Source organism: Bacillus sp. B1(2022), from assembly GCF_040259625.1.
Taxonomy (GTDB): domain Bacteria; phylum Bacillota; class Bacilli; order Bacillales; family Bacillaceae; genus Bacillus; species Bacillus velezensis.
Map to the genome: position 1 here is coordinate 344,530 of NZ_JANIFO010000001.1, position 57,396 is coordinate 401,925.

Here is a 57,396-nt window from a genome sequence, read left to right on the forward strand (position 1 = left end):
TAAGCCGTGTGTATCCGGATTTCTCAGAATGACGGTAGTGAAGAAATAAGCGAGATTCTTGCTGATCTGCTCGTTTAAGTTCCCATCAAGCCGCTGCTTCCGGCTGAACTGTGAGAGCGAGGGGTTTTTCGTGTAAATCGTTGTCCCGTTGTGGCGGTCGTATTCGTTCCAATAACCCGCCCCGACCATGTCGTCCGGATTGATAATTGACCGGATGTAAGGATCGTAAATGCCGCTGTTGATGTCTTTCTGTGTTTCCTCATCGTGCAGTTTCACGACGGAAGGACTGTTAAACGCGACGGCATACACATCATTATTCACCGCGCTGTATTCGGCCTCAGCGCCGCCGAGTGAATGGCCGGTTGTTGAAATAATCGTTGACGTTCCGGCATACTTTTTCTTTACGCTGCGTACCAGCTGATCGGCTTGATCGATTTGCGATGTTTTCGTTATCAGCTTATACTTTCCGGTTGTGAGCATGGCGTCTTGAGAGGGCGTTCCATTGTATTTTCCGAGTGTTTTCGAGGTATCCTCCGCTTCTTTTTTTACAATATAATACACTTCTTTTTTCGGGTTATTTCCGAAAACAATATTGCCGCCGTCCGCTTTTACGCCGTCATTGATCGGGTCTTTTCCGATATCGGTTCCCGCAAAGGCGACGACCACGTTTTCGGGGTTTTTTGATTTTGTCCATTTTCCGTTATTGGACTTGATGCCTTTTGAGAATACAAAGGCATCAAGACCCGTATCAGAATCCTGCTTCACTTTCTCAACGTACCAATATGACGTCTTACTTATTTTATAAGGAGTTTTATATTTTATATGCAGGGCTAACATTTTATAATTGTAAGCTGCTTGACTCAAACGGTAATATTCTTTATCTGTGACATTAGAGACGGTTATTTCTTTTCCTTTTGGCATATATACATCACCTTTCTTATATTGTAAAATAGTTCCGAAAGGATGATACGCATGAGAAAATACATTATTATCCTAATTGTTATAATTATAGCAGTGGGAGGTTTTTTCGTGAAGCGTCAATATGATAAACATAAAAACGAAGAAAAACTTGTGATTGAGGCGCAAGAGCACATGAAGAATTACTTAAAAAAAGACTATAAAAATGTACAGGAAGTTCATTTTTCAAAAGACTACAATATCGATCCGACAGGCGGAGTTGAAGTTTCAGGCTACATAAATAATAATAAAGAAAAAGAATTTTCCGGTATATATGATCCGACGAACAAGGAGATAGGTATTTCAGTGGTCAATGCCGAAGAAAGGTAAAATACCCACCTCAGGGATGAGTGGGTATTTATTTTGTTTAATTATCTTACAAAATTCGTGATATGTTTCTCATACAGTTCAAACCTATTCCTGAGACCAATCGCCTCTACCGTCTCATTTGTCGAGGTATCCCCGATATTAACGGTACAAATATCATGACAACTCAACGATAGGAAAAACGTCAGATCAGCATTTCACTCGCTTTAAGTTCCAATCTTAACTTGTCAGCAACAATCGCGATGAATTCTGAATTGGTTAGCTTTGCTTTTGACATGCTGAAAGTATATTCATATCAAGTTTTCAGTAGTTGTGTTCACTTAATCCATGAGGGGAAGTCAAAGAAGCACTGCAATATTAAGCTATCAAACATTTATGATGAACCAAATCCTATTGTAGGTTCCGACCGTTCGATGTATCCTCCGCATCTTCTTTTACAAAATAATATACTTCTTTTCTCGGATCATTTCCGAAAACAATATTCTCGCCGTCATTGATCGGGTCTTTTCCGATATCGGTTCCCGCAAAGGCGACGACCACGTTTTCGGGGTTTTTGATTTTATCCAGTTACCGTTACTCTTCACTGCTTGTACTAATACAACCGCATCAAGTCCGGTATCGTTGTCCGATTTTATTTGATCGACGTACCAGTAAGTAGGTTTTGAAATGGAAGAATTAATGCGTAAATAATTGTTCTTCTCTAATTTCCTTTTAAGATAGTCATAGTTATAAGCACGTTGACTCATCCTGTAATATGTTTCATCTGTCAGGTTTGAAGTCCTGATTTTCTTGCTCAAGATATAGCACCTTTCTTGTCATGTAAAATAGGGTAAGGAAAGGATGATTTTTTTTGAAAAAATACCTTATTATTGTACTAGTGTTAATTATAACTGTTGGAGGGCTGATTATGAAGCATCAATATGATGTCAAAAAGGAAGAAAATGCTCTTTTCGAAAAAGCCAAAAGTAAAATGACCGAATACTTGCGTAGCGAGTACAAGGGTATAGATAAAATTTCTTATGATGATTATTTTATTGATCCAACCGGCGGAATTACAGTTGAGGGGTATCTAAACGGCGATAAAACTAAGGAATTTGACGGTTTATATGATCCTGCAGGAGACAAAATAAGGAGCTCCTCTGTGGATGCGGAAGAAAAATCTTAAGACGCCTAAATGCACTGGATGTCACTGACCATTTTTTCCAGTCCGCGAGCTTCATCATAACTCATGGGACGGATGTTTCTGTGAAAAAATATATTATTATGTTCATTATCTTAATAGCAGCCGGAGGTTTTATAATGAAGAGTATGCATGATAAAAATGTTCAGGCTGAAGAGATAAAGATTGCTCAAGAACGAATGGAGAAATTTATCAAAGCGAATTATGAAGGCATACATAACGTTACATTTAAAGATAAATACGAAATAGATCCAATGGGCGGGATAGAGGTATTTGGCTATTACAACGATGATACATCGAATAAATTCGATGGTATTTATGATAAGGCCAATGACAAGATCATGGGGCACTCAATAGACGCTGTAAGTAAGAAAGAATGCAGAGATAAAGATTGTGATTATTAATAAAGACGCTCGTCTGGTATGAGTATACACTAAACGAAAAAGACAAGGGGTCGGCATTTGCCGCCCTTGTCTTTTTTCATTGAACATTGGAAAACATAATCAGAAACAGCTCATTATTTGACAGTCCATTTTAACAGCGTTACAATTAAACGTGTAAATAGTTACATGTTTAAATAAACATAATATCTCGGGAGGTGATACGTCCTTGAATGAACCTTCTTTAAAAAAGTCATTTATGAGTCAGTGAACCGCATCATTGATCCCGAGCACGTGTATTTCCGTACTGTGCCTGTGTTTGAAACAAGCAGCGAGGCATATCAGCATCTGCAGGACCGGCTGTTTATCGGGGCTGCGGTCCGATTGCCGGATGACATTCGGTTAGATATTTATGAAGTTCAATAATAATATGGAGAGTGAGTCAACATGGAAAACTTTATCGGAAGCCATATGATTTACACGTATGAAAACGGCTGGGAGTATGAAATCTATATTAAAAATGATCATACGATCGACTATCGGATTCATAGCGGAATGGTAGGCGGCCGCTGGGTGCGCGACCAGGAAGTGAATATCGTCAAGCTGACAGAAGGCGTATACAAAGTGTCATGGACTGAACCGACAGGCACAGATGTTTCCTTAAACTTTATGCCGAATGAAAAACGGATGCACGGAATTATTTTCTTCCCGAAATGGGTGCATGAGCATCCGGAAATCACGGTGTGCTACCAAAATGATTACATTGACGTGATGAAAGAGTCACGTGAGAAATATGAAACGTACCCGAAATATGTCGTTCCCGAGTTTGCGGATATTACGTATCTCAACAATGCGGGAATCAATAACGAAGCACTGATTTCAGAAGCGCCGTACGAAGGAATGACCGATGATATCCGTGCGGGAAAACTAAAATAAGAGAAAAAACCCGGCAGCTTGGCCGGGTTTTTTGTATCCTTTTACGACAGGGTTTTGGTCATGATAAAGTCGACTTGCTTATCATCCCCCATATAAAAAGAGTGTTCTCCGGTTTGGACAAACCCCATTTTTTGATAAAAGGCGATTGCATTTTCGTTTTTTTCCCATACGCCCAGCCAGATTTTCTTTTTATTGTGTGCTGTTGCGATTTTCACAGCTTCATTCAGCAGATATTTGCCGAGTCCGTGTTTCTGGTGGTTTTTTCTTATATAAATTCGCTCAATCTCAAGAGAATCTTCACCCATTTTTTCTGATTGTGCTTCGTTCATGTTGACTTTTACATACCCCGCAAGGTCATCATGATAATAAACAAAATAGAATTGAGAAGACAGATTGGATAATTCCTTTTTCAGCTGTTCAGAGCGGAATGCATTTTCCAAATAAGCTTTCATATTTTCTGGTGAATTTTGATCCTTAAATGTATCATTGAATGTTTCAATGCTTATCTCCCGGAGCTCTGTTATATCGTTAAGGCTGCACTTTTTTAATTGAATACTCATGGTCATACAGCTCCTTTCTTCATTTATCATATCAGCTGATTTTTTGTTGTATTTGCAATGAAAATACCGTATAGTAAACATACCGTAATTTTGTTGTATTTGCAACATAAAATAAGAAAATGAGGACGATAAAGTGAAATATGTTTTTTATGTTTTAGGAATCATGATCTTGACCTTTGGTATTTCTGTCACGATTCAATCAGACCTTGGAACGTCGCCTTTTGATGCGCTTATTGTGGGATTATCCGTCCATGCAGGGCTTACCGTGGGAAGCTGGGAAATCATCATCGCTTTCCTGTTAATTTGCTGTAATTCAATGTTAAAAAGGCAAAGGCCGGAATTTTCAGGGATGATGACGGCGTTTATAACGGGAATCGGGATTGATATGTGGCTTTTTTTTCTGCATCGAGTCATAACGCCTGAACTATGGTACGGAAAAGCGGGCTGTTTTGCAATCGGTTTAGTTGTGATAGGGATAGGAACCGCAACCTATCTGCACACAAATTTCGCACCGATCCCGGTTGATCGGTTAATGTTAATTGTCCGCGAATTAACCGGGAGAAGCATCTTTTTTTCAAGAACGGTCATTTACTTCATATTTTTCATACTGGCCGTGATGCTAAAAGGTCCGGTAGGCATCGGAACGTTATTAACCGTTTGTTTAGGAGGGGTCATTCTCCATTTCTTTATGCCGATTACCGGAAGATGGATAGACGGCATATTAACAGCATCTCCAAAACAGGAAGAAACGAAAACCCGGTAACGGGGGTTTTTACCCGATTCTATCATTTTTCATTTCATCCGCATGTTCAGGGTATAATAAAAAAGGGGGAGGGATTTTTATGAGCGGTCAAAGAAAGCTCGTTTTTTACGGAGCTGTCAGCGCAGATGGCTATCTTGCGCGGGAAAATCACTCTTTAGATTGGTTAATCGGAACTGAAGGTGAAGACGGCACCGATTATGAAGCTTTCTATGAATCTGTCGATACGATCATCATGGGCAGAAAAACATACGAGGACATATTGGTTTTATTGCCTGAGGAATTTCCGTACAAAGGTAAAGAATGCTATGTGTTTTCGCGGACATTGACCGGGGGCACTGAACATGTGCGGTTTATTCATGAAGAGCCTGCCGATTTTATAAAAGCATTGAAACGCCGAGAAGGCAAGCGGATTTGGATTGTCGGCGGGAGTGAGCTGCTGCACCCGGTTTTGGAGGAAAAACTTGTCGATGAGTTTATCATTCAGATCGCCCCCGTTCTGCTCGGCCGCGGAATTTCTTTGTTCAAACCCGGAGACCGGGAGACAGGGCTGAAGCTGACTGATGTCAGGCGCTATAAGCAATTTGCGGAGTTGCATTATGAAGTGAGATAAAATGAAGTGTATGAAAGAAACCCAGTAAAGGTTACCGGGTTTCTTTTTCATGTTTGTTTTTATGTTTTGAAATGGTGTGGGCCGGCCCGCATGAAAACCCTGCAACCATGATAACAACCCCTATCCACCTCACGGCATAGAAATCAGTGTCGCGCAGGAAGATAAATGAAACTAAGGTCATAAGCGCCCCGATTATAACGGCAGCTGTGCCGATAATACTTGATTTCTCCATATAAAAACTCCTTTATGAATGTTTGGTTAACGTATTGGGTTAGAATATAACATATCAGGGTAATGCGGAAATGGATTTTCTGCGATGTCTGAAGTAAGATGAAAACGAAACGCCAAGGGAGCCGGCTCCCTTGGCGTTTTTTATGCTTGAAACAGGATGCGGCGTTTTGCTGAATCGGGATCACTTTCGACAGCGGTATCCGTGTTGAAAAGCAAAGTTTCGCGTGAATCGGTTTCATATTCAGGCCAATTGAAGTGAGAGGTGTTCGGGTTTCCGGTTTTTGCAAAAGCGAGCCATGCGGATTGGATTTGTTTGGAAAGCTGTTCTGCGTCATCACCGAGCGGCTCTTGCAGCGTCTTTCTCAAAGAATCAAAGTTTCCGAACACAAACGGCAATTCCAGAGCGTGAACGGCTTTATGAAACGGCGGTGTTTCGCCATGCCAATCAAAGCGGTACATCCAGACCGGTGCGTGCTGCGACTGTCCTTGTGCGAAAGCGACAGCCGGCCGCCAGAAAATCAGATCCGTCATCATATCGATTTGTCCCGTTAATGAATGCGGATATAAATCTGCCGCTTGTTCGGTGCAGTTCTCTCCGAGATGATAATGCAAATAATCTTGCTGCTTTTTCTCGGAGTGAATGTCTGTATCAGGGGTGAAAAACAAATATGCTTCATCACGATTGGTTCCGATGATCATAGGTATCCCTTCTGCGGCCCCGTCTGCTATGGCTTTCACCGGTTCCGCAGGCAATGTGGCCGGATCGATGGCGGGCTGAAACAAAAGCTGAAAAATGTTTTGATCTAGTGAGCGCCGCACTTTATCCGCAGTCTTAAGCAGGTCATTAACAGAAAGCTCCTGCAATTGATCAGTGCCGGCTTCATGAATAAATGCCGCCGCGATGTCTTTTGCCATGTCCGCCGGGATCGTATGAGAGGCGCCGCTTTCTAAAATGGCTTTATGAAACAGGCCTTTTGCGTCAGGCATTGCCAGAAGCGCAGCGATGCTCATGCCGCCTGCCGATTCACCAAATATCGTGACGTTATCCGGGTCTCCTCCAAATTCGGAGATATTGTCCCTCACCCAGCGCAGCGCGGCGATCTGATCGAGCAGCCCGATATTGGCGGAATACGCGTCATGAATAGAAGACAAATGTAAAAAGCCGAATGGTCCGAGCCTGTAATTGAGTGTCACTACAATGACATCTCCGTCAGCGGCAAGGGCAGATCCGTCGTAAAGCGGTTCGCTTCCGGCACCTAAATAAAATGCCCCGCCGTGTATCCATACCATGACAGGCTTTTTTTCGCCCTCTGAATCGGGGGCGAAAACATTGAGGTAAAGGCAATCTTCAGATTGAGGCGGTACATCTCCGGAAAACGATATAGACAGCATATCATCCGGCTGCGGACAAACCGGTCCGAACGAATCGGCATGTTTTACGCCGTCCCAAGGTGCGGGCGGCTCCGGCGCTTTAAATCTGAGCTCTCCGACGGGCGGCTTCGCGTACGGTATGCCCTTCCATGTGCGGGCACCGCGGCCGGCAGTTCCTTTCAGTGCGCCGGAGCGGGTTTGAACGGTAAGTTTTGTCATGATTTCATCCCCTTTTTTCTTTTCATTATAAACAGAGATGAAGACATGAAGCGAATAAAAGCCTTTTCATCAGCATATCATCAGTAACGCTTCCGTTCTAAAAATGATCTGACTTCCTGAACGGACAAGCCGAGTTCTTTGGCTTCCTGCATCAGCGCTTTCCATTCCTCAATGTTGGATTCAGTCAGTTTTCTGTTGCGGTAGGGTGCGGGCTCCGGGCGTTTTTCAGTCAGTTTGTTCGTAAAGGTGAACAGTTCTTCTTTCGGCATGCCCGACTGCACGGCCTGCACAAGGTGGATGCGCCACTCATCTTCCGTGTCTCCCATGTGGTGCAGCATCGTTTCGGCATCAAAAAGCTCCGTCAGATCGACCTGCAGGGTGGCGGATACTTTTTTCAGAAATTGGATGGACGGATTTGAGTGAACCCCCCGTTCTATCTTGCTTAAATAAGATTTAGAGACACCTGCTTCAACTGCTAGCTGATTAATAGAGTAGCCTTTTCTTCTGCGGTATAAACGAATTATTCTTCCAATCATTGTGCTGAATTCTCCCCTGTATACTGGCATTTTTTTGTTCATTATAAGAAATTTTTCGTTCTTTATAAAATTTAAAATTATAAGGTAAGTGCAGTAAATAAGAGGAAAATCATGATAATGTTCTCTAAAAAGAACCAAATGGCTTAATTTGAAATTTTCAAATTTCGACCTTTTCTTTTATAATCCAATCATTAACAGAAGGGGGCGTTAAAGCCTGATGCAATAAGGATGAGGCTGTAATTACATGAATGAGAATATGAGTTTTAAAGAATTATTTGACATTATTAAACACAGACTTTTACTGATTTTTATCATGACAGCAGTTGTAACGCTGGTGACGGGATACATCCAATTCCGGGTGATTTCGCCCGTTTATCAGTCATCGACCCAAGTGCTCATTCATGAAACAAGCGGTGAAAAAAATTCGAATCTCAGCGACGTTCAGCTGAATCTTCATTACAACAATACGTTTCAAACGATAATGAAAAGCCCGGTTGTGCTTGAGAAAGTGAAGCAGACGCTGCATCTTTCTGAGACGGCATCCGCTTTAAAAGCAAAGATCACGACAAGCAGCGAAACCGATTCAGAGATCATTACCGTAGCGGTGCAGGACGAGAATCCGAAACAGGCCGCCGCTATAGCGAACACGCTGATGAAGACATTTAAAAAAGAAGTCCGTGACAGGATGAATATAAAAGGCGTCATTGTTTTGTCTGAGGCAAAAGCATCGGAAAGCCCGATGGTCAAGCCTTCGCGCATCCGAAATATCATGATGGCGTTCGGTGCGGCTCTCATGGCGGGTGTGACGCTTGCGTTTTTTCTCCACTTTCTTGATGAAACCGTTAAAAGCGAGCGGCAGCTCAGCGAAAAAACAGACTTGCCTGTTTTAGGGGTTGTGTATGACATCAAAAATCAGCAGACACGGTCTGATGAAAAACATTTCGGGGAGTGAGGCGTTTGGGATTCAGAAAAAAGAAATCAAGAAGGGGACTGGCTCAAATATCCGTTTTACATCACAAATCATTGGTGGCTGAACAATACCGCACCATTCGGACAAATATTGAGTTCTCCTCTGTTCAGACCCATTTGCGCTCTATTCTCGTCACTTCTTCCGTTCCGGGAGAAGGAAAATCATTCAGCGCCGCCAACCTTGCCGCGGTATTTGCGCAGCAGGAAAAAAAGGTGCTGCTCGTCGATGCGGATTTACGAAAACCGACGATACACGAGACCTATCAGCTTGAAAATGTACAAGGCCTGACAAATGTGTTAGTCGGAAACGCTTCCCTCGGCGAAACGGTGCAAAAAACGCTGATTGACAACCTCTATGTCTTAACGAGCGGGCCGACGCCGCCGAATCCGGCTGAGCTTTTATCTTCAAAGGCGATGGGAGAGCTGATTCAGGAGATGTACAGCCGGTACAGTCTGGTTATTTTCGATTCACCTCCGCTTTTGGCTGTGGCGGACGGACAGATTTTAGCGAATCAGACAGATGGAAGCGTTCTCGTCGTCTTGAGCGGAAAAACGAAAATGGATACCGTCCAAAAGGCGAGAGACGCGCTCCAGCAGTCAAAGGCAAAGCTTTTGGGGGCGCTGCTGAATAAAAAGAAAATCAAAAAAACGGAGCACTACTCGTATTGAGCGGTGCAGGTGATGTCTCCTTACCTTTATCAACGGAGGCACTCGGCTCTGCTGTGGGCGGCGTTTTTCGCTGCCTTAGATGCTGGTCGTCGGTGGCGGGGTGTGAGGACGGGTTAAATGCCCAATTTATCTTAAGATGATGCATTGTTATCGGCTTAGCTGTTATGTCTGTTTTTACGAAAACCGTATCAGCTAAACCGATAAATGAGGAGGGGAAAGATTGACTTACCGGAGAAGACTTTCAATGATTTTTGCATTGGATACGTATCTCGTTTTACTTTCCGTTGTTATAGGATATCAATTTTTTGAGGATTCTTATCACTTTTATGACTCCGGAGCGTTGCTGCTGACTGCCGTGAGCATGCTGATCAGCCATCATGTATGCGCTTTTATATTTCACCAGTATAAGCAGGTATGGACGTACACGGGAATAGGCGAGCTGCTTGCCTTGATGAAGGGTATCACGCTGTCAGCAGCCGTAACAGCGGCCGTCCAATACGGGGTGTTCCACACGATTTTGTTCCGGCTGTTGGCCGTCAGCTGGATGGTTCAGCTATTGTTCATCGGAGGAAGCCGGATGATTTCACGGGTGCTGAAAGAAACGATCGGCAGGAAGCAAAATGACTCTTCCAGGGCGCTGATCATCGGCGCAGGTTCGGGGGGGACGCTGCTCGTCCGTCAGCTTACCCAGAAAAACGATCTCGGAATCATGCCTGTGGCTTTTATTGATGATGATCAGACGAAGCATAAGCTTGAAATCATGGGCCTGCCCGTCATCGGCGGAAAAGAAAGCATTATGCCGGCGGTGCAGAGGCTGAGAATTCACCATATCATCATCGCCATTCCGTCTCTTTGCACCCATGAGCTTCAGACGTTATACAAAGAATGTGTGCAGACGGGCGCCCATATTAAAATCATGCCGCAATTTGACGAGATCCTGCTCGGAACGCAGGCTGCCGGACACATCAGAGATGTAAAAGCCGAAGATCTGCTCGGCAGAAAGCCGGTCACCCTTGATACGAGCAAAATTTCTGACAGCATCAAGGGAAAAACGATTCTGGTCACGGGCGCCGGCGGCTCAATCGGTTCTGAAATCTGCCGCCAGATCAGCGCGTTTCTTCCGCGGGAAATCGTCCTTCTCGGCCACGGGGAGAACAGCATTCATTCCGTACATACCGAGCTGTCCGCACGCTTCGGCAAAGAGGTGCTCTTTCACGCGGAGATCGCCGATATTCAGGACAGAGATAAAATCTTTACCTTGATGAAAAAATACGAGCCGCACGTCGTCTATCATGCGGCTGCCCACAAACATGTGCCGTTAATGGAACATAATCCGGAAGAAGCCGTTAAAAACAACATTATCGGCACGAAAAATGTCGCCGAAGCCGCCGATATGTGCGGAACGGAAACATTCGTGCTGATTTCTTCTGACAAAGCGGTCAATCCGGCCAATGTCATGGGCGCGACGAAACGGTTTGCGGAAATGGTCATCATGAACCTCGGAAAGGTCAGCCGCACCAAATTCGCCGCCGTCCGTTTCGGAAATGTGCTCGGAAGCCGCGGCAGCGTCATTCCAATTTTCAAAAAGCAGATTGAAAAAGGCGGACCCGTCACCGTCACGCATCCGGCGATGACAAGATATTTTATGACGATCCCCGAAGCGTCAAGACTCGTCATTCAGGCGGGGGCGCTTGCAAAAGGGCGGCAGATTTTCGTTCTGGATATGGGAGAACCCGTCAAAATCGTCGATCTGGCCAAAAACCTGATTCATTTATCAGGCTATACGACAGAACAGATTCCCATCGAATTCTCCGGCATCCGCCCGGGAGAAAAGATGTATGAAGAATTGCTGAATCATAATGAAGTACATACGGAGCAGATTTTTCCGAAAATCCATATCGGGAAAGCGGTGGACGGGAATTGGGCCGTGCTCATCCGTTTTATGGAGGAATTCAGCCGTCTGCCTGAAGAAGAGCTGAGAAAACGGCTGTTTGAGGCGATCGAATCAGTACATGAAGAAGCGGCCGCAGGCGTGTGATGGGAGGACAGAAAGATGACGAAAAAAGTATTATTCTGCGCCACTGTCGATTATCATTTTAAAGCCTTTCATCTTCCGTATTTTCAATGGTTTCAGGATATGGGGTGGGAAGTGCACGTCGCGGCAGGCGGCAATATGAATCTTCCGTTCGTTGATGAAAAGTTTTCCATTCCAATTCGCCGCTCGCCGTTTCATCCCGAAAATCTTTCTGTTTACAGGCGGCTGAAACGGCTCATTCAGGACAACGGCTACGACATGATTCACTGCCATACGCCGGTCGGCGGCGTGCTCGCACGCCTTGCGGCGAGACAAGCGCGCCAAAAAGGGACAAAGGTGCTGTACACCGCGCACGGCTTTCACTTCTGCGACGGAGCGCCTCTGAAAAACTGGCTTCTTTATTACCCGATCGAAAAATTTCTTTCTTCTTATACGGATTGTCTGATTACGATTAATGAAGAGGATTACGAACGGGCCAAGCAAATGAAAAAAACAGCTTGCGGCGCGAAAAAAATACACGGCATCGGGGTGAATACAGACAGGTTTCGCCCTGTGAGCCGGGAAGAGAGTGAACGTCTGAGAGAAAAACACGGCTTCGGCGCCGGGGAATTTATTCTCGTATACCCCGCTGAATTAAACGGCAATAAAAACCAGGGACTTCTCATTGAGACTGCGGCACTGCTGAAGAACCGCATCCCGGAGCTGAAACTCGTATTTGCCGGAGAAGGCGCGATGGAAGCGCCGTACAGAAAAAAGGCTGAATCACTCGGTGTATCCGACATGGTGCGGTTTTACGGTTTTTGCCGCGATATTCATGAACTGATTCAGCTTGCTGATCTGTCTGTCGCCTCAAGCATCCGCGAAGGGCTCGGCATGAATCTGCTTGAAGGAATGGCTGCCGAAAAGCCGGCCGTTGCCGCGGACAACAGGGGGCACCGTGAGATCATCGAAGACGGTGTGAACGGTTTTCTCGTGCCGGCCGGGGACAGCGCGGCGTTTGCCGATCGGATTGAAAAGCTGTACCGCTCACCGTGTCTGCGAAAAGCAATGGGGCAAAAAGGGCGCAGCACGGCGGAATGTTTTTCAGAAACACGTACGGTAAAGGAAATGGCGCACATTTACGCCGGTTATATGGATAAAAAGGAGAAAAGCGTATGAATGCAGGAGCACAACCGAAAATTTCCGTCATCATGGGAATTTATAATTGCGAAGAGACTTTAGCGGAGAGTATTGAATCCATCCTGAGCCAATCTTATAAGAATTGGGAACTGATTATGTGTGATGACGCGTCAACTGACGGAACGTATCAGATTGCGCGCCGTTACGCGGATCATTACGGCGACCGGATTACGCTGATTCAAAATAAGACAAATCAACGGCTTGCCGCTTCGCTTAACCGCTGTCTGACATACGCAACGGGGGATTATATCGCCAGGCAGGACGGTGATGACATCTCCAACCCGAGGAGACTGGAAAAACAGGCCGCTTTCTTAAACAAGCACGCCCACTATCAAGTCGTAGGCACGGGGATGCTCGTATTTGACGAATTCGGTGTAAGGGGCGCCCGGCTTTTGCCGCCCGTGCCGAAACCGGGAATTATGGCGAAAGGCACACCATTCTGCCACGGCACCATTATGATGCGGGCTGAAGCGTACAAAGCGCTTGGGGGCTACCGGTCAGTCAGGCGGACGCGGCGGATGGAGGATATCGATTTGTGGCTGCGCTTTTTTGAAGCGGGTTTCCGGGGGTACAATCTCCAAGAAACGCTGTATAAAGTCAGAGAGGACAGTGATGCGTTTAAAAGGAGATCGTTTACGTATTCCATTGATAACGCGGTCCTCGTTTTTCAGGCATGCAGACGGCTGAAGCTGCCGCTTTCCCATTACGCGTATATCGCAAAGCCGCTCATCCGCGCCATTACGCCGCCCGCGGTCATGAACCGTTATCATAAAAACAGGGACATCCGCCAAAAAGAAGGGCTTGCCGAACATGACTGACAAACCGATGCGGGTGCTGCACATCTTCAGCGGGATGAACAGGGGCGGCGCAGAAACGATGATGATGAATTTGTACCGGAAGATGGACAGAACGAAGGTGCAGTTTGATTTTTTAACCCATAGGAACGATCCGTGCGCTTATGATGAGGAAATTCTCGCTCTCGGCGGACGGCTTTTTTATGTGCCGAGCATCGGCAGCACAAACCCGATTACATTTGTGAAACAGGTCAAGCGGGTGATTCAGGAAAAAGGCCCGTTTGCCGCCGTGCACGCCCATACCGATTTTCAGTCGGGATTCATCGCGCTTGCCGCTCGTTTAGCCGGCGTCCCGGTGCGGATCTGCCATTCGCATAGTACGTCGTGGCGGGGGCGGGCGTCGCGGCTTGCCGGGATGCAGCTGTTTGTTTTCAGACGGCTGATCACGGCAAACGCCACGGCACTGTGCGCCTGCGGAGAAGACGCGGGCCGTTTCTTATTCGGGAAAGAAAAAGACGTGCATCTTTTGCCGAACGGCATTGATCTCGACTTATTTGCCGGCGGGTGCGCGGACACAGAAGCTGAAAAAAGGAAGCGGGGCATTGCAGGCGGCCGTTTGGTGATCGGCCATATCGGCCGCTTTACAGAAGAAAAAAACCATGAATTTCTGCTCCGGCTGGCAGCTGATATGAAAGAGCGGGGCATCGGTTTACAGCTGATTCTCGCCGGAGACGGTCCGCTTCGCACCGACATGGAAAATCTGGCGGCGAAGCTGGGGCTTGATGATGATGTGCGTTTTATCGGCATAGAAGACCGCGTTCATGCCCTGCTGAAAACGCTGGATGTATTTGTCATGCCGTCTCTTTATGAAGGGCTGCCCGTCACGCTCGTTGAAGCGCAGGCCTCCGGGGTGCCGTGCGTGATATCAGACGGCATAACGGAAGAAGCCGATGCCGGGCTCGGGCTGGTCAAAAGGCTCAGCCTCAAAGAACCGCCCGGACAATGGGCATCCGCGGTTTTACGGGCAGCAGAGGCGGCAAAGCCTGACGGGGCGCGCATTAAAGAAACCCTCAGACGGCAGGGATATGACGCGGAAGAAAATGCGGGGGCTGTTATGAAGCTTTACAATATGAATTGGAAAAAGGAACAGTAACGAATGATTGTATACGTAGTCAATATGGGAATTGTGTATATTTGGTCATGGTTCGCGAAAATGTGCGGCGGGCGTGATCAATCGCTTTCGACCGGATACCGGCCGAATCAGCTCGTCATGATCGTTCCGCTGCTATCGCTCGTATTGGTCTCCGGCTTGCGCTACAGAGTCGGGACGGATTTTCAGACGTACGCGCTGATGTACAAGCTGGCGGGAAATTACGGAAGCATTTGGGAGATCTTCGGGTTCGGAGCGAAAAAAGCAGCCGTTGATCCGGGGTTTACGGCTCTCATCTGGCTCATGAATTTTATCACGAAAGATCCGCAAATCATGTATTTCACCGTGGCGGTCGTGACGTGCAGCTTTATTTTAAAGGGGCTCGTTGAGTTCGGCCGTCCGTTTGAGCTGAGTGTGTTTTTGTTTTTGGGCACGTATCACTATTACGCTTCCTTTAACGGGATCAGGCAGTATATGGTGGCGGCCGTTTTGTTTTGGGCAGTCCGCTACGTGATCAGCGGAAGCTGGAAGCGTTATATGTCAATCGTGCTGCTGTGTTCGCTTTTTCATTCCTCAGCGCTGATTATGATTCCGGTTTATTTTCTCGTCAGAAAAAAAGCCTGGTCGCCCGCGATTTTCGGACTGTCGGCATTGTTTCTTCTTATGACGTTTCTGTATCAGAAGTTCATTTCGCTGTTTGTCGTCGTGCTGGAAAACAGCTCATACGGCCATTATGAGAAATGGCTGATGACCAATACGAACGGGATGAACGTCGTAAAAATCGCGGTGCTGCTTCTGCCGCTGTTTTTGGCTTTCTGCTATCGGGAGCGGCTGCGGAAGCTCTGGCCTGACAGTGATGTCATCGTGAATTTCTGTCTGCTCGGCCTGCTCTTCGGTCTTTTGGCGACAAAGGATGTTATTTTCGCCCGGTTTAATATATATTTCGGCCTGTACCAAATGATCTTGATCCCTTATTTTGTGAGAATTTTTGATGAAAAATCAAATGCGCTGATTTATATCGCCATTATTGTCTGTTATTTTCTTTACAGTTACTTGCTTATGCCGGTCGATTCGTCTGTGCTTCCGTACAGAACGATTTTTTCCCGGTAATGGACATTGGAGGTTTATATGGAAACACCCGCGGTCAGTTTATTAATTGCTGTGTATAATACGGAAACTTATTTAGAAAGATGCTTAGATTCATTGCTCAATCAGTCGCTCGCCAATATCGAAATCGTGGCCGTTAATGACGGGTCAACGGATCAAAGCCCGGCGATTCTTGAAACCTATCAGAAGCGGGATGAGAGAATCCGGGTCATTCATCAGCAAAACCGTGGGCTCGGCGCGGTCCGCAACAAGGGGATCGCGGCGGCGCGCGGCGAATTTATCGCTTTTATTGATGCGGACGACTGGGTTGAACCTGATTATTGCCTGCGCATGTATGAAAAAGCGAAGGCTGATCAGGCTGATCTCGTGATTTGCGAATATGCGGCCGAGTTTGCGGATACGGGGAAAACCGCCGTTTCAACGATCGCTTCAGCCTACGCGGGGCGCCCGAAACAACTGTACCTGAAAGATTTATTTGAAGGAAGGGTCAGCGGTTTTTCATGGAACAAGCTGTACAAAAGAACCATGATCGAGCATCATCAGCTGCGCTTTCCGCTTCGTGATGAGCTGGAGCACGTGGAGGATCAGTACTTCAGCCTCAGGGCGCATGTTTTCGCAGGTGCGGTCTCGTACGTGGATCAGCCGCTCTATCATTATCGGATTCACTTGACTTCCATTGTGCAAAGCTATCAGAAAAAGCTGTTTGACTCAGGTCTCGTTCTCTATCGGCTGAACGAGGCTTTTTTGCGTGAAAACGGCTGCTTACAGGAATACCGGCAGGAGCTGGATTTTTTCATCGTTCAGCACGGAACAGTCTGCCTGCTGAATGAATGGAAGCGGAATAATGGCGGCCGGTTTTCTGAGAAGTGGAAGAATATCAGCCGGATATGCGCTGATCCCGTGTTTCGCCTGAGCCTTTCCAAAACCGGAACGGCGCCGTTTGACGCCAAACGCTCATGCCTTCTGCTTTTGGCGAAGCTGAAGCTGATTCCGTTCGTGTCGCTGGCATCAGCCGCGTATCAGCGGGCAATCGAGTACAAAATGAAAATCAGAGGGTGAAGACATGTCGATACAATCTTTAAAAATCAATCTCGCGGAATGGCTGTTGCTTAAGGTCAAATACCCGTCCCAATTTCATTTCGGAACGGCAGCGGATGGGGCGGGGCTTACAGCGGCAAGAAAAAAGATCATTCTGACGCTGCTCCCGTCCCACGATAATCTCGGCGATCACGCCATCGCCTACGCAAGCAAAACGTTTCTTGAACGGGAGTATCCCGATTTTGACATTGTCGAGGTGGATATGAAGGATATATACAGATCCGCAAAAGCGCTGATCAAAAAGCGCCACCCCGATGATATGGTATTCATCATCGGCGGCGGGAACATGGGGGATTTGTACCGGTATGAGGAATGGACGCGCCGCTTTATCATAAAAACATTCCGGCAATATCGGATCGTTCAGCTTCCGGCGACGGCTCACTTTTCTGAATCAAAAAAGGGACGGAAGGAACTGAAGCGCGCCCGAAAAGTGTACAATGCGCATCCCGACCTTTTGTTAATGGCGAGAGATGAGACGACGTATCAATGGATGAAGCGTCATTTTCCCGGAAAAACAGTGCTCAAACAGCCTGACATGGTCTTATATTTGGATAAAAGCGAGCGGCGCATCCCGCGGGAAGGGATCTACCTCTGTTTACGGGAGGATAAGGAGAGTGCGCTGACGGCTGAGGACAGAACGATGGTAAAAGAAGCTTTGGCAAAAGAGTACGGAGAGCTGTATTCCTTTACGACGACGGTCGGCCGGAGGGTCAGCCGCCATACGCGTGAAAAGGAGCTGGAGGCGCTTTGGAATACGCTGAAAGGCGCGGAAGCCGTCGTCACTGACAGGCTTCACGGGATGATTTTTTGTGCGCTGACGAAAACGCCTTGTGTCGTCATTCGTTCGTTTGATCATAAGGTGATGGAAGGCTATCAATGGCTGAAAAACATACCGAACATGACATTGCTTGAACGTCCCGACCCTGAAGCCGTAACGTCCGCCGTAAACCGGCTGCTCAGCGGCAAGCATGAGGAAGGCGGTTCTTTGCGAAGTGTTTATTTTGCCGGGCTGCGCTCGAAAATCAGCGGTGATGCCCAATGACCGCGCCGCTTGTGAGCGTGATCGTGCCGATGTATAAGACAGAGCCTTTTATGAAAGAATGCGCGGTTTCTTTAACAAAACAGACGCTGAGAGACATCGAAATCATTTTCGTCAATGACGGTTCACCGGATCAGTCAGGGCGGATTGCTGAACAATTCGCCGCAGAAGATGCGAGAATCCGGGTGATTCATAAAGAAAACGGCGGCCTCAGCTCGGCCCGCAATGCCGGAATAAAAGCCGCCCGCGGCCGTTATATCGGTTTTGCGGACGGCGATGACTATGTGACGGAAACGATGTTCGAGCGGCTTTATGAAGAAGCGGAGAAGAACCGGCTGGATATCGCCGGATGCGGCTATTATAAGGAAACGCCGTCTAAGAAAAGAACATATATGCCGCCGTCCCTTCCGCCGGGCCGCGTCTTCACAGCGGATGAAATGACTGCATTGCTGACCCGCGCGCACGAACATCGGTTTATTTGGTATGTGTGGCGCTATATATACCGGAGAGAAGCATTGCAAGGGCTGTTGTTCCATGAAGATATCCGGTTTGCCGAAGACTCTCCGTTTAATTTGGCAGCGTTCCGCCAAGCCGCGCGTATCAAAGTGATAGACGAAGGGCTGTATATCTACCGGGAAAATCCGCAAAGTCTTACAGAAACACCGTTTAAGCCCCACTTAGATCACGAACTGCAAAGGCAATATAAAGCGAAAATGGCTTTTTATGAGGAAAACGGGCTGACGGACGCCTGCCGGAGCGATATCGATACATATTTGTGCAAGCATCAGATTCCGATGCTGATCGCCAACGCATGCGCCGCCCCGCAGCCGTCACATCAGATTACGGCGCACATCGGCAGAATCTTAACGTATGACATGGTAAAAACGGCGGTGCGCAGGACGCCGTGCCGCCATAAACAGCTGCTGGCGGGGGAGCGCGTGGTGCTCGGTCTGTGCAAAATGCGCCTTCCTCTTCTTCTGCATGCGTTTTTCGAACGGAAATCGAAAGAGAAAGGCAGTGCGGAAGGAGCATGAAATTTGCCATTAATTTCGGCGCCAATGTGACGGCGTTTTTACTATCGGTGTTTTTATCAGTGTGGATGACGCCCTTTATTGTGAAAACATTAGGTGTGGAGGCTTTTGGGTTTGTCCATCTGACACAGAATATCATTAACTATTTCTCTATTATTACCGTTGCGCTGAGCTCTGTCGTTGTGAGGTTTTTCTCCGTCGCCGCCCACAGGGGGAACAGGGACGAGGCCAATGCGTATGTAAGCAATTATTTAGCCGCGTCTGTCGTGATATCTCTATTACTCGCTGTGCCGCTCGCCGGGACGGCTTTTTTTATTGACAAGATTATGAATGTGCCGGCCGGGCTCTTAACGGATGTGAGGCTCTCTATCGTGATCGGCAGCGTGCTGTTTATGCTGACGTTTTTTATGGCGGGTTTCGCGACGGGGCCGTTTTTTGCCAACAAGCTTTATATCACAAGCTCCATTCAGGCCGTGCAAATGCTGGTCAGGGTGCTGTGTGTGCTCGCTCTGTTTACGTGCCTGCCGCCGAAAATCTGGCAGATCCAGCTTTCGGCATTAGCGGGAGCCGTCTGTGCGGCCGTGCTGACTTTTTTCTTTTTTAAGAAATTGATTCCGTGGTTTTCTTTCAGCCGTAAAACCTTGTCATTACAGACGAGCAAAGTGCTGTTTTCAGCCGGTGCCTGGAGCTCTGTCAACCAGATCGGCGTGCTGCTGTTTCTGCAGATTGACCTCATGACGGCCAACCTCGTGCTGGGGCCGTCTGAGGCGGGTGTCTATGCGGCGATTATTCAATTCCCGCTCCTGCTCAGAAGTCTTGCCGGGACGCTTGCTTCACTGTTTGCGCCGGTTTTGACTTCCTATTACTCAAAAGGGGATATGGAAGGTCTCCTGTCTTACGCCAATAAGGCTGTGCGGATGAACGGGCTTCTGCTCGCGCTTCCCGCCGCATTATTAGGAGGGCTTGCCGAACCGTTTCTGGCGATTTGGCTGGGCCCGTCGTTTGTGCAGACGGCGCCGCTTTTATATATTCACGCCGCGTATTTGGCGGTCAGTCTCTCTGTCATGCCGCTTTTTTACGTATGGACGGCTTTTAATAAACAAAAAACGCCCGCCGTCGTTACTTTATGTTTAGGCGGACTGAATGTCATATTGGCCGTGGTTCTCAGCGGACCGGCACATCTCGGGCTGTACGGCATCACCATCGCCGGTGCAGTCTCTCTCATTTTGAAAAATGCTGTCTTCACGCCGCTGTATGTTTCGTATATTACGGGCTTTCAGAAAACCGCGTTTTACAAAGGCATGTTCGGCCCGTTGGCGGCGGCCGTATTTGCCTGGGCTGTCTGCCGGGGTATCCGGCTGTTTTCACCGCTTGACAGCTGGGCCGGCCTGATCGCCGCGGGGCTTGCCGTATGCATGAGCTATGCCGCATTCGCTTTTTTCTTCATTTGTACGAAAGAAGAAAGGCGGCTTGCTTTACAGAAATGCCGAAAAGTGAAAGGAGCTGTTCAGATTTGAAGGCGAAACGTGTATTTGATATAGCGGCCGCGATGTTGTTATTGTGCGGCGCGAGCGTCATCCTTCTCTTCGCCATGGCAGCCGTCAGATGCGCCATCGGGTCTCCGGTATTGTTCAAACAGACGAGACCGGGGCATAACGGGCGTCCGTTTACGTTGTATAAACTCAGAACGATGACGGATGCGCGGGATGAAAACGGTGTGCTGCTTCCGGATCATCTCCGTCTGACCAAAACGGGAAGGCTGATCAGAAAACTGAGCATCGATGAGCTTCCCCAGCTTTTTAATGTGCTCAAAGGAGATATCAGTCTTGTCGGCCCCCGCCCTTTGCTGATGGATTATCTGCCGCTTTACACGGCGGAGCAGGCGCGGCGCCACGAGGTGAAGCCGGGGATTACGGGCTGGGCGCAGATTAACGGGAGAAACGCGATTTCATGGGAGGAAAAATTCAAGCTCGACGTGTGGTACGTCGACAACCGCACATTTCTTCTCGACTTAAAGATTCTGCTTTTAACAGTGAAAAAAGTTCTCGTGTCAGAAGGCATACATCAAGCCGGCCATGTGACGGCAAAGCGCTTCACAGGCAGCGGAGATATGTCATCGTGAAAAAGGTCGTGCTGATCGGAAACGGCGGACACGGAAAAGTCGTGAAGGAAATCGTGCAGGCCCGTTCCGATATGGAGCTTGCGGGCGTATTGGATGACGGATTCAGCGGTTTTGCCGTTCGGAACGGTTTATATACGGGCCGGACGAAAGACGTGCCCATGCTTCGGAAACTCGTCCCCGAGGCCGTATTCACGATATGCATCGGCCGCAACGGCGTCAGAAAGCAGCTTGCTGAAACGCTTGGGCTTGAAGATGACGATTATGCCGCACTCATTCACCCCGGGGCGATCGTCAGTGAAACGGCTTCCGTCGGACACGGAACGGTTGTGATGGCGGGCGCCGTCATTCAGGCGGGCGCTGACATCGGCGCCCATTGCATCATCAATACGGGGGGAGTTGCCGATCATGACAATGCAATCGGAGATTACGTCCATCTTTCACCGCGCGCGGCGCTTGCCGGCGGAGTGAAAGTCGGGGAAGGAACGCACATCGGAATCGGAGCGTCCGTCATACCGCAGATTGACATCGGCCCTTGGTCCGTTATCGGCGCGGGGGCTGCGGTCATCAGCCGGATTCCCGGCCATGTGACGGCGGTCGGCGTTCCGGCCCGCGTCATCTCCCCTATCCATAATGAAAAAGGATGATTTCATGCAAACAAACAAACGGATTTATTTGTCTCCGCCTCATATGAGCGGAAAAGAACAGGAATACATCGCAGAAGCCTTCCGTTCCAATTGGATTGCCCCGCTCGGTCCGCTCGTCAATTCGTTTGAAGCGCGGCTCGCGGAATATGCGGGAGTGAAAAGCGCGGCGGCCGTAAGCTCGGGAACGGCCGCCATCCATCTTGCCCTGCGGCTTGCGGGTGTGAAAAAAGGAGACGTTGTATTTTGTCCTTCCTTTACGTTTGTCGCCACGGCGAATCCGATTGTGTATGAGCAGGCTGAGCCCGTTTTTATTGATTCGGAATGGGAGACCTGGAATATGTCGCCCGATGCGCTTGAGCGGGCGCTGCGGGATGCAAAGCGGCGCAGCAGACTCCCGAAAGCGGTGATCGCCGTCAATCTTTACGGCCAAAGCGCGAAAATGGATGAATTAATGAGCCTTTGTGACGCATACGGCATCTGTCTGATTGAAGACGCTGCCGAGTCCTTAGGATCAACATATAAAGGCAGGCAGAGCGGCACGTTCGGCCGTTTCGGCATTTATTCCTTTAACGGCAACAAAATCATTACAACATCGGGAGGCGGCATGCTCGTGTCTGACGATAAAGCCGCGATTGAAAAAGCGAGGTTTCTTGCGTCCCAGGCGAGAGATGCCGCCGTTCATTACCAGCACAGCGAGCTCGGGTATAACTACAGGCTCAGCAACATTCTCGCGGGCGTGGGGATATCGCAGCTGGAAGTGCTCGAAGATCGCGTTCGGGCGAGGAGAGAAATCTTTCACAGGTATCGGGAAGCGCTGGAAACATATCCGGGCATCCGCATGATGCCGGAGCTTGAAGGAACGGTTTCAAACCGCTGGCTGACGGCTCTGACGCTTGATAACGGCGTGACGCCGGAAGAAGCCGTCGCCTGTCTTGCGGAACAGAACATTGAGGCCCGGCCGCTGTGGAAACCGCTGCATACGCAGCCGCTTTTCTCATCTTCCGTCTTTTATCCTCACAGCGAACATGAGCGTGTCTCTGAGAACCTTTTCAGCCGGGGCATCTGTCTGCCGTCCGGGTCTGACTTGTCTTCTGAGGAGCAGCAGCGTGTCATTGACTCACTTGCGCGACTGTTTGAAACGAAAGGGGAGAAAACATGGACAGCCGCCATGTTATGAGCCGATTAAAAGAGACGCTGACGGGTCTGCTCAGCGTTATACCGCCGCAATCTGACATCATTTATGCCGACTATCCCCTCTACGGAAATGTAGGGGATTTATTGATTATGAAAGGGACGGAGGCGTTTTTTAAAGCGCACGGCATCCGCGTGAAACAGCGCTGGAATCCCGACAATTTTCCATTCAGGCGCCGGGCGGACAAAAAGACGATCATCGTCTGTCAGGGTGGCGGAAATTTCGGGGATCTCTATCCGTACTATCAGACGTTCAGGGAAAAAATCGTCAAATCCTTTCCGGAAAACAGGATCGTCATCCTGCCGCAATCCATCTATTATCAGGATGAGACACGGCTTGAGAAGACAGCGGCGCTTTTTGCGGAGCACAAGGATCTCCACCTGTTTACGAGAGATCATGTGTCATACGAGACTGCGAAACGCTTTTTGTCGGCGAATCATATCGGGCTTATGCCTGATATGGCCCATCAGCTGTATCCGATGGCGGCGTCAGCGGCTCCGTCACGCGGCAGGCTTCATTTTATCCGCACGGATGGGGAAATCAATCCGAAGCTGCAAAACAATTCTTCCGTTAAAAGCTGCGACTGGCAGGATGTACTGTCAGCAAGCGACCGCAGGGGAATCGCTTTTTTTCAAACGCTGAATGTTTTGAATAAAAAAGCGGGAAACCCGCTGCCGATTGCGCGGTTTTGGAAATGCTATTCCGATTTCTTAACGAAGAAATCGGTCCTGTTTTTCAGCAGGTACGAATCGGTGGAAACGTCAAGGCTTCACGGCCACATTCTGTCCTCGCTTCTCGGGAAACCGAATACCGTCATTGATAATTCATACGGGAAAAACGCCAACTATTATTACACCTGGATGCACGAAGCGCCGGATGTCCGTCTGATCGGGGAAACCGCCGGCACGAAGGAAAACCTTCCGCTGTGAATGAGCGGAAGGTTTATTTTGTTTCTCCGCGTTTTACTTTGTTGTACGCCTCATCCAAATGCTGAATTCTTTTGAGCACAACCGAGTTTTTCGTCAGCTGATCCTGAACAAGGGTTGAGACGACGGAGCGGTAATAGCTGTTCATCGCATGAATTCGGTCTTCATTCGGATTCATTTCAATGTGCTGTGTAAAGTTTTCAATAAAATAAGGAACAGAAAAAAGTTCTGACATCTATAAAGCAACTCCTTTTAATAAGTATATACGGTATGAAACCAATCATGTACAATGAAAAAAGGGGAGTGAGCATGATGGATATCAAACTTCAGCAAACACAAATGTTAAAGCCTCAATTAACGCAAGAGCTTAAACAGGCTATCACATTACTCGGATACAATTCCGCGGAACTGGCCGGATATATTGATGAGCTCTCACTGGAAAACCCTCTGATTGAACGAAAGGAAACAGACACGCCGCCACTATCTTACCATAAAACAAATAAAAACAGGATGAAAGAACGGGACGGAAGCCAGCAGATCAGACTTACCCGCAAAACGCTGCAGGATTCGCTCAAACAACAAGCCTTAGATATGAAGCTGTCCGATGATGAGAAAAAGATTTTCAATTATCTGATACATTCATTGGACTCAAACGGATATTTAAAAGAGGACATACCAGCTGCCGCCGACCATGTATCCGCTTCACAAGAGGAGACGGAAGCGGTTCTGAAAAAGCTTCAGTCCCTTGAGCCCGCGGGAATCGGCGCCAGGTCTTTGCAGGAATGCATCCTTCTTCAGCTCCGCCGTCTTCCCGAGCGGAACGAACAGGCGGAATGGATTGCCGACGCCTATTTTGAGCTATTTGCAAGAAAGAACTGGAAAGCGCTTACACTAAAAACGGGCATTCCGCTTAAAGACATTCAGGACATCGCTGACATGATCAGCGCGCTTGATCCGAGGCCGGGGCTCCGTTATGCGCATGAGGAGCCGGGTTTTTACGTGGAACCGGATATTTTCATCACAGTGAAAAACGGCATCATTCAAGCGCGGCTCAACAGCCGTTCGTTTCCTGACATCCAGCTTCATACCCATTATCAGCCGCTGCTGTCAGCTGCCGGGTGCCGTGACACGAAAAATTATCTGTCGGCAAAATATCAGGAATGGCGCTGGCTGAACCGGGCTTTGTCGCAAAGAAAACAAACGATCACGAGAATTATCGGCGTCCTGACTGAACGGCAGGAATCCTTTTTTCTCACAGGAAAAAGCGGAATGCAGCCGCTGACCTTAAGAGAGGTGGCGGAAACGCTGGAGCTCCACGAATCAACGATCAGCCGGGCCATCAAAGGGAAGTACGTTCAGACGCCGTACGGACTGTATGAAATGAAAACATTTTTCTCGGCGAAAGCTGAATCGTCAGGGGACGGCGGTGCCTCCAATTATGCCGTAAAAGCGCATCTGGAGGCATTGGTCGGTAAAGAAGATAAAAAGAAACCTTTTTCAGACCAAAAGCTTGCCGATCTGCTGCATGAACAATATGACATCCGAATCTCAAGGCGCACCGTCGCCAAATACCGTGACCAATTAAATATTCCGCCGTCATCGGCGAGAAAACGGTACAGCTGAAACCTCCCCGAGCCAAACCCCGGGGAGGTTCTCCGTGTTACGGGATCATCCATGAAAACAGATGATGCTGTAAAAATGTAATGAGACAGACGAGCAGAAGCAAAAACAGACTGTGCTTAATCGTAAAACGGAAAAGGTCGGCTTCCTTGCCCGCCAGACCGACAGCGGCACAGGCAACCGCAATGGATTGCGGAGAAATCATTTTTCCGGTGACACCGCCTGATGAATTGGCGGCAACGGAGAGAACCGGGTCCATCCCGACAGAGAGCGCCGTCACCTTTTGCAATCCGCCGAACAATAGATTGGCCGACGTATCAGAGCCGGTAATAAACACGCCGAGCCAGCCGAGCACCGGCGAAAAAAAGGTAAACATCGCGCCCGTCATGGCAAGCGCAAGACCGAGTGTCGTGCTCATGCCGGAAGCATTCGTCACATAAGCAAAGCCGACAACAGAAACAATGGTCACGACCGGAAGCGTTAACTCTTTCACCGTTTCTATAAACGCTTCGCCCCATGTCTTCCACGACATGCCGAGGGCGAACTTGGAGATGACGGCGGCAATCAGAATCGCCGTCCCCGCTGAACCGAAAAGCTCAAGTTTGTACACGGCTTCAATCGGCGTGCCGTCCGCCTGAAGAATCTGCTGATTTACAAATGGGACGGGAGGCGTGAAGGTCAATGCACGCCCGGCTGCATTCAGCCAGGAAAGCCACATTGACGTTCCTTCATAATGACCGGTTAAGGCAGCCTTCACGCCGGGAATCCCCCAAACGGATATCATGGCCGTCAGAAGAAGGAAAGGAGACCAGGCTTTAAACACCGCGGCGCCCCCGTACTTGATCGGCGCCCGGTCAGCGGCCGGTGCTGATTCCCGTTCTGCCGCGAAACGAAAGGCCGTTTTCGGTTTCCAAAATTTCAAAAACAGAGCGAGCGCGGCCATGGAAACAAGCGCCGACAGCACATCCGGAAGCTCAGGCCCTAAAAAATTCGAGCTTGCGTACTGCACGGCCGCAAAGGAGACGCCGGAAACAAGAATGGCCGGCCATACCTCAAAAGCTTTTTTAAACCCGCTCATCAAAATGATTAAGTACAGCGGAATAAAGACGGATAAAAACGGAAGCTGCCGGCCGACCATTTGAGAAATTTCCATTGCCGGTATCCCGGTCGGACCTTCGACGGCGGTAATCGGAATGCCGATCGCGCCGAAGGCAACGGGCGCCGTATTGGCAATCAGGCAAATTCCCGCCGCATACAGCGGCTGAAAACCAAGTCCGACGAGCAAAGCGGCCGAGATCGCGACGGGAGCGCCGAAACCGGCGGCGCCTTCTAAAAACGCCCCGAATGAAAAGGCGATGAGCAGCGCCTGCAAACGCCGGTCATCTGTAATTGAGAGCACCGAACTCCGGATAATCTCAAACTGTCCCGTTTTCACGGTGATTTTATACAGAAAGACCGATGTGACGATAATCCAGCCGATCGGAAGCAGCCCGTACACCGCTCCCTGAGAAGCGGACATCACCGCTTTTTCAGCCGGCATGCCGTAAACAAATACAGCGATTAAAAGTGAAACGGCTAACGTTAAAAGCCCCGCGATGTACCCCTTCATCCGTTTCACCGCAAGCGCCCAAAAAAAGAAGATAATCGGCACGAGCGCGCAAGCTGCCGATAAAAGCAAATTTCCCCCTAAAGGAGCGTACCCCTGTGTCCATTGCATCCCTAAAAAACCCCTCCTTATGTCATGTAAGCGATTACTTTTTATGATAAGGTCATCTGATGACCGGGTTAATTAGCATTATATTTTGAAAGTTTTGAAAGTACAATACTTTTCTTGAACAAATTGTCTGAACCTGTCGGCGGTGCGAAAAAAGAAGTATAATAGACGATAAACATCAAGATTCACAAGTGACGGGGTGATCGCGTTGAAATATAAACAAATTAAAACGAAAAAAATCTACGAGGAAGTCGCTGACGCATTGCTGGAGAAGATAAAAGCGGGCGAGCTTAAGCCGGGTGAAAAGCTTGATTCCGTTCAGGCGCTTTCTGAGAGTTTTCAGGTCAGCCGCTCGGCGGTCAGAGAAGCGCTGTCGGCTTTGAAAGCGATGGGGCTCGTCGACATGAAGCAGGGAGAAGGCACATACATAAGAGAATTTGAGCCGTCTCATGTTTCCCAGCCGCTTTCTTCCGCCCTCTTGATGAAAAAAGAGGACGTCAAACAGCTGCTCGAAGTCAGAAAGCTGCTTGAACTCGGCGTCGCCGCCATGGCCGCTGAAAAACGCACGGAAGACGATTTACAAAAAATCCGCCAAGCTCTCCTGGAGATGAAAGACATTGACGGAGACGAAGAATTGGGCGAAAAAGCGGATTTCTCCTTTCACATGGCGCTGGCGGAAGCATCACAAAACGGGCTGCTCAAGCATCTCATGAATCATGTCTCCGCGCTCCTTTTGGAAACGATGAGAGAAACGAGAAAAATTTGGCTGTTTTCTAAACGAACGAGCGTGCAGCGATTGTATGAAGAGCATGAACGCATTTACAGCGCCGTCGCCGCCAAAGACGCGGATGAAGCGGAAGCCGCGATGACCGCGCACCTGACGAATGTGGAAGAAGTGCTGGGGGCTTATTTTGAAGAAAATGTATAGAAGCTGACTTGTGAAAGGGGATAACATCACATGCAGGCCGAATCTTTTTTTTCTGACCATGTAAAGAAAGCTCTGACAAACGATCCTCCCGGGGAATGGATGCCGGCAGTTCCGAAAGCGTGCATCCCCCTGCATTCCGGCTATCCCGATCCCGCACTCGTTCCTGATAAGGAGCTGAAAGAAGCCGCCGCCCGCCTTCTGGATGAGGAGCGCGATCTGCCGCTGCATTATATGGGAAGCCCGAGGACGGCCGTTTTAAAAAAGCAGATTCAAGAACGGGTAGCCATCCGCGGCATTCACTGTCGGGACGATGAGCTGCTCGTGACGTCAGGCGCCTGTCAGGCGATAGATCTGGCTGCACGGGTTTTCCTCGATGAACAAACCGCCGCTGCCGTTGAAGCTCCGGTCTACATGGAAGCGCTCGAGATTTTTAAAAATTACACACCGCATATCATGAGCATTCCGACAGATCAAGAGGGCCTGCAAACAGAAACATTAGCGTTCATGCTTGAGGAAAGAAAACGAAAAGGGCTTCTGCTTCCCCGTCTTCTCTACACGATACCCGCTTTTCAGAATCCTGCGGGAACCGTAATGTCAGCGAAGCGGAGAACCCGCCTGCTTCAGCTTGCCGAAACGTATGATTTTCTCATCTTGGAGGATGATGCATACGGCGAGCTCGGATTCACCGATATTCCGCCGCCCTTGAAAGCCATGGATCAAAACGGCCGGGTGCTGTACGCCGGTTCATTATCAAAAGTCATCGCCCCGGGTATGAGGATCGGCTGGATTGCAGGGAACGCTGCATTCATCACGGCATTGTCATGGTTAAAAAAAGACTTAGGCCACCCGTTTTCCCAAGCGGTGACCGCCGTCTATCTGGAACAAACGAATGTTGAAAAACGGCTCGCCGTCTTGCGGGAAGCATATCAAAGCAAACGTGACGTTTTGCTCGCCGCATCAGCTCGATATCTTCCGGAATCCGCATCCTGGCACGTGCCTGAAGGCGGTTACTTTGTATGGGTGAAAGCGCCGGGAGCGGATACATCCGCAATGCTGGCGAGGGCTCTGTCTCACGGCGTTTCCTATGTACCCGGTAAATATTTTTTTCTGCATCAGGAAGACGGTGCGGAATATCTTCGCCTGTCGTTCAGTTATGCCGGTAAAGCCGCGATAAAAGAGGGTGTGCAAAAACTGGGACGTCTGCTGGAAAACGGGATGTAGAGCAGCTTGAGGAGCTTTCGGGCTTCTCTTTTTTTTGTCCCCTTCAGCGCATCGGACGAAAGGATTTTTCAGAAAAACCTTCCAATCCATATTCAGAATAGTGTAGGATATTCATAGAGCTTTCCTAAAAACAGGTCATCAGATGACCGGATCACATATTGAGGATGAAAGAGGGGTTCATCATGAAAGTCTCATTATTTGTCACGTGCCTTGTGGATATGTTCCAGACCAATGTCGGAAAGGCGACGGTTGAGGTGCTGGAACGGCTCGGGTGTGAGGTGGATTTTCCCGAGGGGCAGATTTGCTGCGGGCAGCCCGCATACAACAGCGGGTATGTGACGGATGCGAAAAAAGCGATGAAGCGGATGATTGCCGCGTTTGAAGAAGCGGAGTACGTTGTCAGTCCGTCAGGTTCCTGTACGACGATGTTCCGTGAATATCCGCATCTGTTTCAGGACGATCCGAAGTGGGCGGCAAAAGCGCAGCAGCTTGCGGACAAAACATATGAGTTAACGGATTTTATCGTCAACGTTCTCGGGGTGGAGGATGTCGGGGCGGTGCTGCATAAAAAAGCGACAGTCCATACATCATGCCACATGACGAGGCTGCTCGGCGTGTCGGAGGAGCCGATGAAGCTTTTGCGCCATGTCAAGGGGCTCGAGCTGACCACGCTTCCCGGAAAGCACCAATGCTGCGGATTCGGAGGAACGTTTTCTGTGAAAATGGCGCAAATCTCTGAACAAATGGTGGATGAGAAGGTCGCCTGCGTGGAAGACACGGAGGCCGAGGTGCTGATCGGAGCGGATTGCGGATGTCTGATGAATATCGGCGGGCGTCTTGACCGTAAGGATAAAAACGTCAGAGTCATGCACATCGCCGAAGTGCTGAACAGCAGATAACACGAGAAACAACAAGGGGGGAAAATCATGGCGATGAAAATCGGTACCGCCGCTTTTAAAGAGCGGGTATCAGAAGGAATAGATAATGAGTTTATGAGAGGAGCCGTCTCCGGAGCGCAGGAACGGCTCAGGACAAGAAGGCTTCAGGCGGCCGAAGAATTGGGAAACTGGGAGGATTGGCGTTCCCATGCGGAAGAAATCAGACAGCATGTGCTGGACAATCTTGATTTCTATTTGGAACAGCTCGCCGAAAATGTCGCCAGCAGAGGCGGACACGTCTTTTTCGCCGAAACGGCGGAAGAAGCGTCCTCCTATATCCGCGATGTCATCCGGCAGAAAAACGCTAAAAAAATCGTAAAATCCAAATCCATGGTGACAGAAGAAATCAATATGAACGAAGTGCTTGAGGAAGAGGGCTGTGAAGTCACAGAAACGGATCTCGGCGAATACATTCTCCAGATTGACGATCACGATCCGCCGTCACATATCGTTGCTCCCGCTCTTCACAAAAACAAAGAGCAGATCCGTGACGTGTTTAAAGAGAGACTCGAATACAAACAGACGGAAAAACCGGAAGAGCTCGTCATGCACGCGCGCAGCGTTCTCCGGAAAAAATTTCTCGAAGCGGATGTCGGCATTACAGGCTGCAACTTTGCAATCGCGGATACCGGATCGGTCAGTCTCGTGACGAACGAAGGAAACGGCCGCCTTGTGTCCGCGCTGCCGAAGACGCAGATCACCGTGATGGGAATGGAGCGGATCGTTCCGTCATTTTCTGAGTTTGAAGTGCTTGTCAGCATGCTGACGAGAAGCGCGGTCGGTCAGCGGCTTACAAGTTACATTACGGCGCTGACGGGACCCCGGCAGCAAGGAGAAGCGGACGGGCCTGAGGAATTCCACCTTGTGGTTGTGGACAACGGGCGTTCCCGCATACTCGGCACGGAATTTCAATCAGTGCTGCAATGTATCCGCTGCGCCGCCTGCATCAACGTCTGTCCCGTGTACCGGCATGTCGGCGGACACTCGTACGGGTCCATCTATTCGGGTCCGATCGGCGCCGTCTTATCGCCTCTTCTCGGCGGATATGACGAATACAAGGAGCTCCCGTACGCATCTTCCTTATGCGCGGCCTGTACGGAAGCATGTCCCGTTAAAATTCCGCTGCACGAGCTGCTGCTCAAGCATCGGCAGAACATCGTGGAAAAAGAGGGCAAAGCGCCGATCAGCGAAAAACTGGCGATGAAAGCCTTCGGGCTCGGCTCGTCATCCCCGTCCCTTTATAAAATGGGATCGAAATGGGCGCCTGCCGCCATGACGCCGTTTACGGAAGATGACAAAATATCAAAAGGGCCGGGGCCGTTAAAAGAATGGACGGCAATACGGGACTTCCCGGCGCCGCATAAATCGAGATTCAGAGATTGGTTTAAAGACCGGGAAAAACAAAAGGGGGAAGAATGATGATGAAAGGGACGGTTACACATCAGGAATCCTTTTTAAACCGGATCGCCGAACGTCTGGGCAGAGAGCGCAGGAAATCAGGCGTGTCCCTGCCTGAATGGAAGTATCAGCCTCAATATCAAACGCATGCGGGCTGTACGGAAGACGATCTTGTCACGATGCTGAAAGACCACTGCGTCAACATTCATACCGAACTGATCGAAACGGATGCAGCCGGGCTTTACGACGCTTTGCGCACGCAGGTGAACCGCTTTGAAGGAGGGCCTGTCATCATTCCGAAGGACAGCCGGTTTGAAACGTACGGCTTGCAGACCCTTATGACAGAAGAGTGGCCGGACGAAGGGATTCCCGTTTGGGAATGGGACGCGGAACAAGGAGCGAAAAATATTGAAAAAGCGGAACAAGCGAATGTGGGCATTACATTCAGCGAGATCACGCTTGCGGAATCAGCCACCGTCGTTTTGTATGCGTCAGAGCATGCCGGCCGTTCTGTCAGCCTGCTTCCGACCACCTATATCGCAATCATCCCGAAATCTTCCATTGTGCCGAGAATGACACAGGCCAGCGATATACTGAAACAGCAGATCAGAGACGGCGTCACCGTTCCTTCCTGCATCAACTATATTACTGGGCCGAGCAACTCGGCCGATATCGAAATGGATTTGGTTGTCGGCGTCCACGGACCCGTTAAAGCCGCTTATATCCTCGTGAATGACCGATAAAAAAACAAACCCCGGTTTGCGGCCGGGGTTTGTTTTTATATAAACGCGTTAATGATCATGATAAAACAGATTGCACTGACAGAAATAATCGTTTCCATCGCCGTCCATGTCAGGAATGTTTCTTTGACCGTCATTCCGAAATACTCTTTAATGAGCCAGAAACCGGAGTCATTGACATGTGACAGAATCAAAGAGCCCGCTCCCGTTGCCAATACGAGAAGCTCACTGCTGACGCCCGGCATGACAGATGCAATCGGTGCAACAATGCCGGCCGCCGTCATCATGGCGACAGTCGCTGAACCCGTGGCGACACGGATGACCGCCGCGATCGTCCAGCTTAAAAGAACGGGAGAGAAGCTTGAGTGTTTCGCCATGTCAGCGATATACGTGCCGACGCCTGAATCAATCAGGACGTTGTTAAAAGCGCCGCCGGCTCCGATCACAAGCAGAATGGAAGCAATCGGTCCCAGACAGTCATTGCTGAATTTTAAAATGCTTTCTCTGTCAAAGCCCTGATAAAAACCAAGGCTGAAAAAGGAGTAAACCGTGGCGATCAAAAGCGCCGTGACAGGGTCGCCGATAAATTTAAAAGTTTCATAGAGCGTGCTTTTTTCCGGAAGCGCAATTTCGGCAAGCGTTGCCATAAGCATCAGGATCACCGGTACCAATATCGTAAACAATGTATTTGCGAATCCCGGAAGCTTGCGTTTTTCATTCCGTTCAATAAATTGTTTTTTCAACAGTTCGGGAACGGGTTTGTGAATGCGCTTACCAATCCATTTTCCGTAAAGCGGCCCCGCGATGATGGCAGTCGGAATCCCAACGATTAAAGAAAACAAAATCGTTTTTCCGACATTGGCGTGATAAATGCCGACAGCCGCCATCGCCGCCGGGTGGGGCGGAACCAATCCGTGCACGACGGAAAGTCCCGCAAGGAGCGGAATTCCGATCGTCACTAATGAAACCCCGGTTTCAATCGCAATCGTAAACAAAAGCGGCACGAGCAGGACGAAGCCGACCTGGAAAAAGACCGGGATGCCGACAATAAAAGCGACGGCCATCATCGCCCAATGCACTTTCTTTTTGCCGAAGCGGCCGATCAGGGTGTGGGCGATACGCTCCGCACCGCCTGATTCAGCCATCATTTTTCCGAGCATCGTACCGAGGGCCAGCACGATCGCAAGCAGCGACAGCGTATTGCCGAGCCCGGTTTTCATCGAAGCGATAATGTCCGGCAGATTCATGCCCGTTGCGAAACCGACAAGGATGGATGTAATCAAAAGACTGATAAACGGATTTAATTTAGCGACCGTAATCAATAAGAGTAAAACGATAATAGCGGCAATGACAATAAACAGTAACATGACCTTTTCACCCTTTCAAAGAAGAATTAACGGCTTTGTTTGAGCTGAAATTCACTGATGACGTCAAATTCATCTTTGAGCTTGTCATACAGCCGCTCGTATAAGTAAAACAGCTCAATATATGTTTCGCTGTTTTTGACGTTCGGTTCATGGCGGTGAGAAATTCTGATCCAGTCCTGAACATCCTCGATCCGTTCCATTTCGCCAAGGCTGTGCAAAGCGAGAACGGCCGCTCCGAGCGCCGAGGCTTCGTAACTTTCCGGAACGAGGACTTCCCGTCCCATCGTATCGGACAAAATCTGCCTCCACAGCGGCGATCTCGCAAATCCTCCCGAAGCCCGCACGTCTTTTGCGGGGCCCGCCAAATCTCTCAGTGCGACACCGATTGAAAAGACGCTCATGATGACGCCTTCCAGCACCGCTCTGATAAAATGCTCCCGTTTATGGCGGAGGCTGATGCCGAAAAACGTTCCGCGGGCATTCGGATTCCAAAACGGCGCGCGCTCCCCTGATAAAAACGGCAGAAACAGCAATCCCTCAGAGCCTGCGGGCACTTTATCAGCGATATCAATCATTAAATCATACGGATCAATGCCGAGCCGCTTCGCCGTTTCGACTTCCGGAGAAGCGAATTCGTCTCGAAGCCAGCGCAGCATAATGCCTCCGTTATTCGTCGGGCCTCCGATGACCCAATGCTTGTCAGTCAGCGCGTAACAGAATGTCCGCGCTTTTTCATCCGTAATCGGCGCATCCGTCACCGAACGCACGGCTCCGCTTGTTCCGATCGTAACGGCCACTTCGCCTTTGCCGATCGCGCCGACTCCAAGGTTGGCGAGCACGCCGTCATTTGCGCCGATAATAAACGGTGTATCCGCATGAATGCCCATCCGTGCAGCGATTTCCGGCGCAAGGCCGCGCAGCTGATGAGTGGTCGGCACGATGTCCGACAGCTGATCTTCCCGGATTCCGGCAATCCGGAGCGCTTCTTCATCCCAGGAAAGCGTATCTAAACGGAACAGCCCCGTTGCCGAAGCGATCGAATAATCGACGACATAAGTTCCGAAAAACTCGTGCAGAATATATTCTTTAATACTGATGAATTTGGCGGTTTTCGCGAATGTCTCCTTGTCCTGTTCTTTCATCCACACAATTTTGGAAAGCGGAGACATCGGGTGAATCGGCGTACCCGTTCTTTTATAAATATCAAAACCGTTCATCTCTTTTAAAATCCGTTTTGATTGCTCGGCGCTGCGGTTGTCCGCCCAAATGATGCTTTTGGTCAGCAGGCCGCCGTTTTGATCGACAGCTATCAATGAGTGCATGGCGGTGCTGATGCCGATTGCAAGCAAATTGTCAGGGCTCAGTCCGGCCTTTGTGACGGCGCCTCTGATGCTTCCGATAACCGCTTCCAGAATGTGCTCAGGATCCTGCTCGGCCCATGCCGGCTTTGGCTGTATTAAATCATAGTGAACCGAATGCTTGGCTAACACTTTGCCTCTTGGTCCGAACAGAACGGCTTTCGTACTGGTCGTGCCGATATCCAGACCGATAACAGCTTGGGTTTCCTTCATAATATATCCCGCCTAATCTGATTGAATAATAAGATAGATTGATAATGTATGCCCTTACAAAGTCAATTATAGGAATAATTTTTTTATAAATCAACGATGAAGAAGAAAATTTTTTTTATAAAATTGCCTCAATTCCCGCTGTATCGGCATTCTCTCTTTTGAAAAATAAATATTACAAACGTTTGTGCGCGATCATTTTTCTGATTTGCTGCAAGTTGGCGAGCGTTTTCTCCTGCCGCAGCCGGGCCGTGGCGAAATACAGTGTATCAATGACCGACAGCTGGGCAAGCCTTGCGGACATTGCTTCCGTTCTGAAAGCCGTTTCCCTTGTTGATGTATACAGCACCACGTCGGAAATCTGGGTGAGCGGCGACTTTTGGTAGCTTGTAATGCCGATCGTGCCGGCGCCGAGCGATTTGGCCGTTTTCACCGCGTCGAGCACGTCCTTGTTGCTTCCCGAATGAGAAATGCCGATGACTGCGCTTTCGGGACCGAGAAGACCCGCTGACATCGCCTGAAAGTGAGAATCCGTGTGCGCGATGCAATTTATACCCGTACGCATAAATTTATGATATGCGTCTGTGGCGATCAGTCCGGAACCGCCGTTTCCGTAAAATTCGATTCTGTCCGCGCGGTGGATCATTTCTACCGCTTTTTCAACGTCGGCCGGATCTAATAAATGAAAGGTATCGGTCAGACCGGAAATGTTTGTGCGGAAAACTTTCCGGATGATGACTTCGATATCGTCGTCGGGGCTCATTTCTTCATGAATGTGCTGCACCGGCTCCTGAACGATCTCCTGAGCAAGCGCGATTTTTAAATCCTGATAGCCGGAAAAACCGAGCCGTTTGCACAGCCTGAAAATCGTCGCTTCAGAGCTTTTCGTTTTTTCCGCCAGCTGAATGATGGAAAGGTGAATCACGTCTTTCGGTTCCTTCACGATATGGTCTGCAATCGCTCTTAATTTTGGCGACAAACCTTTGCTGGCCGCCTGAATCTTCCCGATGCTGCTTGAATTCACAGGGGTCATGCTATAACCTCCCTACTCGAATGTAAACGCATACTTTTATGATAAAGCAAGTTCTGTCATAAGGGAATCAGGTTTTGCTTTCTTTACCGCAAATGAAAGAAAAGAGACAAGTATATCGGGGACACCGCCTCAATGACACTTCATACATCCGATTTACAAAAAGTGATCGTTCTCTGAAAAGTGCCGGTGCCCAAGTCGCCGGCCATAAGTCAAACACATGATGGAAAGCTGTCCTGCTACAGTCCGGTTTCTAGTGAGTTGCCAGCGCTTGAAATTCCAGATGAATTTCTTCAAATTAGTGTTCCGCCATTAGCAGTCAGTTCTTTATTAACTGGATTAATCAAAAGAGAAGGATCATTAAGCAGGAGAACACTTGAGAAGCACAGGTCTAATCAGCTTCTGGAGAAAAACTTCAAATTAATATAATAATCTAATTGCTCTGAAACGCGTACCATACATTATACTTTCAATGATTTTTAAACTCTGAGGAGGAAATTCACATGAAAGTAATTGCAATTGACTTAGATGGCACGCTGTTATCAGAGAACTTAACTATCCAAGAACAAGATGTAAGAGCTTTAAAGCTTGGACAAAAACAAGGTCATCTTGTAACAATCGCTACAGGGAGAGCTTTATTTGATGCAAAACACATCATCAATAAATATGATTTGGATTTTCCGATTATTGCTTCAAACGGCGCTCAAATTGATGTGGGAAATCAGGTAATATTCGAACATTTTATGGATTCAGATGTAATCCAACCTATCATAACATGGTTAAATAAAGAGGAAATCTATTATCAGCTTTACTTATCTGACAAAATTGCCGTATCAAATCAAGGAATTCAGCAGCTTGAAAAAGAACTTTACAATACGGTAATGGAAGAACCTCATTTTAATCAAGAAGTATTTTGGAGTTCTATTAAAGCTCAAATCCATCAATACGGGTTAGAGGAAATACCGGGTACAATTGACCCTATCGATTATCGGTATGTCATAAAATGTATGATCGTTTCGCCAAACCAAAGAAAATTAAAAAAAGCTAAAGAATATTTTGGACAACTGAAGGAGTGTGCCGTAACGAGTTCAGGAGCATTCAATCTTGAAATCACAAGTGCAGGAGTAGATAAAGGAGCGTCATTAAATAAACTTTGTGAACATTATGGAACGGATGCGCAGAATGCAATCGCAATAGGTGATAATTTAAATGATCTGCCTATGTTTCATGCAGCAGGAATAGGGATAGCCATGGGAAATGCAGATAAGAAGCTTATTCAATTGGCTGCTTTTAAAACGTTATCGAATGATGAGTGTGGTGTATCTTATGCTTTTGATCATTACATTCTGACGAAAGAAGAAGACCCTAAACCGCGGAGTATACAGCCATGAGCCATTTTGTGAAAAGATGTTTAATCTATATTGTCGGATTGTTTATTTTATCCGTAGGGGTTGTATGTATGATTAAATCTAATACCGGGATTGCCCCCTGGGATGCTCTAAACGTGGCTTTATCAGAACTCATTGGCCTTACAATCGGGTCATGGGTTTTCATTGTCGGAGGAATCCTTATCTTTATAAACAGCCTCATAAAAATGCGGTTTCCTAATCTAGCCGGTTTTATTCCGATTGTTATTATTGGAAGTTTTGTTGACCTTTTAAACTTAAAGGTTCTTTCGTTCTTAAAAACAGATTCTGTAATTCTTCAATGGAGTTTATTTTTGATAGGGTTGTGTATATTGGCTATGGGAATCGCTATTTATTTAAGAGCATCTTTTCCTTCGATACCGAATGATGAATTAATGTTGGCTATTACTGAACGCACAGGTTGGGGTATTAATATTACAAAGACGATAGGGGAAGCTTTAGCTTTTGTGCTTGCAATCATTCTTCAGGGGCCGATTGGGATAGGAACCATCATTGTGTTGCTATGTCTGGGGATATTAGTAGGTTTATTTGACAAACTATTACACAAGATGGGGAAGCCCCGTTCTATTTATAGTGTGGGACATGAAGGCGCACATATTCATGCAGGCCATGATAAAACTATTCATTAAATGCTTTTTTTCCCCTTGTGTTATTCAGTGTGAAATCCTGATAACGCTGTCTAAGAAGGAGTAACAGTAATGACAAACATTACAGAGATAGCAAAGAAAGCGAACGTTTCTCGGACAACAGTTTCCAGAGTTCTCAATAATCATCCTTATGTAAAACCTGAGAAGCGGGACGCTGTGTTAAAAGCTATGAAGGAATTAAATTATGTACCAAATTTCAACGCGATTAACCTATCCAGGGGGAAGACAAATGTATTCGGAGTCATTGTTCCTAAAATCAACCATCCGTTTTTCAGTAAACTGATTGCCGGAATAGGCGAAGAGTGTAATAAACATAATTACAGTTTACTTGTGCACCAATCAAATAACGATCCTGAACAAGAAATGGAGTTTTTTAACAGATTGAAATACAAACTGATTGACGGTCTTATTTTGGGATCCTGTGTAAGCCCCCATCACGTACTCGACGAGATATCTGGGTTTGGCAATATTGTTTCCTGTGAAGCTTCTGCAAGCAAACAGGTTGCACATATATTTATTAATCATGAGTCAGGAATCAAAATGGCAATTGATCATCTGCGAAATCAAGGACATCAATCCATTGGTCTATGTATAGGAAATCCTAAGAGCGGTGTTGGCATAAGCAGAAAAAAATCATTTTTTCACTTTCGAAATGAATACGGATTGAAATGGAGTGATAATTGGTACTTTGAGGAACAGTACACTATTGAGAATGGTATAGAAATAGCAAAATTATTACTAAATAAGTCACCTCGTCCTGCGGCAATGGTTGTAGGAAGTGATTATGTTGCGGCAGGGATCATTTATGAAGCGAAAAGACAGGGAATACGAATACCTGAAGAACTGGCGGTTATAGGATTTGATAATCAGCCGATATCTAAGGTAATAGAACTTTCAACGATACATCAACCTATTAAAGAGTTGGGACAAACAGCAGCAAATTTATTATATAACTTAATGAATAACAAAGATGTCCCTAATATAAATAAGTTGAACCTAAAACTTATTAAAAGAAAGTCAACTTAAAAAGACCACTTTATGGTGGTCTTTTTTGCTTAGCGCAGAATCAGCTCTGGGGCAGGCGCTTTGAAATGAGCTCTTTTTTTCGTTTCATCTATAAAACTGAAGGGCTTCATGGAAAGGTTTTCAAGTTCATTTAGGAAGTGACAAGCTTTTAATGGTACAAATGATGTCATATTCCATACAACTTTCTCATTAAAACCTATAGCACGAATATTATGCATAAGCCGATCAATTGTGTAAGACCCTGCTGCTACATACCCTTTCCCTTGATACCACAGATTATTCCCTTCAATTTTCTCCAGTGATTGGCCGCACATGGAATCTGTGTCAATGCGATCTGTCAATGCTATAATACCCTTAGAGCCAACAAGTTCTACAACCCGCCGTGCAACTTCTAAGTCTACATGTTCACTATCAAAATTCATACAAATGGTTAATAAACCTTCTTTCGCGGCTCTCATCAAAGTACCGGGAACTTCTCCGACAAGTGTGTTTATATTATCTATGTTCCATTTATCTAACCGAGCATCTTTTAACCCCTCTAATCTATGTACTCTTTCTTGGGGTGTTCTCCAGGTGTGTTTAAAATTGTTTGGCATATCATTAAACAAATGATCTGTTAAAACGGCATCTGATCCAGTGTAATTGCTGCGTTTTTGCGCTGTATCTATAACTTTCATTATAAGTTCAGAGGTTTCCTCCGGGTATGCTTTTTGGAAGTGACCCAGCGCCGGTTTAACTCCAGCCTCCACAAGTGTATCCACAATCCATTCTAAACTCGGATGTTCTTCGGTGATATATTTCTTTAGATAGGAGTTTTCAGTCATAGCATCTGGGGACAGTACAGTATAAATAAGACCGTATTCTCCGCAAGAAGCGATCTTTTCCCATTCTTCTTTTAAGGGTGCCCAATTCCCTTTTTCCGGTGTGCCTGCAAAGCTGGCCAATAATGGTCCTTCTAGTGAAATACCTAAAATATTACGGTAACGTCCCTTTCTCTTTTGTGTATGGAACTCTTTCATAAAGGCTGCAAATTGATCTAATTGATTATGAGGAAGAAAAATAGAGGGTACACAGAAAATCCCTTCTATTTCAGCTAGTGTATTGATCTTTTCAATATCTAATTGATCTAAATTGCTAAAATCATAGTGACCGATTCCATGACAATGAAATTCTACTGGAAGAGATGGAACTAAATAAGAACCTGATTTCTTAAAAATTCCTTCTCCTCCAATGTCGAAGTTCAGCCATTCGTTATTACTATAGGTTATATCAGCGATTTTCATTACTCCATTTGTTTCAAGGTAAGCTGGGCTGTTAAATGATGTGCTGGACTGCATAGGAAACTCCTCCTGGAAATGTTTATTTAGTATTCAGTGAAGACACATCATCATCTTAAAGTATGAAACCCGTACCATATCAACCCTTTATTATCATTTTTGTAAAAAAATAGGTGTCTCATTCATCTTTCTACACCTGATTTTCTCGTTATTGTTATTTGTATCCTGAAAATCTCCTTTAAAAACTCAAAAACACTAGCTGTAACGCCACTAATGCTTCTATACAGTTTCGTGTTACGCCAACTAGTGTTCTCCACGAGTTTAATTTGTGGAATTGGTTTCATGTCAATAGCTTTAATAAATGGAATATGACTTCCGGGTATAGAACCTTGTGGAGTCATTGGAGTTGAACGATTAGAAATGAAATGTGTACAGTTACTAAGTTGGGGATACCAGCATAAGAGTAAAACCTTTCATATTTCTGCTAACTTTTTGCCGCTCAGTCCATATATCGCAGAAACCTTTCGTCGGAATTTCTGTTTGAACAATATATAAAGTGCTGATTACGCCATATTAGGGGCCGGCTCACCCCGCATATGAATATAAACATGGTCAGTCAAAATGTCTTAAATAGGTGATAAGAAAACCAGCGGCAAAAATTAGTATTGACTTTGAAAATAGAAGACTGTATATTATGTTACTATATTCAGAAAATAAAAACTCAAGAGATTCATTTAACATAAAACACTGTGAACGGGAGCAGTAAAAGAATCCAGTCAGAAAAAGAGAGCCGCGGGTTGGTGCAACGCGGACTGATTGTTCTTTGAACTCGCCCGGAAGTGGCAGGGCGGAACGGAATTGTCGGAATATTCCCTATGTCCTAACGGCTGACCTTCGTTAAAAGGTTTTTAAGCTGGATTCCGGATATTCGGGATCAACAAGAGTGGTACCGCGGCTGCCTGAGGCACGCCGTCTCTTTTCCCAAAGAGGCGGCGTGCTTTTTTATGTGATGAACACTTTTTGCGAGAGGGCGTGTGATAGATGGAAAAGGACAAGCAAACGTTAAAACGGACGATGTCGTCCAGACACATTATGATGATGGCGCTTGGAGGCGCAATCGGGGCCGGGCTCTTTAAAGGCAGCAGCACGGCGATTGATGAAGCGGGGCCATCCGTGTTATTGGCCTACCTCCTCGGCGGAATCATTCTGCTGTTTATTATGCAGGGGCTGGCCGAAATGGCAGTCAGAAACAAACATGCAAGGACGTTCCGTGATTTGGTTCAGCAGTCTCTCGGGTCGTACGCTGCATACTTTTTAGACTGGATCTATTGGAAAATGTGGGTGCTCAATATTGCCGCGGAGGCGGTCGTAGCCGCCATTTTCATTCAATATTGGCTGCCGGAATGTCCGATATGGATATTGGCTTTGATCATTTCCATCGTGGTGACGGTCGTAAACATGCTTTCTGTGAAACTGTTTGCCGAGACGGAGTACTGGCTCGCGCTCATTAAAATTACAGTGATTGTCATCTTTATTTTATGCGGGATTCTGCTATTATTTTTCTCATTCGGCAATCACACGGCGCCGGGGCTGTCTCATTTAACGGATCACGGAGGGTTTTTCCCGCATGGAGCGGGGGGTGTCATTACGGCGATGCTCGTCGTGATCTACTCATACGGCGGAACGGAAATCATCGGCGTCACGCTGGCGGAGACAAAAAATCCCGAAAAGGTGATCCCGAAAGCTGTCCGAAGCACGTTAACGCGGATTGTCGCTTTTTACTTGCTGCCGTTTTTCATCATCGTCAGCCTGATTCCTTGGAATCAAGTCAACAGCGTTCCGGAAAGCCCGTTTGTCATAGTATTTAAGATGATCGGGATTCCGGGTGCCGACCATATTATGAATGCCGTCATTCTTCTTGCGATTATCTCGTCTATGAACTCGGGACTGTACGGATCATCCCGCGTCTTGTTTACGCAGGCTTCTGACGGCCGGGTGCCGAAAATCTTTTCAAAACTATCGAAGAAAAAGGTTCCCGTCTATGCGATTCTGACTTGTACGTCATTTTTATATGTAGGCGTTCTGATTTCATTATTCGCAGGAAGCCAGACGTTTAATTATTTGATGGGTTCCCTCGGCTATACCGTGCTGTTCATCTGGCTGATTATCGGATTCGCCCATTTGAAATCAAGAAAACATTCAACAGAACAGCCGGCTTATTACGTCAAATGGTTCCCGTACACGACATGGTTTGCGGTGCTTGCGCTTTTGGCCATCCTGGTCGGCGTAATTGCGACGACATCCATCGTCATTACATGCATCACTGCGGCCATCTATCTCCTCATTACGGCTGCGTATCTCGTGAAAGGGAGACGTCAATAAATAAAAAAACTCTTGCCCCGCGGCAAGAGTTTTTTTAATGAACGGCCTTTTTTTCTGCGGCCAGAGCAGGTGTTTTCAGTTTCTTCGGTGTTATATTCACAAAACAAATGCTTGTGACGATCAGAAGCAGTCCGGCTAAAAGGCTGACGGTCAGCGGCTCATGCAGGAATATCGAGCTGACGGTAATGGATATGAGCGGGATCAGGAAGGTGTAAGAGGCGACCTTGCTTGCTTCCCCTGAACCGACAAGCGTAAAAAAGGCGAGCCAGCCGAGCGCGATAACAAAAACTGAAATGAACAGAAGGCTGAGAATGAACGGAGCTTTCCATTGAATCGCTGAAAAGCTTTCTGAAAAATGGCCGGAGCTGACAAGCAGCACGCCGCCGATCAGAAGCTGAAGAGCGACCATCCAGATAGAGTCCGCGCGTCCGCCCGTTCTTTTCACATATACCGTGCCGAGCGCCCAGCTGACCGCAGAGCCTAAGGCCAAAAGAATGCCGGCGATGGAAATATGGCCTCCGAAACCGGCTGCGCTGATGACGGCGACACCGGCAAAGCCCAGAATAAGACCGGCTATTTTTAAAGGATACATCGATTCCCCGAGCCACAGCCAAGAAAAAACGCCCATTAACACCGGCTGGAAAAACACGATGGCTGAAAATAAGCCGGCAGGCAGGTAATTCAAGCCGACCGTTTGCAGGCCGTAAAATAAAGTAATATTTAAAATGGCAGAAATAAGATAGATCGGCCACGTTTCTTTAAAACGCAGCTTTTTAAAACGGGGCAGCGCCACCATTAATAATAGAAGTCCGCCGATCAGCGTGCGGATTCCGGCAAACAGAAGAGGCGGCGAATAGGCAAGCGCGGCTTTTGTCAGCGGCCAGTTAATTCCCCACACCGTGACTAGAAACGCCAGCATAAGAGCCGTCTGTATTTTCGAAAGCTGTTTCACGTCGTTCACTCCTTGTAGAACAATTCCATCATATGATACGGTAATCAGTAAGATAAATAAAATGAATCTTTTTTATAAGGAGCATAAGTAAAACGTTATGACGATTACACAACTGCGGGTTTTTGTTCAAATCGCTGAAACGGGAAGCTTTACAAAAGCGGGGCAGGCGCTGAATATGACGCAGCCCGCTGTCAGCCATGCCATCTCTGCGCTTGAGTCAGAGCTCGGCATCAAGCTGATCATCCGCGAGCGCCGCAACGGCGTAAGGCTCACGGACACGGGCGGAAAAATTCTCGTCCATATCAGAGAGGTGCTCAAAGGCATAGAAAAAGCCGAGCAGCTGGCGGCCGCGGAAAGAGGGCTTGAACAGGGAACGATTCACATCGGCACATTTCCGGCCGCTTCCGCTTATTTCATTCCAAAGCTGATCAGCGTGTTTAAAAAACGGTATCCGAAGCTTGAGTTGGTGCTTCATGAAGGAACGGTTAACGAAGTAAAGGAATGGCTCCGCTCCCGGGTAATAGATGTGGGGATCACTCTTTTTCCTACGGAAGACATGGAATATCTGCCGCTGAAAAAAGATAAAATGGCCGTCGTGCTTAGAAATGATCATCCGCTTTGCTGCTGTGAGTCAATCACTCTGAAAGATCTTGACCGCCAGCCGATGATCATCTGTGACGGAGGATACGAATCACCGTTTATTGATATGTTTAAGGAGGCAGGATCTGTGCTGACTGCCGCATTTACTGTTTACAACGTCAATACGTCCATCAGCATGATCAAAGAGGGGCTGGGAATTGCGATATTATCACAAATGTCTATGTCGGGAATATCGCTGCCGGAAAATGTCGTGACAAGGGAACTCAATCAGGCGGTGTACCGTGATGTTCTGCTTGCCGTTCCTTCTATAAAGGAGGCTTCATTGGCGGCAAAACTTTTTATTCAAATCGCACAGGAACTCACAAAGAACGAATAAAAAAAGACCCTAATCATCATAGGGCCCTGAATCTTATCGGTTAATTTTAAAAGAGTTTGTCGTATTGACAAGTTTTGAACCGCTGAACGTAGCTTTGACACGATAATAACCTGTCTTGCATCCTTTTAAAGAGAAAGACTTAGTCACCCTTACTGAGAAAGAAAAGGTTGTTTTTTTACAAGTCGTCCATTTCTTTCCGGACTTTCGCTGTAAGTATAGGTTTCCTTTAAAAGTTCGATCTGACGGATACGCTGTACTGAGAGTAAAATCGACAGTTTTCGCTTTTTTCGTGTAGTAGGAGGCATCGGTAAATCCGCTTACATTTAAATGCTGCTGAGTGCCGGAATAAAAGTCTGCGGCATATGCCTTATCGGTGTTTCCTGTAAAGAAGATTGCTGCCAGTAAAGCTGTTGTGAGTGCCATTAAGATTTTTTTACGCATATAGACAATGACTTCCTTCCTATTCAATATCATACATATCTTAACATTATTGGGTTTGTTCTTTCAACGATAGATTTTCACTTTTATAGGATGAAAAGCTCACCATATCTGAATGTAATAGATTCATTCATACAGAGTTCACTAGTGACGACCGCTGACTGATTGTTCGAATATCATCGAATCAAATTGTTTAACTCACGGGAAAAGCTGTGGTAAGGTGTGTGGTAGAGACCTTGTTTAAGATCTGCTTACACTAAACCATAAAGGAGAAAACGATGGCTGAACATACATTGAAAGATACTGCGTTTTCCGTATTGAATTTATCGCCGGTCGTACAGGGGGGAACGGTTGCTGAATCGTTCCGCAACAGCATGGATTTAGCGCGCCGCGCCGAGGAGTGGGGCTATAACCGCTATTGGCTTGCGGAGCATCATAATATAGAAGGCGTCGCCAGCTCGGCAACGGCGGTGCTGATCGGCCACATCGCCGGCGGCACGAAAAAAATCCGCGTCGGTTCTGGGGGTATTATGCTGCCGAATCATTCTTCACTTGTGATCGCGGAGCAATTCGGAACCCTTGAAACGTTATATCCGGGGCGAATTGACCTGGGGCTCGGACGCGCGCCGGGAACCGACCAATTAACGGCGAGAGCCTTACGAAGAAACATAAACAGCGGGGAAGATTTTCCGGAGCAGCTTGAAGAATTGAGAAATTACTTCAGACCGACAGGCAATGTGCGCAATCAAGTCCGCGCCATTCCGGGCGAAGGGCTGGACGTGCCGATCTGGCTTTTGGGATCGAGCGGCTTCAGCGCGCGTCTTGCGGGAGAGCTCGGCCTTCCGTTCGCCTTTGCGGCTCACTTCTCACCGAAAAACACCGTGCCCGCCCTTGAGCTGTACCGCAGCTCCTTCCGTCCGTCAGACGTACTGGATAAACCGTACGCGATGGTCGGCGTCACCGTCATTGCCGCCGATACGGATGAAAAGGCGGAGCATCTGGCGACATCGCATTATCAAAGATTTTTAGACCTCGTCCGCGGCACGCCGAACCAGCTGAAGCCTCCTGTTGAAGACATGGATCAAATCTGGTCACCGTATGAAAAAGCGATGGTCAATGAACAGCTCAGTTCAACGATCGTCGGCGGACCGGAGCGTGTGAAGGAAAAGCTGGAAAGCTTCATCCGGACAACACAGGCGGATGAAATCATGGTGAATTCAGAAAGCTTTGAGCATGCCGACAGAATGAGATCATTTGAAATCATTGCCGAATTAAAAAACAGCTGAGCAAAAAAAGCAATGTGCCGCGCACATTGCTTTTTTTATTCGCCGATCCGCCTGACGGAATTCCGGATGACGAGTTCCGGTTCATACACGACGTCATCCTTCTTCGGTTTTTTATGCTCTAAGCAGTCGATGACGTATTTTGCCGCCGCTTTCCCCATAATGGATTTCGGATGCTTGACAGAGGTGAGCTTCACCTCGGAAATCTGGGCGAAATGTGAATCGTCATAGCCCATGACCGATACGTCATCAGGCACCTTTAACCCGAATTCCCTGAGAAGATTAATCGTCTTCAGCGCAATTTCGTCATTGTAGCAAAGAATGGCCGTCGGATGTGACCCGCTGTTTTGCTCAAGGGTATGCTTAATTTTTTGGAGAAGCACGGTTTCTTTTTCCTCAGTCGTGTAAGTCACGATCATGTCCGGAGACGGGAAAATCCCGCGCTCCCGATGCGCCTGAAGATAGCCGTTCATCCGTTTGACGCCCTGCGTGTCATCCGCTTTAAAGATTCCCATAATGTGCGTGTGGCCGAGGGACATGACGTATTCACAAGCCATCATGCCGCCTTTGACATCATTGACGGAAAAGCTTGGTGCGGCCAGCTCCGCATAAGAGGCGTTAATCATGGCAAACGGAATGCCGTTTTTCTCCAGATTGAGATAGTAGCCGATGTTGGGCGTCTGCAGCGCGCTTTTTGTAGGCTCGACAATCAGCCCGTCTATATTTTTGGACAGCAGGTTTTCAAGGCCGCGCCGCTCACTTTCTGTATTGTTGTTGGTGCTCGTCAGCAGCATGGAATAGCCCTGTTCGCTTAAATAAGATTCAATTCCCCTGATGATGCTCGGGAAAATATAGTCTGATATGTACGTTGTAATGACGCCGATCGTTTTGTTTGAATGCATGGCTGATTTCGCCGTGCGTGAAGCGACGAAGGTGCCTCCGCCCTGAACGCTGTACAGCAGCCCCTGCGAGACCAAATCTCCGATCGCCTTTCTGATGGTATGGCGGCTGACGCCGAACTGCTGCATCAGCTCATTTTCCGTAGGCAGCTTTTCGTCAGGCTGTATTTTTCCTTGATTCAGCCATGAACAAATTTCTTCTTTTACTTGAGCATATTTCGGTAGCATATCAATTCCTCCAAAATGTATACGGACAAATTCCAGTATAACATAGTAAGCCCTTTCATCAAGCTGTAAAAATAATTGACAGATTATGAAAAACTGCTTATTCTTTATTTGTACGTACTAATTTCCCTTATTTTTAGATAAAATTCTTTATAAGTACGTACAAATGTGGCGATTCTGAAGAAAACAAAGCAACATCAAGCGCCGCACTCTGTTTTGTAAGCGTTTTTATTCTATTATTCGCGGGAGGGTAAAATTCATGAAGAATCACCCGGCACCAATTGGCTCAAATGTACCTGTCACTCGGCAGCATTCCAAGTGGTTTGTCATTCTCATCTCATGCGCGGCCGGACTGGGAGGGCTTTTGTACGGTTATGACACGGCGGTGATTTCCGGCGCTATCGGTTTCCTGAAAGATTTGTACCGCTTAAGTCCTTTTATGGAAGGGCTCGTGATTTCAAGCATTATGATCGGCGGTGTTTTCGGCGTCGGGATTTCCGGATTTTTGAGTGACCGTTTCGGACGGAGAAAGATTTTGATGGCAGCGGCGCTGTTGTTTGCGGTGTCAGCGGTTGTCTCTGCGCTTTCTCAAAGTGTGTCTTCCTTAGTGATCGCCAGAGTCATCGGCGGTCTGGGAATCGGCATGGGCTCCTCGCTTTCTGTCACGTATATTACCGAAGCCGCTCCGCCGGCCATACGCGGCAGTCTGTCTTCACTGTATCAGCTGTTTACGATATTAGGGATTTCCGGCACTTATTTTATTAACCTCGCCGTCCAGCAATCCGGCTCATATGAATGGGGAGTGCACACCGGCTGGCGGTGGATGCTCGCTTACGGCATGATTCCGTCCGTCATCTTTTTTATCGTGCTGCTTATCGTACCGGAAAGTCCGCGCTGGCTTGCGAAAGCGGGGCGCCGGAATGAAGCCCTCGCCGTGCTGACGCGCATTAACGGCGAGCAGACCGCGAAAGAAGAAATCAAACAAATCGAAACGTCTTTACAATTAGAAAAAATGGGTTCATTGTCTCAGCTGTTTAAACCGGGGCTGAGAAAAGCGCTTGTGATCGGGATTCTGCTGGCTTTATTCAATCAGGTCATCGGTATGAACGCAATTACGTATTACGGGCCGGAAATTTTCAAAATGATGGGCTTCGGACAGAATGCGGGGTTTATCACGACATGCATCGTCGGTGTCGTTGAAGTGATTTTCACCATTATCGCGGTTCTTTTAGTCGATAAGGTAGGCCGGAAAAAGCTGATGGGGGTCGGATCTGCCTTTATGGCGCTGTTCATGATCTTAATCGGGGCATCCTTTTATTTTCAGCTGGCGAGCGGTCCGGCTTTAGTCGTCATCATATTGGGATTCGTCGCCGCTTTCTGCGTATCAGTCGGGCCGATTACGTGGATCATGATTTCGGAAATCTTTCCGAACCACCTCCGCGCACGCGCCGCCGGTATTGCGACGATATTCTTATGGGGGGCCAACTGGGCGATCGGCCAGTTCGTGCCGATGATGATCAGCGGGTTGGGGCTCGCGTACACCTTCTGGATATTCGCCGTCATTAATATTCTCTGTTTCTTGTTTGTCGTGACGATCTGCCCTGAGACGAAAAATAAATCATTAGAAGAAATAGAAAAACTCTGGATAAAATGAAAGCGTTTTACGACAAAAGTCCGCTCCGGCGGGCTTTTGTCTGTCACCTTCATTCCATTTCTGTATATAATGACTTTATCAAGGAGATACTGGAAAATCCTGCGAAGAATGTCGAGGAATTGACCTTTAACAGTTGAATTAACAATGTCATCCTGTTAAAATAATTAAAGAAAGCAGACATAATTTTTTTTGGCTATGATGGGACGTTTTTTGTCATAGCGGGACATTTTCTGTCCAGTATGAATAGGAAGGAACGTTTGAGTCATGAACCAGTTAATACAAGCTCAAAAAAAATTATTGCCTGATCTTTTGCTTGTGATGCAGAAAAGATTTGAAATCTTGCAGTATATCAGGCTTACCGAACCGATCGGCCGCAGAAGTCTTGCAGCCAGTCTCGGATTGACCGAGCGCGTTCTCAGAAGCGAGGTTCAGTTCTTGAAAGAACAGAATCTCATCGATATTAAAACAAACGGCATGACAATGACGGAAGAGGGCTATTCACTGCTTTCGATTCTGGAAGATACGATGAAGGATGTTTTAGGATTGACGCTTCTGGAAAAGACATTAAAAGAGCGGCTTAATCTGAAAGACGCCATTATCGTTTCCGGAGACAGCGACCAATCTCCTTGGGTCAAAAAAGAATTAGGGAGAGCGGCCGTTGCATGTATGAAAAAGAGATTTTCAGGCAAAAATATCGTCGCTGTAACCGGCGGTACGACAATTGAAGCCGTCGCCGATATGATGACGCCGGATTCAAAAAACCGCGAGCTCCTGTTTGTTCCCGCAAGAGGCGGTTTAGGCGAAGATGTGAAAAACCAGGCGAACACCATATGCGCGCATATGGCGGAAAAGGCTTCAGGCACTTACCGGCTTTTGTTCGTTCCCGGACAGCTGTCACAAGGCGCCTACTCATCTATTATTGAAGAACCTTCCGTAAAAGAGGTGCTTCACACGATTAAATCAGCGAGTATGCTCGTTCACGGAATCGGCGAAGCTAGAACAATGGCGGAGCGAAGAAACACGCCTTTGGAAGATTTGAAGAAAATAGATGACAATCATGCGGTGACAGAGGCATTCGGCTACTACTTTAATGCGGACGGAGAAGTCGTTCACAAGGTGCATTCAGTCGGAATGCAGCTCGATGACCTCGATGCCATTCCCGACATTATCGCGGTAGCGGGCGGATCATCAAAAGCAGAAGCAATCGAAGCTTATTTTAAAAAGCAGCGAAACACGGTTCTCGTCACGGACGAAGGAGCCGCAAAGAAGTTATTAAGGGATAACAGTCCCTCAATATAAATATCTCTCACTTATTTAAAGGAGGAAATAATCATGGCAGTAAAAGTCGGTATTAACGGTTTTGGTCGTATTGGACGTAACGTATTCCGCGCAGCATTAAACAATCCTGAAGTTGAGGTAGTAGCGGTTAACGATTTAACAGACGCTAACATGCTTGCTCATCTTTTACAATATGATTCCGTACACGGAAAATTAGATGCAGAAGTTAAAGTTGACGGCAGCAACCTTGTTGTTAATGGCAAAACAATCGAAGTTTCTGCTGAGCGCGATCCTGCGAAACTCAGCTGGGGCAAACAAGGCGTTGAAATCGTAGTTGAATCTACTGGTTTCTTCACAAAACGCGCAGACGCTGCGAAACACTTAGAAGCAGGCGCGAAAAAAGTTATCATCTCTGCACCTGCTAACGAAGAAGATATCACAATCGTTATGGGTGTTAACGAAGACAAATACGATGCGGCTAACCACCATGTTATCTCTAACGCATCTTGCACAACAAACTGCCTTGCGCCGTTTGCAAAAGTACTTAACGACAAATTCGGCATCAAACGCGGTATGATGACAACTGTTCACTCTTACACAAACGATCAGCAAATTCTTGATCTTCCGCACAAAGACTACCGTCGTGCGCGTGCAGCAGCTGAAAACATCATTCCTACATCAACTGGTGCTGCTAAAGCAGTTTCCCTTGTTCTTCCTGAACTGAAAGGCAAACTGAACGGCGGAGCTATGCGTGTGCCGACTCCAAACGTTTCTCTTGTTGACCTAGTTGCTGAACTGAACAAAGACGTAACGGCTGAAGACGTAAACGCAGCTCTTAAAGAAGCGGCTGAAGGCGATCTTAAAGGAATCCTTGGCTACAGCGAAGAGCCATTAGTATCCGGAGACTACAACGGCAATGCTAACTCTTCTACAATCGATGCTCTTTCTACAATGGTTATGGAAGGCAGCATGGTAAAAGTAATCTCTTGGTACGATAACGAAAGCGGCTACTCTAACCGCGTTGTTGACCTTGCAGCTTACATCGCAAAACAAGGTCTTTAATTCATAGCTCCCGGAAAGGGCCGGACTTGGTTCTTTCGGACAGAAACGCTATAATGAAAGCGGACAAGGGAAGGGGACGGACTCCCTTTCCCTTTTTCCATGAGAACCGGCTTTCAGAAAGCGCCGGATTGCTGCAGAACGTCCGCGTTTTGAAGTTTCCGCGGCACTTTCGTTTTCTGAGCCGCCTGCCCTGGCTCAGAAGACGATCTGCCCCGTGCCCGGAAGCTGCAATCTGCCCCGCGGCGGAAGCATCATGAGGCGGTTTCACGTTTCACGTTTTTCGTGCTATGCAAACCATTTTGAAGGAGGATCTCCTAAGGCATGAATAAAAAAACAGTAAAAGACATCGACGTAAAAGGCAAAGTCGTATTCTGCCGCGTTGACTTTAACGTTCCAATGAAAGACGGGGAAGTAACAGACGATACTCGTATCCGCGCTGCGCTTCCAACAATCAAACACCTTGCAGACCAAGGCGCGAAAGTCCTTCTTGCGAGCCACTTAGGCCGCCCGAAAGGCGAAGTGGTTGAGGAGCTTCGTTTAACTCCTGTCGCTGCACGCTTAGGCGAACTGCTCGGCAAAGAAGTGAAAAAAGCGGATGAAGCTTACGGCGATGCTGTAAAAGCACAAATTTCTGATATGAAGGACGGAGACGTTCTTGTATTGGAAAACGTACGTTTCTACCCTGGTGAAGAGAAAAACGATCCTGAGCTTGCTAAAGCATTTGCTGAGCTTGCGGATGTATATGTCAATGACGCATTTGGTGCTGCCCACCGTGCTCACGCATCTACAGCCGGAATTGCCGAGCATCTGCCGGCGGTTGCAGGATTCCTGATGGAAAAAGAGCTTGACGTTCTCGGCAAAGCCGTGACAAATCCTGAGCGCCCGTTTACGGCAATCATCGGCGGCGCGAAAGTAAAAGACAAAATCGGTGTAATCGAAAGTCTGCTTGATAAAGTGGACAACTTGATCATCGGCGGAGGTCTTGCTTACACATTCGTAAAAGCGCTTGGTTATGAAGTCGGTAAATCTCTTCTTGAAGAAGATAAAATCGAACTTGCAAAATCATTCATGGACCGCGCGAAAGAAAAAGGCGTTAAATTCTATATGCCGGAAGACGTTCTCGTTGCTGATGATTTCTCTAACGATGCAAACGTCCAAATCGTGCCGATCTCTGAGATCCCAAGTGATTTAGAAGCGATCGACATCGGAACGAAAACCCGCGAAACGTACGCTGAAGTTATCAAAAACAGCAAACTTGTCGTATGGAACGGACCGATGGGCGTATTCGAAATCGACTTGTTCGCTCAAGGCACAAAAGCAGTGGCTGAAGCATTGGCAGAGGCAAACGATACATACTCTGTCATCGGCGGAGGAGACTCTGCGGCAGCCGTTGAAAAATTCGGCCTTGCTGACAAAATGAGCCATATCTCAACAGGCGGCGGAGCATCCCTTGAATTCATGGAAGGCAAAGAGCTTCCAGGTGTAGCTGCGCTGAACGATAAATAAAAACTGCTATAAGGAAGTGGAACAGATGAGAAAACCAATTATAGCCGGTAACTGGAAAATGAACAAAACACTCGGCGAGGCTGTCAGCTTCGTTGAAGAAGTGAAATCTTCCATTCCAGCAGCAGACAAAGCGGAAGCCGTTGTTTGCGCACCAGCTCTTTTCTTAGAAAAGCTGACTTCTGCTGTTAAAGGAACTGACCTGAAAGTCGGCGCCCAAAACATGCATTTTGAAGAAAACGGTGCGTTCACAGGTGAAATCAGCCCGGTCGCTCTGAAAGACCTTGGCGTGGATTACTGCGTCATCGGCCACTCTGAGCGCCGTGAAATGTTCGCTGAAACTGATGAAACAGTTAACAAAAAAGCGCATGCCGCTTTCAAACACGGCATTGTGCCGATCATTTGCGTAGGTGAAACGCTTGAAGAGCGCGAAGCCGGAAAAACAAATGATCTTGTTGCCGATCAAGTGAAAAAAGGTCTTGCGGGTCTTTCTGAAGAGCAAGTTGCCGCTTCCGTTATTGCGTACGAGCCAATCTGGGCAATCGGAACAGGCAAATCTTCTACAGCGAAAGATGCTAACGACGTCTGCGCGCATATCCGTAAAGTCGTTGCTGAAAGCTTCAGCCAGGAAACTGCTGACAAGCTCCGCATTCAATACGGCGGCAGCGTAAAACCTGCAAATATTAAAGAATATATGGCAGAGTCCGATATTGACGGTGCTTTGGTCGGCGGCGCAAGCCTTGAACCGCAGTCATTCGTTCAATTATTGGAGGAAGGTCAATATGAGTAAAAAACCAGCTGCACTCATCATTCTTGATGGGTTCGGATTACGCAATGAAACAGTCGGAAACGCAGTCGCACAAGCGAAAAAACCGAATTTCGACCGTTATTGGAACCAATACCCTCATCAGACGCTGACGGCATCAGGCGAAGCAGTCGGACTGCCTGAAGGACAGATGGGGAACTCTGAAGTCGGTCATTTGAATATCGGCGCAGGACGTATTGTGTACCAAAGCTTAACACGCGTGAACGTTGCCATCCGCGAAGGCGAATTCGAACGCAATCAAACGTTCCTTGACGCCATCAAAAACGCGAAAGACAACGACAAAGCGCTGCACCTGTTCGGCCTTCTTTCTGACGGAGGCGTACACAGTCATATCAATCATTTATTCGCGCTGCTGAAGCTTGCGAAAAGTGAAGGACTGACGAAGGTGTATATTCACGGTTTCCTCGACGGCCGCGATGTAGGTCCGCAAACGGCGAAAACTTACATTCAGCAGCTGAATGAGCAGATCGAAGAAATCGGTGTCGGCGAAATCGCCAGCATTTCCGGACGCTACTACTCCATGGACCGCGACAAACGCTGGGACCGTGTGGAAAAAGCGTACCGCGCAATGGCTTACGGCGAAGGCCCGTCTTACCGCAGCGCGATGGATGTAGTCGACGATTCTTATGCGAACGGCATTCATGATGAATTCGTCATTCCGTCCGTCATCACAAAAGAAAACGGTGAACCCGTTGCGAAAATTCATGACGGCGATTCTGTGATTTTCTATAATTTCAGACCAGACCGCGCCATCCAGATTTCAAACACGTTTACCAACAAAGATTTCCGCGATTTCGACCGCGGTGAAAATCATCCGAAAAACCTGTATTTCGTCTGCCTGACTCACTTCAGTGAATCTGTTGACGGATATGTGGCTTTTAAACCGGTAAACCTTGACAATACGGTCGGTGAAGTATTAGCACAGCACGGGTTAAAACAGCTTCGCATTGCAGAAACTGAAAAGTATCCGCACGTTACGTTCTTTATGAGCGGCGGCCGCGAAGAAGAATTCCCGGGCGAAGAGCGCATCCTCATTAACTCGCCGAAGGTCGCGACATATGACTTGAAGCCTGAAATGAGCGCGTATGAAGTGAAGGATGCTCTTGTAAAAGAAATCGCGGCTGACAAGCACGACGCAATCATCCTGAATTTTGCAAACCCTGACATGGTCGGCCACTCCGGAATGGTCGAACCGACGATTAAAGCAATTGAAGCAGTGGACGAATGCTTAGGCGAAGTGGTTGACGCCATCATCGCTAAAGGCGGACATGCCATCATTACCGCTGATCACGGTAATGCGGACATTCTGATTACAGAAACAGGCGAACCGCACACTGCCCATACGACAAACCCAGTCCCTGTCATTGTGACGAAAGAAGGCGTGACGCTGCGCGAAGGCGGAATCCTAGGCGACCTCGCACCAACGTTATTAGACCTTCTCGGTGTTGAAAAACCGAAAGAAATGACCGGAACATCTTTAATTCAAAAATAAGCGTAAATCAAAAGGAGAGACAAACTCATGCCATACATTGTTGATGTTTATGCACGCGAAGTCCTTGACTCCCGCGGCAACCCAACAGTTGAAGTTGAAGTATATACAGAAACAGGAGCTTTCGGCCGCGCATTAGTGCCAAGCGGAGCTTCTACAGGTGAATACGAAGCGGTTGAGCTTCGTGACGGCGACAAAGACCGTTACCTTGGAAAAGGCGTGTTAACTGCTGTTAACAACGTAAACGAAATCATTTCTCCAGAGCTTCTCGGCTTTGACGTAACTGAACAAAACGCAATCGATCAGCTTTTAATCGAGCTTGACGGAACTGAAAACAAAGGCAAACTCGGTGCGAACGCAATCCTTGGCGTATCTATGGCTTGTGCGCGCGCAGCTGCTGATTTCTTACAGATTCCTCTTTACCAATACCTTGGAGGATTCAACTCAAAAACGCTTCCTGTACCGATGATGAACATCGTAAACGGCGGAGAGCATGCTGACAACAACGTAGACATTCAAGAATTCATGATCATGCCTGTAGGCGCGCCTAACTTCCGTGAAGCGCTTCGCATGGGCGCTCAAATCTTCCACAGCCTGAAATCAGTTCTTTCTGCTAAAGGAATGAACACAGCTGTAGGTGACGAAGGCGGATTCGCTCCGAACCTTGGTTCTAACGAAGAAGCGCTTCAAACAATCGTTGAAGCGATCGAAAAAGCCGGCTTCAAACCTGGCGAAGAAGTGAAACTTGCGATGGATGCTGCATCTTCTGAGTTCTACAACAAAGAAGACGGCAAATACCATCTGTCTGGCGAAGGCGTTGTGAAAACATCTGCTGAAATGGTTGACTGGTACGAAGAAATGGTTTCTAAATACCCAATCATCTCTATCGAAGACGGACTTGACGAGAACGACTGGGAAGGCCACAAACTTCTTACAGAGCGTCTTGGCAAAAAAGTTCAGCTTGTCGGTGACGACCTTTTCGTTACAAACACGAAAAAGCTTGCTGAAGGTATCAAAAACGGCGTAGGCAACTCTATCCTGATCAAAGTAAACCAAATCGGTACATTGACTGAAACATTCGATGCGATCGAAATGGCGAAACGCGCGGGCTACACTGCCGTTATCTCTCACCGTTCAGGTGAAACTGAAGACAGCACAATCGCTGACATCGCTGTGGCAACTAATGCAGGACAAATCAAAACAGGTGCTCCGTCCCGTACGGACCGTGTTGCGAAATACAACCAGCTTCTTCGCATCGAAGATCAGTTGGCTGAAACTGCTCAATACCACGGTATTAACTCTTTCTATAACTTGAATAAGTAATGGAATGGACGCCGGGAGATATTCTCCCGGCGTTTTTTTATGCTCCCGGGCTTTTCCCTCCTTTTTCATCATCTTCATTTGGTCAATAATATTCATTTTTCCCCTTTTTAAAGGAATCAGTGTTCTTCAATCGAAAGGGAAGAGGTGTTAATAAGAGGAGGGATTATGATGAAATTTCCA

General features: G+C 47.6%; 56 protein-coding genes, 2 pseudogenes and 1 other annotated feature (2 of these 59 cut by a window edge). Of the genes and pseudogenes, 42 read left to right on the plus strand and 16 right to left on the minus strand.

What is annotated here, in order from left to right; genetic code table 11:
* Positions 1-921: the 5' portion of a lipase gene (locus NQS30_RS01755; RefSeq protein WP_163113483.1), read on the minus strand. Its footprint begins 507 nt before the window's first position; the window shows 921 of its 1,428 coding nt (coding positions 1-921); its start codon is at positions 919-921; the stop codon falls past the left edge of the window.
* Positions 922-972: 51 nt separating this feature from the next.
* Between NQS30_RS01755 and NQS30_RS01760 the strand changes: the two genes are divergently transcribed.
* Positions 973-1,287, plus strand: a complete 315-nt coding sequence (locus NQS30_RS01760) for a DUF1433 domain-containing protein (protein WP_012118522.1) — start codon at positions 973-975, stop codon at positions 1,285-1,287.
* 181 nt (positions 1,288-1,468) lie between these two features.
* Here NQS30_RS01760 and NQS30_RS01765 read toward each other — a convergent pair.
* Positions 1,469-1,579, minus strand: a pseudogene (locus tag NQS30_RS01765) (sporulation transcription factor Spo0A); the annotation flags it as partial.
* Positions 1,580-1,676: 97 nt separating this feature from the next.
* Positions 1,677-2,081: pseudogene (locus NQS30_RS01770) on the minus strand (lipase); the annotation flags it as partial.
* A gap of 53 nt (positions 2,082-2,134) precedes the next feature.
* Between NQS30_RS01770 and NQS30_RS01775 the strand changes: the two are divergent.
* The 4 genes from NQS30_RS01775 (at position 2,135) to NQS30_RS01790 (ending at position 3,780) form a co-directional block, all read left to right on the plus strand.
* Positions 2,135-2,449 (plus strand): DUF1433 domain-containing protein, encoded by a 315-nt coding sequence (locus NQS30_RS01775; RefSeq protein ID WP_015240645.1) that lies wholly within the window; start codon positions 2,135-2,137, stop codon positions 2,447-2,449.
* Between the two features lie 134 nt (positions 2,450-2,583).
* On the plus strand, positions 2,584-2,868 hold the full coding sequence (locus NQS30_RS01780) for a DUF1433 domain-containing protein (RefSeq protein ID WP_015240644.1): 285 nt from the start codon (positions 2,584-2,586) through the stop codon (positions 2,866-2,868).
* Positions 2,869-3,111: 243 nt separating this feature from the next.
* Complete coding sequence (locus NQS30_RS01785) at positions 3,112-3,270, plus strand: DUF3237 family protein (RefSeq protein ID WP_007407401.1); 159 nt, start codon at positions 3,112-3,114, stop codon at positions 3,268-3,270.
* A 21-nt stretch (positions 3,271-3,291) separates the two neighbouring features.
* Positions 3,292-3,780: a phenolic acid decarboxylase gene (locus tag NQS30_RS01790; protein ID WP_007407400.1), complete on the plus strand. Its 489-nt coding sequence runs from the start codon at positions 3,292-3,294 to the stop codon at positions 3,778-3,780.
* Positions 3,781-3,821: 41 nt separating this feature from the next.
* On the opposite strand, the gene paiA is transcribed toward NQS30_RS01790, so the two are convergent.
* Entirely contained in the window at positions 3,822-4,340 is a 519-nt protein-coding gene (gene paiA / locus NQS30_RS01795) for a spermidine/spermine N(1)-acetyltransferase (protein WP_007407399.1), read from the minus strand.
* 133 nt (positions 4,341-4,473) lie between these two features.
* On the opposite strand from paiA, the gene NQS30_RS01800 reads away from it, so the two are divergent.
* Entirely contained in the window at positions 4,474-5,103 is a 630-nt protein-coding gene (locus tag NQS30_RS01800; RefSeq protein WP_167340884.1) for a YczE/YyaS/YitT family protein, read from the plus strand.
* Between the two features lie 79 nt (positions 5,104-5,182).
* Complete coding sequence (locus tag NQS30_RS01805; protein WP_167340883.1) at positions 5,183-5,713, plus strand: dihydrofolate reductase family protein; 531 nt, start codon at positions 5,183-5,185, stop codon at positions 5,711-5,713.
* 31 nt (positions 5,714-5,744) lie between these two features.
* Here the strand turns inward: NQS30_RS01805 and NQS30_RS01810 are convergent, their stop codons facing one another.
* From NQS30_RS01810 to slrR, 3 genes are all read right to left on the minus strand, one after another.
* Complete coding sequence (locus NQS30_RS01810) at positions 5,745-5,945, minus strand: hypothetical protein (RefSeq protein WP_014418938.1); 201 nt, start codon at positions 5,943-5,945, stop codon at positions 5,745-5,747.
* A gap of 140 nt (positions 5,946-6,085) precedes the next feature.
* Positions 6,086-7,534 (minus strand): carboxylesterase/lipase family protein, encoded by a 1,449-nt coding sequence (locus NQS30_RS01815; RefSeq protein ID WP_218791389.1) that lies wholly within the window; start codon positions 7,532-7,534, stop codon positions 6,086-6,088.
* Positions 7,535-7,614: 80 nt separating this feature from the next.
* Positions 7,615-8,070 (minus strand): HTH-type transcriptional regulator SlrR, encoded by a 456-nt coding sequence (slrR, locus tag NQS30_RS01820; protein ID WP_007407395.1) that lies wholly within the window; start codon positions 8,068-8,070, stop codon positions 7,615-7,617.
* A gap of 244 nt (positions 8,071-8,314) precedes the next feature.
* On the opposite strand from slrR, the gene NQS30_RS01825 reads away from it, so the two are divergent.
* From NQS30_RS01825 to NQS30_RS01895, 15 genes are all read left to right on the plus strand, one after another.
* Positions 8,315-9,022: a YveK family protein gene (locus NQS30_RS01825; RefSeq protein ID WP_007613932.1), complete on the plus strand. Its 708-nt coding sequence runs from the start codon at positions 8,315-8,317 to the stop codon at positions 9,020-9,022.
* Between the two features lie 5 nt (positions 9,023-9,027).
* On the plus strand, positions 9,028-9,708 hold the full coding sequence (locus NQS30_RS01830; protein WP_007407393.1) for a protein tyrosine kinase EpsB: 681 nt from the start codon (positions 9,028-9,030) through the stop codon (positions 9,706-9,708).
* Positions 9,709-9,928: 220 nt separating this feature from the next.
* Positions 9,929-11,746 (plus strand): polysaccharide biosynthesis protein, encoded by a 1,818-nt coding sequence (locus NQS30_RS01835; RefSeq protein ID WP_170919548.1) that lies wholly within the window; start codon positions 9,929-9,931, stop codon positions 11,744-11,746.
* A 15-nt stretch (positions 11,747-11,761) separates the two neighbouring features.
* Entirely contained in the window at positions 11,762-12,901 is a 1,140-nt protein-coding gene (locus tag NQS30_RS01840; RefSeq protein WP_053574050.1) for a glycosyltransferase family 4 protein, read from the plus strand.
* The gene (gene epsE, locus NQS30_RS01845) at positions 12,898-13,740 is read left to right on the plus strand and encodes a glycosyltransferase EpsE (protein WP_012118512.1); all 843 of its coding nucleotides are present in this window, start codon (positions 12,898-12,900) and stop codon (positions 13,738-13,740) included. The genes NQS30_RS01840 and epsE overlap by 4 nt, the downstream gene beginning before the upstream one ends.
* On the plus strand, positions 13,733-14,869 hold the full coding sequence (locus tag NQS30_RS01850) for a glycosyltransferase family 1 protein (RefSeq protein WP_060562535.1): 1,137 nt from the start codon (positions 13,733-13,735) through the stop codon (positions 14,867-14,869). The genes epsE and NQS30_RS01850 overlap by 8 nt, the downstream gene beginning before the upstream one ends.
* Positions 14,870-14,872: 3 nt before the next feature.
* Entirely contained in the window at positions 14,873-15,976 is a 1,104-nt protein-coding gene (locus NQS30_RS01855; RefSeq protein ID WP_124692716.1) for a biofilm exopolysaccharide biosynthesis protein EpsG, read from the plus strand.
* An 18-nt stretch (positions 15,977-15,994) separates the two neighbouring features.
* The gene (locus tag NQS30_RS01860; RefSeq protein ID WP_025285316.1) at positions 15,995-17,032 is read left to right on the plus strand and encodes a glycosyltransferase family 2 protein; all 1,038 of its coding nucleotides are present in this window, start codon (positions 15,995-15,997) and stop codon (positions 17,030-17,032) included.
* A 4-nt stretch (positions 17,033-17,036) separates the two neighbouring features.
* Positions 17,037-18,113 carry a polysaccharide pyruvyl transferase family protein gene (locus tag NQS30_RS01865; protein ID WP_071392312.1) on the plus strand — a complete coding sequence of 359 codons (1,077 nt, stop codon included), beginning with the start codon at positions 17,037-17,039 and terminating at the stop codon, positions 18,111-18,113.
* The gene (locus NQS30_RS01870) at positions 18,110-19,144 is read left to right on the plus strand and encodes a glycosyltransferase (RefSeq protein ID WP_124692717.1); all 1,035 of its coding nucleotides are present in this window, start codon (positions 18,110-18,112) and stop codon (positions 19,142-19,144) included. Before NQS30_RS01865 ends, NQS30_RS01870 begins: the two co-directional genes overlap by 4 nt.
* A complete protein-coding gene (locus NQS30_RS01875) occupies positions 19,141-20,658 on the plus strand; it encodes an MATE family efflux transporter (protein WP_163113477.1) in 1,518 nt (505 codons plus the stop codon). Before NQS30_RS01870 ends, NQS30_RS01875 begins: the two co-directional genes overlap by 4 nt.
* Entirely contained in the window at positions 20,655-21,263 is a 609-nt protein-coding gene (locus NQS30_RS01880; protein WP_012118505.1) for a sugar transferase, read from the plus strand. The genes NQS30_RS01875 and NQS30_RS01880 overlap by 4 nt, the downstream gene beginning before the upstream one ends.
* Positions 21,260-21,907: an acetyltransferase gene (locus tag NQS30_RS01885; RefSeq protein ID WP_043020623.1), complete on the plus strand. Its 648-nt coding sequence runs from the start codon at positions 21,260-21,262 to the stop codon at positions 21,905-21,907. Before NQS30_RS01880 ends, NQS30_RS01885 begins: the two co-directional genes overlap by 4 nt.
* Positions 21,908-21,911: 4 nt before the next feature.
* Entirely contained in the window at positions 21,912-23,084 is a 1,173-nt protein-coding gene (locus NQS30_RS01890; protein WP_218791388.1) for a DegT/DnrJ/EryC1/StrS family aminotransferase, read from the plus strand.
* Complete coding sequence (locus NQS30_RS01895; protein WP_169509967.1) at positions 23,063-24,028, plus strand: polysaccharide pyruvyl transferase family protein; 966 nt, start codon at positions 23,063-23,065, stop codon at positions 24,026-24,028. The genes NQS30_RS01890 and NQS30_RS01895 overlap by 22 nt, the downstream gene beginning before the upstream one ends.
* A gap of 13 nt (positions 24,029-24,041) precedes the next feature.
* On the opposite strand, the gene yvfG is transcribed toward NQS30_RS01895, so the two are convergent.
* Positions 24,042-24,260 carry a protein YvfG gene (gene yvfG / locus NQS30_RS01900; RefSeq protein WP_003151570.1) on the minus strand — a complete coding sequence of 73 codons (219 nt, stop codon included), beginning with the start codon at positions 24,258-24,260 and terminating at the stop codon, positions 24,042-24,044.
* A gap of 77 nt (positions 24,261-24,337) precedes the next feature.
* On the opposite strand from yvfG, the gene rpoN reads away from it, so the two are divergent.
* Positions 24,338-25,648 carry an RNA polymerase factor sigma-54 gene (gene rpoN / locus NQS30_RS01905; RefSeq protein ID WP_043020638.1) on the plus strand — a complete coding sequence of 437 codons (1,311 nt, stop codon included), beginning with the start codon at positions 24,338-24,340 and terminating at the stop codon, positions 25,646-25,648.
* A 37-nt stretch (positions 25,649-25,685) separates the two neighbouring features.
* Here the strand turns inward: rpoN and lutP are convergent, their stop codons facing one another.
* Positions 25,686-27,362 (minus strand): L-lactate permease LutP, encoded by a 1,677-nt coding sequence (gene lutP / locus NQS30_RS01910; protein ID WP_218791387.1) that lies wholly within the window; start codon positions 27,360-27,362, stop codon positions 25,686-25,688.
* Between the two features lie 205 nt (positions 27,363-27,567).
* On the opposite strand from lutP, the gene lutR reads away from it, so the two are divergent.
* From lutR to NQS30_RS01935, 5 genes are all read left to right on the plus strand, one after another.
* Positions 27,568-28,287: an L-lactate utilization/bacilysin biosynthesis transcriptional regulator LutR gene (gene lutR / locus NQS30_RS01915; protein WP_015240627.1), complete on the plus strand. Its 720-nt coding sequence runs from the start codon at positions 27,568-27,570 to the stop codon at positions 28,285-28,287.
* Positions 28,288-28,317: 30 nt separating this feature from the next.
* Complete coding sequence (locus NQS30_RS01920; RefSeq protein ID WP_160223282.1) at positions 28,318-29,508, plus strand: aminotransferase-like domain-containing protein; 1,191 nt, start codon at positions 28,318-28,320, stop codon at positions 29,506-29,508.
* 182 nt (positions 29,509-29,690) lie between these two features.
* Entirely contained in the window at positions 29,691-30,407 is a 717-nt protein-coding gene (locus NQS30_RS01925) for a (Fe-S)-binding protein (RefSeq protein ID WP_060562541.1), read from the plus strand.
* A 27-nt stretch (positions 30,408-30,434) separates the two neighbouring features.
* Positions 30,435-31,865 (plus strand): LutB/LldF family L-lactate oxidation iron-sulfur protein, encoded by a 1,431-nt coding sequence (locus NQS30_RS01930; protein ID WP_025285309.1) that lies wholly within the window; start codon positions 30,435-30,437, stop codon positions 31,863-31,865.
* Positions 31,865-32,587, plus strand: coding sequence for a LutC/YkgG family protein (locus NQS30_RS01935; protein ID WP_015240625.1), 723 nt, complete (start codon positions 31,865-31,867; stop codon positions 32,585-32,587). The genes NQS30_RS01930 and NQS30_RS01935 overlap by 1 nt, the downstream gene beginning before the upstream one ends.
* 35 nt (positions 32,588-32,622) lie before the next feature.
* Here the strand turns inward: NQS30_RS01935 and NQS30_RS01940 are convergent, their stop codons facing one another.
* The 3 genes from NQS30_RS01940 to NQS30_RS01950 all read right to left on the minus strand — a co-directional run bounded on the left by NQS30_RS01940 (position 32,623) and on the right by NQS30_RS01950 (position 36,552).
* Positions 32,623-33,951 carry a GntP family permease gene (locus tag NQS30_RS01940; RefSeq protein WP_007407373.1) on the minus strand — a complete coding sequence of 443 codons (1,329 nt, stop codon included), beginning with the start codon at positions 33,949-33,951 and terminating at the stop codon, positions 32,623-32,625.
* Positions 33,952-33,977: 26 nt separating this feature from the next.
* A complete protein-coding gene (gntK, locus tag NQS30_RS01945; RefSeq protein WP_007407372.1) occupies positions 33,978-35,522 on the minus strand; it encodes a gluconokinase in 1,545 nt (514 codons plus the stop codon).
* A 172-nt stretch (positions 35,523-35,694) separates the two neighbouring features.
* Complete coding sequence (locus NQS30_RS01950) at positions 35,695-36,552, minus strand: MurR/RpiR family transcriptional regulator (protein ID WP_015240624.1); 858 nt, start codon at positions 36,550-36,552, stop codon at positions 35,695-35,697.
* 500 nt (positions 36,553-37,052) lie between these two features.
* Here NQS30_RS01950 and NQS30_RS01955 point away from each other — a divergent pair, with 500 nt between their 5' ends.
* From NQS30_RS01955 to NQS30_RS01965, 3 genes are all read left to right on the plus strand, one after another.
* Complete coding sequence (locus NQS30_RS01955; protein ID WP_094031306.1) at positions 37,053-37,940, plus strand: Cof-type HAD-IIB family hydrolase; 888 nt, start codon at positions 37,053-37,055, stop codon at positions 37,938-37,940.
* Positions 37,937-38,605 carry a YczE/YyaS/YitT family protein gene (locus NQS30_RS01960; RefSeq protein WP_063094168.1) on the plus strand — a complete coding sequence of 223 codons (669 nt, stop codon included), beginning with the start codon at positions 37,937-37,939 and terminating at the stop codon, positions 38,603-38,605. Before NQS30_RS01955 ends, NQS30_RS01960 begins: the two co-directional genes overlap by 4 nt.
* Before the next feature lie 69 nt (positions 38,606-38,674).
* A complete protein-coding gene (locus NQS30_RS01965; RefSeq protein WP_015240621.1) occupies positions 38,675-39,649 on the plus strand; it encodes a LacI family DNA-binding transcriptional regulator in 975 nt (324 codons plus the stop codon).
* 29 nt (positions 39,650-39,678) lie between these two features.
* Here the strand turns inward: NQS30_RS01965 and NQS30_RS01970 are convergent, their stop codons facing one another.
* On the minus strand, positions 39,679-40,986 hold the full coding sequence (locus NQS30_RS01970) for an amidohydrolase family protein (protein WP_218791386.1): 1,308 nt from the start codon (positions 40,984-40,986) through the stop codon (positions 39,679-39,681).
* A 680-nt stretch (positions 40,987-41,666) separates the two neighbouring features.
* Positions 41,667-41,906: a binding site (T-box leader), on the plus strand.
* Between the two features lie 61 nt (positions 41,907-41,967).
* Between NQS30_RS01970 and NQS30_RS01975 the strand changes: the two genes are divergently transcribed.
* Positions 41,968-43,308 carry an amino acid permease gene (locus tag NQS30_RS01975; RefSeq protein ID WP_007613881.1) on the plus strand — a complete coding sequence of 447 codons (1,341 nt, stop codon included), beginning with the start codon at positions 41,968-41,970 and terminating at the stop codon, positions 43,306-43,308.
* Positions 43,309-43,342: 34 nt separating this feature from the next.
* Here the strand turns inward: NQS30_RS01975 and NQS30_RS01980 are convergent, their stop codons facing one another.
* A complete protein-coding gene (locus NQS30_RS01980) occupies positions 43,343-44,260 on the minus strand; it encodes a DMT family transporter (RefSeq protein WP_032876372.1) in 918 nt (305 codons plus the stop codon).
* Between the two features lie 97 nt (positions 44,261-44,357).
* On the opposite strand from NQS30_RS01980, the gene NQS30_RS01985 reads away from it, so the two are divergent.
* Complete coding sequence (locus tag NQS30_RS01985) at positions 44,358-45,236, plus strand: LysR family transcriptional regulator (RefSeq protein WP_218791385.1); 879 nt, start codon at positions 44,358-44,360, stop codon at positions 45,234-45,236.
* 33 nt (positions 45,237-45,269) lie between these two features.
* On the opposite strand, the gene NQS30_RS01990 is transcribed toward NQS30_RS01985, so the two are convergent.
* On the minus strand, positions 45,270-45,677 hold the full coding sequence (locus NQS30_RS01990) for a hypothetical protein (protein WP_174737126.1): 408 nt from the start codon (positions 45,675-45,677) through the stop codon (positions 45,270-45,272).
* A gap of 275 nt (positions 45,678-45,952) precedes the next feature.
* Between NQS30_RS01990 and NQS30_RS01995 the strand changes: the two genes are divergently transcribed.
* Positions 45,953-46,960, plus strand: a complete 1,008-nt coding sequence (locus NQS30_RS01995; protein ID WP_218791384.1) for an LLM class flavin-dependent oxidoreductase — start codon at positions 45,953-45,955, stop codon at positions 46,958-46,960.
* A gap of 35 nt (positions 46,961-46,995) precedes the next feature.
* Here the strand turns inward: NQS30_RS01995 and araR are convergent, their stop codons facing one another.
* Positions 46,996-48,084, minus strand: coding sequence for an arabinose utilization transcriptional regulator AraR (gene araR / locus NQS30_RS02000; RefSeq protein ID WP_020956364.1), 1,089 nt, complete (start codon positions 48,082-48,084; stop codon positions 46,996-46,998).
* A 256-nt stretch (positions 48,085-48,340) separates the two neighbouring features.
* Between araR and araE the strand changes: the two genes are divergently transcribed.
* The 8 genes from araE to NQS30_RS02040 all read left to right on the plus strand — a co-directional run.
* Complete coding sequence (gene araE, locus NQS30_RS02005) at positions 48,341-49,735, plus strand: arabinose-proton symporter AraE (protein ID WP_003151605.1); 1,395 nt, start codon at positions 48,341-48,343, stop codon at positions 49,733-49,735.
* 264 nt (positions 49,736-49,999) lie between these two features.
* A complete protein-coding gene (cggR, locus tag NQS30_RS02010) occupies positions 50,000-51,034 on the plus strand; it encodes a gapA transcriptional regulator CggR (protein WP_003151607.1) in 1,035 nt (344 codons plus the stop codon).
* Positions 51,035-51,067: 33 nt separating this feature from the next.
* Positions 51,068-52,075 (plus strand): type I glyceraldehyde-3-phosphate dehydrogenase, encoded by a 1,008-nt coding sequence (gene gap / locus NQS30_RS02015; protein ID WP_003151611.1) that lies wholly within the window; start codon positions 51,068-51,070, stop codon positions 52,073-52,075.
* A gap of 321 nt (positions 52,076-52,396) precedes the next feature.
* A complete protein-coding gene (locus tag NQS30_RS02020) occupies positions 52,397-53,581 on the plus strand; it encodes a phosphoglycerate kinase (RefSeq protein WP_003151616.1) in 1,185 nt (394 codons plus the stop codon).
* 25 nt (positions 53,582-53,606) lie between these two features.
* A complete protein-coding gene (gene tpiA / locus NQS30_RS02025; protein ID WP_003151618.1) occupies positions 53,607-54,368 on the plus strand; it encodes a triose-phosphate isomerase in 762 nt (253 codons plus the stop codon).
* Positions 54,361-55,896 (plus strand): 2,3-bisphosphoglycerate-independent phosphoglycerate mutase, encoded by a 1,536-nt coding sequence (gene gpmI / locus NQS30_RS02030; protein ID WP_003151620.1) that lies wholly within the window; start codon positions 54,361-54,363, stop codon positions 55,894-55,896. The genes tpiA and gpmI overlap by 8 nt, the downstream gene beginning before the upstream one ends.
* A gap of 27 nt (positions 55,897-55,923) precedes the next feature.
* Positions 55,924-57,216: a phosphopyruvate hydratase gene (gene eno / locus NQS30_RS02035; protein WP_007409956.1), complete on the plus strand. Its 1,293-nt coding sequence runs from the start codon at positions 55,924-55,926 to the stop codon at positions 57,214-57,216.
* A gap of 168 nt (positions 57,217-57,384) precedes the next feature.
* Positions 57,385-57,396 carry the beginning of a M28 family peptidase gene (locus NQS30_RS02040; protein WP_122504205.1) on the plus strand. The gene runs 1,269 nt beyond the window's last position, so 12 of the gene's 1,281 nt are visible here — the first part of the coding sequence; the start codon lies at positions 57,385-57,387; the stop codon falls past the right edge of the window.

What these genes read in the sequence shown, in the direction of transcription:
- NQS30_RS01760 (WP_012118522.1), top strand. Translation starts at nt 973, where the DNA reads ATGAGAAAATACATTATTATCCTAATTGTTATAATTATAGCAGTGGGA.
- NQS30_RS01780 (WP_015240644.1), top strand. Translation starts at nt 2,584, where the DNA reads ATGAAGAGTATGCATGATAAAAATGTTCAGGCTGAAGAGATAAAGATT.
- NQS30_RS01790 (WP_007407400.1), top strand. Translation starts at nt 3,292, where the DNA reads ATGGAAAACTTTATCGGAAGCCATATGATTTACACGTATGAAAACGGC.
- paiA (WP_007407399.1), bottom strand. Translation starts at nt 4,340, where the DNA reads ATGAGTATTCAATTAAAAAAGTGCAGCCTTAACGATATAACAGAGCTC.
- NQS30_RS01805 (WP_167340883.1), top strand. Translation starts at nt 5,183, where the DNA reads ATGAGCGGTCAAAGAAAGCTCGTTTTTTACGGAGCTGTCAGCGCAGAT.
- NQS30_RS01810 (WP_014418938.1), bottom strand. Translation starts at nt 5,945, where the DNA reads ATGGAGAAATCAAGTATTATCGGCACAGCTGCCGTTATAATCGGGGCG.
- NQS30_RS01815 (WP_218791389.1), bottom strand. Translation starts at nt 7,534, where the DNA reads ATGACAAAACTTACCGTTCAAACCCGCTCCGGCGCACTGAAAGGAACT.
- slrR (WP_007407395.1), bottom strand. Translation starts at nt 8,070, where the DNA reads ATGATTGGAAGAATAATTCGTTTATACCGCAGAAGAAAAGGCTACTCT.
- NQS30_RS01825 (WP_007613932.1), top strand. Translation starts at nt 8,315, where the DNA reads ATGAATGAGAATATGAGTTTTAAAGAATTATTTGACATTATTAAACAC.
- NQS30_RS01840 (WP_053574050.1), top strand. Translation starts at nt 11,762, where the DNA reads ATGACGAAAAAAGTATTATTCTGCGCCACTGTCGATTATCATTTTAAA.
- epsE (WP_012118512.1), top strand. Translation starts at nt 12,898, where the DNA reads ATGAATGCAGGAGCACAACCGAAAATTTCCGTCATCATGGGAATTTAT.
- NQS30_RS01850 (WP_060562535.1), top strand. Translation starts at nt 13,733, where the DNA reads ATGACTGACAAACCGATGCGGGTGCTGCACATCTTCAGCGGGATGAAC.
- NQS30_RS01855 (WP_124692716.1), top strand. Translation starts at nt 14,873, where the DNA reads ATGATTGTATACGTAGTCAATATGGGAATTGTGTATATTTGGTCATGG.
- NQS30_RS01860 (WP_025285316.1), top strand. Translation starts at nt 15,995, where the DNA reads ATGGAAACACCCGCGGTCAGTTTATTAATTGCTGTGTATAATACGGAA.
- NQS30_RS01865 (WP_071392312.1), top strand. Translation starts at nt 17,037, where the DNA reads ATGTCGATACAATCTTTAAAAATCAATCTCGCGGAATGGCTGTTGCTT.
- NQS30_RS01870 (WP_124692717.1), top strand. Translation starts at nt 18,110, where the DNA reads ATGACCGCGCCGCTTGTGAGCGTGATCGTGCCGATGTATAAGACAGAG.
- NQS30_RS01875 (WP_163113477.1), top strand. Translation starts at nt 19,141, where the DNA reads ATGAAATTTGCCATTAATTTCGGCGCCAATGTGACGGCGTTTTTACTA.
- NQS30_RS01890 (WP_218791388.1), top strand. Translation starts at nt 21,912, where the DNA reads ATGCAAACAAACAAACGGATTTATTTGTCTCCGCCTCATATGAGCGGA.
- NQS30_RS01895 (WP_169509967.1), top strand. Translation starts at nt 23,063, where the DNA reads ATGGACAGCCGCCATGTTATGAGCCGATTAAAAGAGACGCTGACGGGT.
- yvfG (WP_003151570.1), bottom strand. Translation starts at nt 24,260, where the DNA reads ATGTCAGAACTTTTTTCTGTTCCTTATTTTATTGAAAACTTTACACAG.
- rpoN (WP_043020638.1), top strand. Translation starts at nt 24,338, where the DNA reads ATGGATATCAAACTTCAGCAAACACAAATGTTAAAGCCTCAATTAACG.
- lutP (WP_218791387.1), bottom strand. Translation starts at nt 27,362, where the DNA reads ATGCAATGGACACAGGGGTACGCTCCTTTAGGGGGAAATTTGCTTTTA.
- NQS30_RS01920 (WP_160223282.1), top strand. Translation starts at nt 28,318, where the DNA reads ATGCAGGCCGAATCTTTTTTTTCTGACCATGTAAAGAAAGCTCTGACA.
- NQS30_RS01925 (WP_060562541.1), top strand. Translation starts at nt 29,691, where the DNA reads ATGAAAGTCTCATTATTTGTCACGTGCCTTGTGGATATGTTCCAGACC.
- NQS30_RS01930 (WP_025285309.1), top strand. Translation starts at nt 30,435, where the DNA reads ATGGCGATGAAAATCGGTACCGCCGCTTTTAAAGAGCGGGTATCAGAA.
- NQS30_RS01935 (WP_015240625.1), top strand. Translation starts at nt 31,865, where the DNA reads ATGATGAAAGGGACGGTTACACATCAGGAATCCTTTTTAAACCGGATC.
- NQS30_RS01940 (WP_007407373.1), bottom strand. Translation starts at nt 33,951, where the DNA reads ATGTTACTGTTTATTGTCATTGCCGCTATTATCGTTTTACTCTTATTG.
- gntK (WP_007407372.1), bottom strand. Translation starts at nt 35,522, where the DNA reads ATGAAGGAAACCCAAGCTGTTATCGGTCTGGATATCGGCACGACCAGT.
- NQS30_RS01950 (WP_015240624.1), bottom strand. Translation starts at nt 36,552, where the DNA reads ATGACCCCTGTGAATTCAAGCAGCATCGGGAAGATTCAGGCGGCCAGC.
- NQS30_RS01955 (WP_094031306.1), top strand. Translation starts at nt 37,053, where the DNA reads ATGAAAGTAATTGCAATTGACTTAGATGGCACGCTGTTATCAGAGAAC.
- NQS30_RS01960 (WP_063094168.1), top strand. Translation starts at nt 37,937, where the DNA reads ATGAGCCATTTTGTGAAAAGATGTTTAATCTATATTGTCGGATTGTTT.
- NQS30_RS01965 (WP_015240621.1), top strand. Translation starts at nt 38,675, where the DNA reads ATGACAAACATTACAGAGATAGCAAAGAAAGCGAACGTTTCTCGGACA.
- NQS30_RS01970 (WP_218791386.1), bottom strand. Translation starts at nt 40,986, where the DNA reads ATGCAGTCCAGCACATCATTTAACAGCCCAGCTTACCTTGAAACAAAT.
- NQS30_RS01975 (WP_007613881.1), top strand. Translation starts at nt 41,968, where the DNA reads ATGGAAAAGGACAAGCAAACGTTAAAACGGACGATGTCGTCCAGACAC.
- NQS30_RS01985 (WP_218791385.1), top strand. Translation starts at nt 44,358, where the DNA reads ATGACGATTACACAACTGCGGGTTTTTGTTCAAATCGCTGAAACGGGA.
- NQS30_RS01990 (WP_174737126.1), bottom strand. Translation starts at nt 45,677, where the DNA reads ATGCGTAAAAAAATCTTAATGGCACTCACAACAGCTTTACTGGCAGCA.
- NQS30_RS01995 (WP_218791384.1), top strand. Translation starts at nt 45,953, where the DNA reads ATGGCTGAACATACATTGAAAGATACTGCGTTTTCCGTATTGAATTTA.
- araR (WP_020956364.1), bottom strand. Translation starts at nt 48,084, where the DNA reads ATGCTACCGAAATATGCTCAAGTAAAAGAAGAAATTTGTTCATGGCTG.
- araE (WP_003151605.1), top strand. Translation starts at nt 48,341, where the DNA reads ATGAAGAATCACCCGGCACCAATTGGCTCAAATGTACCTGTCACTCGG.
- cggR (WP_003151607.1), top strand. Translation starts at nt 50,000, where the DNA reads ATGAACCAGTTAATACAAGCTCAAAAAAAATTATTGCCTGATCTTTTG.
- gap (WP_003151611.1), top strand. Translation starts at nt 51,068, where the DNA reads ATGGCAGTAAAAGTCGGTATTAACGGTTTTGGTCGTATTGGACGTAAC.
- NQS30_RS02020 (WP_003151616.1), top strand. Translation starts at nt 52,397, where the DNA reads ATGAATAAAAAAACAGTAAAAGACATCGACGTAAAAGGCAAAGTCGTA.
- tpiA (WP_003151618.1), top strand. Translation starts at nt 53,607, where the DNA reads ATGAGAAAACCAATTATAGCCGGTAACTGGAAAATGAACAAAACACTC.
- gpmI (WP_003151620.1), top strand. Translation starts at nt 54,361, where the DNA reads ATGAGTAAAAAACCAGCTGCACTCATCATTCTTGATGGGTTCGGATTA.
- eno (WP_007409956.1), top strand. Translation starts at nt 55,924, where the DNA reads ATGCCATACATTGTTGATGTTTATGCACGCGAAGTCCTTGACTCCCGC.